Raw genomic sequence first — 55,744 nt, 5'->3', positions numbered from 1 at the left:
CGATGTAGCCGCTCGCCACTAAGATCTGAAATCTGCGTCGCTCCCTTCGCGAGCAAGCCCGCTCCCACAGATTCTGCACACACCCAGTGGGAGCGGGCTTGGTCCGGGCGGCGTTCCGACGAAGGCTGACTCAAGACCGCGACGAATCTTGAGCCTCAATCCTCAGGCCAGTGCGCACCGATCGAAAAACCGCTCCCGCCCCACCACCATCAAGGCCGCGCGCTTGTGCGGAAAGTCGAATTCCTTCTCGCAGTGAAAGCACTGGTTGTGCATGTACCCGATCATCTTCGCGTTATCGGCACGCGGCTCGGCCACCACGCGCTGCGTGCGCGGATCATCGAGAAACAGGTAATGCACCAGCGCCGATAACCAGCTCGCCACCTTGTGCGGACCGCGATGATTTTCCTCCCCCACCAGCATGTGAATGCCACGGTCGTAATCGCCGGCATCATAGAAGGGTGCGATGCGATCCTCCTTGGCCCAGTAGGCTTCGAAGTAAGCGAACGGCTGATCGTCGAAACACCCGATCAGCGTCAGGGTGTGCGGATCGGCCTCTAGTTTGCTCAGGTATTGGCGATGCTGTTCGAGGCTGCCCTCCTCCTGCCAGAAGCTGGCGACGCGCGGACTGTTCTGCCAACGGTTGAAACGCGCCAGGTCTTGCTCGATTTCCAGGGTACGCAGGGAAACCCAGGCGCCCAGCCGCGCATCGTATCGTCGATACACCTCACCCCGGGGTTTCACCGCTCGCAGCGGATGACGCTTACCACCGGTGATGACCATTTGCTGTGGGTAGCTGCCGGTCAGGGAATGCCCCAGCCATGGCTGCGGCAACTGCCAGAACAAGGTGCGCTCGCAGCAATACTGGCCGTTGACGGAAGTCGGAATCAGCAAACCACTGAGCACAGCCTCATTCGGCACGTCTTGCAGTTGCCAGACCAGGCGCTGACAGTCGGGGTCGCGGGCGAACAGCCAGTAACAGGCCGCCCATATCGCTTGCCCTTCGGGGTGACCGAAGCGCTCCAGCAATTGCACGTGCAACTCGGGGCCACAATTGAGCCGCAGGGTGAGCAACGGCTGCCCTTCCAGGCTGAGGCTCAGGCGGCCCTGCGTTTCATCAGCGGCAAGACGACTGCCGGTCGGCAGGTACAGGGCAGTCAGGTCATTCAGATTGGACATGGGGGCGGGCTCACGATAATCGTCGACAGTTCAACGAGGTGACGTCAGCCACAGCGGGAAATTTAGGAAAAGAACGTCAATTGACGACTTGAGGTGGCGGTTCGTTGTGCGGGACCGGCACCACCGCGATCTTGTACGGATCGAAAATCCTCAGCATCTGGCCACTGTCCCGCAAGCCCTGCAACAACTTGCCGAAGGCGTCGCCACTGATGGGAGCCGCCGGGCGCAGGATGGCGTAATGGTGATAGACCTGATCGATGCGATCGGACGCCAACAACTTCTCGGCGACTTTCGGATTGCGCAAAAAATAGTCGTTCAGGTAAGAGCGCGTGACCAAGGCAATGTCGGCGCGATCGCGTAATACCATCAGCAGATTGCTGTCATGGGAATAAGTCAGCGTGGCGTTGTAGTTTTTTTGCAGGTACTGGGGCTCGGCATTGAAGTTGGCGAACTCGTAGTGATAACCGCTGAAGAGTGCCAGGCGCTTGCCGCTCAGGTCGGCAAAATAGCTTTGCTGTCGATCAGGCAGGCGTTGCGCGACAAAAATCTCGGCGTCTTCCAGCCCCATGTCGACGGCGGTATGGGGAATGTCCTCCCAACCCCAGGCCGGATTTTCGAAGATGGCCATGTCGACCCGGCCCTGCTTCAAGTCACCGAAACGCCGTGGAATGGACGTGGGCACCAGGACAAACTGATAGTCACTTTGCGCAGCGTTCAAAGCCTCGACCAGCTGCGGCAGCAACCCGGTATCGGCCCCGGATTCCGGGCGCACGGTGTAGGGCGGAAAATGCGCGGCACCAATGCGCACCAGTTGCGCAGCCTGGGATGGCAGCATCGTTGACACCGCAAGCGTCGCGAGCAAAAGCCGCGAAGCTGTCCGAATTGGCGACCCCCTCAAAACAAGCTCACTCCCCAATAAAACGGCATCAATGACTTCAAGCTAGGCGTTTTCTTCAAGTTAGCCAGTTTAATGCTGGCCAACACAAGTTTATTGCCGGTCTTCCAGCACCAGAATCAACGCTTCATCGGCCAACTGATCAAGGCTCATGCTACCGCCGGCGCGAAACCAGGTGGTGGTCCAGGACAATGCGCCGGTCAGGAAGCGGCGGGTAATGAACACATCGCCGCGGATATACCCGGCGCTCTTGGCTTCGCCCAGTACGTGCAGCCAGATGTCTTCGTAGATTTCGCGCAGCGCCAGGACCTTGGCCTGGCCCTCTTCGGACAGCGAGCGCCATTCGTAGACCAGCACGGCCATGGCCTCGCCGCTGCCCCCCATGATCGACTGCAATTCACAGCGGATCAGCGCCAGCACCCGTTCGCGCACATTGCCGGCCTCGGCGATGGCCGCACGCATCAACGCGGTGTTGTAGCGGATGGTTTCCTCCATCACGGCGCGCAGGATTTCGTCCTTGCTTTTGAAGTGGTGGAAAATACTCCCGGACTGAATGCCCACGGCGCCGGCCAGATCACGCACGGTCGTGCGCTCATAGCCTTTATTACGGAACAGGTGGGCCGCCACTTGCAGCAGCTTGCCACGGGCGCTGTCCGGGTCGGTCAATTGGCCGTCGTCCACCAATTCACGCATGACCCTCAGGGCTTTTTGCTCGTCCACCCGTTCTCTCCTACAGTCGATCAATCAATAACGCCGATCACCCCGAAAACAGCGGGGTTGCGCGGGCAATTTAAGCTCATGGATGCAACCAAGCAAGCGCTTGGCAGAAGATAATCCAGCCATTTACAAACCAAGCGCTTGCTTGGTAATGTCGACGCACTTGAGTTGGAGGTGGCTATGGAACGGACTGCGCCAAAATCAATTCGCATCGGTTGCGCCAGCGCCTTCTGGGGCGATACCTCGACCGCTGCCGCGCAACTCGTGGAACACGGGCATCTTGACTATCTGGTCTTCGACTACCTGGCCGAGATCACCCTGTCGATCATGGCCGGTGCACGGATGAAAGATCCCCAGGCCGGGTATGCGGGCGACTTCATCGAAGTGCTCGCGCCCTTGCTGCCGCAGCTCGCGCAGCACAACATCCGGGTCATCAGCAATGCCGGCGGGGTCAATCCACAAGCCTGTGCCGCCGCCCTGCAAGCGGCCTGCGACAAGGCCGGGGTGGCGTTGAAGATCGCCGTGCTGCTGGGTGACGACCTGCAACCGCAACTCAAACAGCTGGGCAGCCAAGGCATTCATGAAATGTTCAGCGGTGCGCCCCTGCCATCGAGGTGCGTCTCGACCAATGCCTACCTCGGCGCACCCGGCATCGTCGAAGCCCTGCGTCTGGGCGCGGACATCGTGATCACCGGGCGCGTGGTCGACAGTGCAGTGGTCAGCGCTGCGCTGGTGCATGAGTTCGGCTGGTCGTGGCACGACTACGACAAACTCGCCCAGGCCGCATTGGCCGGGCACATCATCGAATGCGGCGCCCAGTGCACGGGCGGCAACTTCACCGATTGGCGCGATGTGCCCGACTACGAACACATCGGTTTTCCCATCGTCGAAGTCAGCGCCGACAGCCAGTTCATCGTCAGCAAACCGCAAGGCACCGGCGGGCTGGTCACGCCGCTGACGGTGGGTGAACAGATGCTGTATGAAATCGGTGATCCGCGCGCGTATCTGCTGCCCGACGTGGTGTGCGATTTCACACAGGTCAAACTGCTGCAACAAGGCAAGAACGCGGTGCAGGTGCACGGCGCCAAAGGCCTGCCGCCGACGGCTCAATACAAGGTCAGCGCCACGTATCCCGATGGTTTTCGCTGTACGGCCAGTTGCCTGATTGCCGGCATCGATGCCGTCGACAAGGCGCGGCGAGTCAGCGCGGCGATCATCGACAAGACCTCGGAAATGTTCAGCCAGCTCGGCTGGGCGCCATACAGCGAGGTGAATATCGAGTTGCTGGGCAGCGAGGCCACCTACGGCCCCCACGGCCAGCGGCAGGACAGCCGTGAAGTGGTGATCAAACTCGCCGTGCGCCATCCGGACAAGCAGGCCCTGATCGTGTTCTCCCGGGAGATTGCCCAGGCGGCCACCGGCATGGCGCCAGGGCTGACCGGCATTGTCGGTGGCCGGCCGACGGTGTATCCGCTGATCCGACTGTTCTCGTTCCTCATCGACAAAACCGCCTGCACGCTGGACATTGATTTCATGGGCCGGCGCCACCCCTGTGCCCTGCCCGCCCTCGATACGCTCGACCCGCTGGACCTGCCAGCCCCGTTCGCTGCGCCGAAGCCGACCGGCCAGGCCGACGCCAGCGTGGCCCTGGTCAAGTTGGCGGTCGCCCGCTCCGGCGACAAGGGCAACCACAGCAACATCGGCGTCATGGCCCGCGATCCCGAATTCCTGCCATGGATCGCTGAGGCCCTGACCCCGGAAGTGATCGTCGACTGGATGGGCCACGTCCTCGATCCCATCCACGGGCGGGTCGAACGCTGGTACTTGCCCGCCAGCCACAGCCTGAATTTCCTGCTGGAAAACGCCCTCGGCGGCGGCGGTGTCGCCAGCCTGCGCATCGACCCGCAAGGCAAAGCCTTCGCCCAGCAACTGCTGGAAATCCAGATCCCGGTGCCGCAGCGCATCGCCGACCAGTTCAACTAGAGGATTGTCGCCATGGCCTACGATTCGATTTTCAAAGCCGATTTGTTTGCCGGCCAAAACATCATCGTCACCGGTGGCGGCAGCGGCATCGGCCGCTGCACCGCCCACGAACTGGCGGCCCTCGGCGCCCATGTGCTGCTGGTCGGGCGCAAGGCCGACAAGCTCAAAACCGTTGCGGCCGAGATCGCCGAAGACGGCGGCAAGGCCGACTGGGCCGTTTGCGATATCCGCGAGGAAGAAGCGGTGACGCATCTGGTCAGCGAACTGATTCGCAAGCACGGTCCGATCCATGGCCTGGTCAACAATGCCGGCGGGCAGTACCCGTCGCCCTTGGCCTCGATCAACCAGAAGGGTTTCGAAACCGTGATGCGCACCAATCTGGTGGGCGGTTTCCTGATGGCCCGGGAAGTGTTCAACCAGTCCATGAGCCAGCACGGCGGCGCCATCGTCAACATGCTCGCCGACATGTGGGGCGGCATGCCCGGCATGGGCCACTCCGGCGCGGCACGTTCGGGCATGGACAACCTGACCAAGACCGCCGCGTACGAATGGGGTCATGCCGGCGTGCGGGTCAATGCCGTGGCGCCGGGCTGGGTTGCCTCCAGCGGCATGGACACCTACGAAGGCGCCTTCAAGGCCGTGATCCCGACCCTGCGCGAACACGTACCGCTCAAGCGCATCGGCACCGAATCGGAAGTCAGCGCGGCGATCGTTTTCCTGCTCAGCCCGGCAGCGGCGTTCGTCAGCGGCAGCACCCTGCGCATCGACGGCGCCGCCAGCCTCGGCGGGCGCGCCTGGCCGATCCACAAGGCGACCAACAGCGAGTCGTACAACGGTTTCCACCGCGCCTACATACCCGATGTGTTGAAGGACAAGGAATAACCCATGCCGGTGATTCAGTCGCAACTCGATCCCCACAGCGAGCCGTTCGCCCGGAACCGTAGGGCGATGCTGAGCGCCATCGAACAAGTCCGCGTGCTCGAACAGAACCTGCTGGACAAGGCCGCCGAAGCCAGACCCAGGTTTGAAAAACGCGGTCAGTTATTGCCCCGAGAGCGCCTCAATCTGCTGCTCGACCCCGGCGCGCCGTTTCTCGAACTGGCGAGCCTGGCCGGCTACAAGCTGCACGACGACAAGGACGGCAGCTGCGCCGGTGGCGGTTTGATCGCCGGCATCGGCTATGTGTCTGGCGTGCGCGTGCTGGTGGTGGCGAACAACAGCGCGATCAGGGGCGGGACCATCTCCCCCAGCGGCTTGAAGAAATCCCTGCGCCTGCAACAGATCGCCATGGAAAACAAACTGCCGGTGATCACCCTCGCCGAAAGCGGCGGCGCCAACCTCAATTACGCGGCGGAGATTTTCGTCGAAGGCGCGCGCAGCTTTGCCAATCAGGCACGGATGTCGGCCATGGGTTTGCCGCAGGTGACGGTGGTGCACGGCTCGGCCACGGCGGGCGGCGCCTATCAGCCGGGGCTGTCTGATTACGTGGTGGTGGTGCGCAGCAAGGCCAAGCTGTTTCTCGCAGGTCCCCCACTGCTCAAGGCCGCCACTGGCGAAGTCGCGACCGATGAAGAACTGGGCGGCGCCGAGATGCACGCACAAATCGCCGGCACCGCCGAATACCTGGCTGAAAACGACGCCGACGGTGTGCGCCAGGTACGCGAGATCGTCAGCCTGCTGCCGTGGAACGAGCAGTTGCCCCCATCGCCCGAACGTCGCTGGGAGGAGCCGCTGTACCCTATCGACGAACTGCTCGGACTGATCCCGGATGACCCGAAAAAACCCTACGACGTGCGCGAAATCATCGCCAGGCTTGCCGACGCCTCGAACTTTCTCGAGTTCAAGGGCGAGTTCGATCAGCAGACCGTCTGCGGTCACCTGAAAGTTCAGGGACGCGCCTGTGGCTTCATCGGCAACAACGGCCCGATCACGCCCAAGGGCGCGAGCAAGGCCGCGCAGTTCATCCAGCTGTGCGACCAGAGCCAGACGCCGTTGCTGTTTTTCCACAACACCACCGGGTTCATGGTCGGCACCGAATCGGAACAGCAGGGGGTGATCAAGCACGGCGCGAAGATGATTCAAGCGGTGGCCAACGCCCGGGTGCCGAAGCTGACAATAGTCGTCGGCGGCTCCTACGGTGCCGGCAACTATGCAATGTGCGGGCGCGGCCTCGACCCGCGTTTCATCTTCGCCTGGCCCAACAGCCGCACCGCCGTGATGGGCGGTGCGCAAGCGGGCAAGGTGCTGCGCATCGTCACCGAGGCCAAACAGGCCAAGGACGGCCTGGTGCCCGATCCGAAGATGCTCGACATGCTCGAACAGGTCACCGCGCAGAAACTCGACAGCCAGTCCACGGCGCTCTACGGCAGCGCCAATCTGTGGGACGACGGTTTGATCGACCCGCGCGATACCCGGTCCTTGCTCGGTTACTTGCTGGACATTTGTCACGAGGCCCAGGTGCGGCCATTGCAAGCCAACAGTTTTGGCGTAGCCCGGCTCTAGGCCGGCTCAAGGAGAACAATAAAAATGATCTTCACCCAGGAACACGAAGCACTGCGCCGCACCGTGCGCCAATTCGTCGAGCACGAGATCAACCCGCACGTCGAGGAATGGGAAAAAGCCGGGCGCTTCCCCATCCACGACATCTTCCGCAAGGCCGGCGATCTCGGCTTGCTGGGCATTTCGAAACCGGAAAAATTCGGCGGCATGGGGCTCGACTACAGCTATTCGATCGTCGCCGCCGAAGAATTCGGCACCATTCATTGCGGCGGCATCCCGATGTCCATCGGCGTGCAGACCGACATGTGCACGCCGGCACTGGCCCGTTTCGGCTCCGATGAATTGCGCGAGGAATTCCTGCGCCCGGCCATCAGCGGCGAGCAGGTCGGCTGCATCGGTGTTTCCGAAGTCGGTGCCGGTTCCGACGTCGCCGGATTGAAAACCACCGCGCGCAAGGACGGCGACGACTATGTGATCAACGGCAGCAAGATGTGGATCACCAACTCGCCGAGCGCCGACTTCATCTGCCTGCTGGCCAACACCTCGGACGACAAGCCGCACATCAACAAGTCGCTGATCATGGTGCCGATGAATACGCCGGGCATCAGCTTGAGTTCGCACCTGGACAAGCTCGGCATGCGCAGCTCGGAAACCGCCCAGGTGTTTTTCGACAACGTGCGCGTGCCGCAGCGCAACCGCATCGGCCATGAAGGCGCGGGGTTCATGATGCAGATGCTGCAGTTCCAGGAGGAGCGCCTGTTCGGCGCGGCCAACATGATCAAGGGCCTGGAATATTGTGTCGACAGCACCATCGAATACTGCAAGGAACGCAAAACCTTCGGCAATGCGCTGATCGACAATCAGGTCATCCACTTCCGTCTCGCTGAGCTGCAAACCGAAATCGAATGCCTGCGGGCGCTGGTCTATCAGGCCACCGAGCAATACGTCAAAGGCCAGGACGTCACGCGCCTGGCTTCGATGGCCAAGCTCAAGGCCGGGCGGCTGGGCCGCGAAGTCAGCGACAGCTGCCTGCAGTATTGGGGTGGCATGGGCTTCATGTGGGACAACCCGGTGGCCCGTGCTTACCGCGATGTGCGGCTGGTGTCGATTGGCGGCGGCGCCGACGAAATCATGCTGGGGATCATCTGCAAATTAATGGGCATCCTGCCGGGGAAAAGGAAATGAACAACCTGCCGGTTTGCCAGACCTTGCTGCTGGAGCTGCACAACGGCGTGTTGCACGTCACCCTCAACCGCCCGGAATGCCGCAATGCGATGAGCTTGCAAATGGTCGCCGAGTTGCGCGGGGTGCTGGCGGCGGTACGCGATAAACCAGGGGTTCGCGCGCTGGTGATCGGTGGCGTCGGCGGGCACTTCTGTGCTGGCGGCGACATCAAGGACATGGCCAACGCCCGCGCTCAAGGCCCCACTGCGCACCGGGACCTGAACCGGGTGTTCGGCGCGCTGCTGCAAGAGGTGCAACACGCACCGCAAGTGGTGATCACGGTGCTGCAAGGCGCGGTACTTGGCGGTGGTCTCGGCCTGGCCTGCGTCAGCGATATCGCCCTGGCTGATCACCAGGCGCAATTCGGCCTGCCGGAAACCAGCCTCGGCCTGTTGCCGGCGCAGATCGCACCGTTCGTGGTCCAGCGCATCGGCTTGACTCAAGCCCGGCGCCTGGCCCTGACGGCGGCGCGTTTTGATGGGCACCAGGCTCGGCGCATGGGGCTGGTGCATTTTGTCGAGCATGATCCGCAGGCCCTGGCCGAGCGTCTCGATGAGGTGTTGGCCCATGTCTTGTGTTGTGCGCCAGGGGCGAATGCGATGACCAAGAAACTCTTGCTGGCGAGTGCGGGTCAGCCGTCGGATGAGTTGCTTGATCAGGCTGCCGAATGGTTCAGCGAAGCGGTGACCGGGGCAGAAGGCGTCGAGGGAACGATGGCCTTCGTGCAAAAACGCAAACCGGGCTGGGCCTCCTGAAAAGCTTCGCTGGCAAGCCAGCTCCCACACTGGAATGCATTTCAAATGTGGGAGCGGGCTTGCTCGCGAAGAGGCCCGAACAAACACCGCAAAATCCAGAGAGCCAACCCATGCCCGGACTGAAAAAAATCCTCATCGCCAACCGCGGTGAAATCGCCTGCCGCATCCAGCGCACGGCCCAGGCGCTGGGCTATCGCACGGTCGCCGTGTTCAGCGATGCCGACGCCGATGCCCTGCATGTACAGATGGCCGACGAAGCAGTCAACATCGGTCCGGCCGCGGTGCAACAGTCTTATTTGAACATCCCGGCCATTCTCGACGCTGCCCGGCGTACGGGTGCGGATGCAATCCATCCGGGCTACGGTTTCCTCTCGGAAAACGCCGGGTTTGCCCGCGCTTGCCAGGATGCCGGCATCACCTTCATTGGCCCCAGCCCCGAGGCCATCGAACTGATGGGCAGCAAGCGCCTGTCGAAGATCGCCATGATCGAAGCCGGTGTGCCCTGCATTAAAGGCTATCAAGGCGCCGAACAGGACGACGCCACCCTGAGCCGCGAAGCCGAGCGCATCGGCTATCCGTTGATGATCAAGGCCAGCGCGGGTGGCGGTGGACGCGGCATGCGCCTGGTGCACGAAGCCGGCGACCTGCTGGAACAGATTCGCACTGCGCGCTCCGAAGCCCTGAACGGATTTGGCAGTGGCGAACTGATCCTCGAACAGGCACTGATCGAACCCCGTCATGTCGAGGTTCAGCTGTTCGGTGACCGGCATGGCAACCTGATTTACCTCGGCGAGCGCGATTGCTCGGTACAGCGCCGGCATCAAAAAGTCATCGAGGAAGCCCCCTGCCCGGTGATGACCCCTGAACTGCGCCAGGCCATGGGCGAAGCGGCGCTCAAGGCCGGCCAGGCAGTGCATTACGTCGGTGCGGGCACCGTGGAGTTTCTGCTGGATGCCCGCGGGCAATTCTATTTCCTGGAGATGAACACCCGACTGCAAGTCGAACACCCGGTGACCGAATTGATCACAGGGCTGGATCTGGTGGCCTGGCAATTGAACATCGCCGAAGGGCAACCCCTGCCCTTGCGCCAGGAGCAGGTGCAACTCACGGGCCACGCCATGGAAGTACGCCTGTATGCCGAGGACCCGGCCCAGGGTTTCCTGCCGCAAACCGGTCGCGTCGTGGCCTGGGAACCGGGATTGCAGGAGGGCGTGCGGATCGACCATGGCCTGATCGAAGGTCAGCTCATCAGCCCCTTCTACGACCCGATGCTCGGCAAGCTCATCGCCCACGGCGCCACCCGCGAGGAGGCCCGCCGCAAATTGCTGCGAGCGGTACAAGACAGCGTGCTGCTGGGCGTGCAAAGCAATCAGCGTTTGCTCGAAAGCCTGCTGGAGCACCCGCAGTTCGCCAGCGGTGACTTCAGTACCGGGTTCATCGCGCAGCACTTTGCCGACCCTGCCTGTCTGCTGTCCCATGCCCCGGACGCGCAACACCTGGCCATCGCCACCGCCCTCTTCTACCTGGCGTCGGCACAGGCTCATCCCGCCCCGCTGGGCGGTTGGCGCAACAATGCCAGCGTGCCCCTGCACTATCGCATCGGCCTTGAGGATCAAGACTGGGTGGTGACGTTGCAGGCAATCCCGGGTGAACCATTGCGCATTCAGGTCGCCGAACGCTGTCTCGAGCTGAAGGTCCTCCACTGCGACGGGCGCCGGGCCACCCTCGAGATCGATGGCATCCGCCAGCGCCACGCCTATCGCCTGGAGGCAGGGCAACTCTGGCTGTTTACCCGGCCGGGCAGCTTGCAGTTTGCCGATCGCACTCAGGCGCAGGTTTCCAGCCGGGCCAGTGTCAGTTGCGGCACCCTCAAGGCCCCGATGGACGGTGCGATTGTCGACGTCCTGGTCAATGAAGGCAGCCCGGTCACCAAGGGCCAGCTGCTGGTGGTACTGGAAGCGATGAAAATGGAGCACCCCTTGAAATCAGGCATCGACGGTGTCCTGAAACGCTTGCAGGTCAAAGTCGGGGATCAGGTGAAAAACCGGCAGATACTGTTGGAGGTCGAATAAGGCGCTAGGCGGAACCGCCGGGTTTGGCTACGCTCAAACCCTACAGGACGCGGATACCAGGAACCCTGCAATGCCTCATTGGCTGGTCATTGATCTGGAGGCCACCACCGATGAGGGTGGATGGCCCGTAACGGATATGGAAATCATTGAAATCGGCGCCACCCTGGTGGACCGCAAGGGACGCGAACTGGACCAGTTCCAGCGCTTCGTCCGCCCCGTGCGGCGGCCTTTGCTGACGCCGTTTTGCCGCGAGCTGACGCACATCACCCAAGCCAACATCGATGCGGCGCAACCGCTGGGCGAAGTCTGGCCGGCGTTTGAGCGCTGGCTCGGCAACCACCACACACGACTTGAAGGCTGGGCCAGTTGGGGCGACTACGATCGCAAACAGCTGCTTCAGGATTGGCAGCGACTGGGTCTCGTCAGTGTGCTGACCAAGGTGCCCCATATGAACCTCAAGCAGCGCTTTGCCAAGGTCAGGCGACTGGAACGCCCGCTGGGGCTCAACGGCGCCCTGCAACTGGCCGGCCTGCAATTCACCGGCCAGCAACACCGGGCGCTGGAAGATGCGCGCAATACCGCACGCCTGCTGCCGCTGGTTCTTGCGCTTTAGACAGGTGACGACACTCGGGGCCTTGTGCATACTGGCCGGCCCTTTTTAGCCCTTTTCGAGGAATCGCCCATGTTTAAAGTCAACGAGTACTTCGACGGCACCGTCAAGTCGATCGCCTTTGGCACCGCAGAAGGTCCAGCGACCATCGGCGTCATGGCTCCGGGCGAATACGAATTCGGCACCAGCCAGCGTGAAATCATGCACGTGGTCAGCGGCGCATTGACCGTTAAACTGCCAGACAGCAGCGACTGGGAAACCTTCGCCGCCGGCAGCCAATTCAACGTGCCGGCCAACAGCAAGTTCCAGCTCAAAGTGGCCGTCGACACCGCTTACCTGTGTGAATACCGCGGCTAAACCGCAGGCTTTGCCGAAATAAAGGTCAGCGCAATAAAAATGCCCGTGTTTTTCGACACGGGCATTTTTTGTTCTGCGCAAAATTATTCGAGGATCTCCACCGGCATGCCGACTTCAAGTCGACCGTTGCCGTCGTTGACCAGGTTCTGGCCAAACATCGCACCGTCCGCCTGCGAACGGTATTTCTGCAAGGTTGCCAGGGGTTCTCGGTCGTCGCTGCGCTCGCCGGTTTGCGGGTCGATGGTGGTCAGGATGCAGCGTGAGCAGGACTTGACCACGCGGAACTCGACATCGCCGATGCGGATACGCTTCCAGCCGTCCTCGGCGAAGGCTTCACTGCCTTCGATCACCAGGTTTGGCCGGAAACGCAGCATCTCCAACGGACGCCCGACCCGTTTCGACAAGTCCTCGAGGGAGGCCTGGCCAATCAGCAACAGCGGATAGCCATCGGCGAACGCCACCTGGTCGTCATCCTTGCCGTAGCCCGCCTCCGTCATCCGCGCCCGATCCAGCGGCACTTGCACCAGGCGTGTCGGTTTACCAATAAATTCGCTGACCCAGGCTGCGGCTGCATCGCCTGCATCGGGGACCCGCAAGGTATCGCGCCAGATCGTCACGCCACGCAGTTCTGCATCACGACCGGGCAAGGCTACGTCGATCAGCGAATGACCAGGCGCACTGAGGGTCAGGCCGCCTTCGGCATTCCACAACGCCGACAACTGGCTCATCTGCGCCACCGCACGCTGGGTCAGGAAACGACCGCTGGCTTCATCCACCAGCATCCAGCGGCGATCGCCGTCCAGACCGAGTTTATCGAGACCGATCCGTTGCAGCGTCTCGCCCTTGGCGGACTTCAACGGATAACGATACAGCGCGCTCAGACGCAACATGGCCAGCTCCCTGTTAGGCAAAACGCCACCCTATACGAGCTTGATCACTGAATCAAAGACTGATAACCAAACACCGTAAACCCTGTGGGAGCGGGCTTGCTCGCGAAGGCGCAGTGTCAGTCGGCATAGTGATCGACTGACACTGCGCAGTGTCAGTCGATCACTATGCCAACTGTCACTCCGCCTTCGCGAGCAAGCCCGCTCCCACAGTTGTGCAGACCCGCTCAGGCCGGTACTTCGTCAAGCATCAGGCGCTGACGTACCACGTCGACGAGTTTGTCCGGCTGGAATTTGGACAGGAAATTGTCGCAGCCGACCTTTTTCACCATCGAATCGTTGAAGCTGCCGGACAAAGAGGTGTGCAGCACCACGTACAAGCCACGCAGACGCGGATCGTTGCGAATTTCGGTGGTCAGGCGATAGCCATCCATTTCCGGCATTTCCGCATCGGTGAAGATCATCAGCAGTTTTTCGGTCATGTCCACGCCGGTGTCCGCCCAGGCCTTGAGCATGTTCAAGGCCTTCAATCCGTCGCTGGCGATGTGCATCTTCACGCCCAGCTGTCCCAGGGTATCGCGCAATTGCGCCAGGGCCACGTTCGAGTCATCCACCAGCAGCACCTCACGGCCACGGGCGCGTTCCAGCACCGGATCTTCGAGTTTGTCACGGGACACCTTGGCGTTGTACGGGACGATTTCGGCCAGGACCTTTTCGACGTCGATGATTTCCACCAGTTGATCATCGACCTTGCTGATAGCCGTCAGGTAGTGCTGGCGGCCGGCGCTGCTCGGTGGCGGCAGGATGGCTTCCCAGTTCATGTTGACGATCCGGTCCACGCCGCCGACCAGGAAGGCCTGAACCGAACGGTTGTATTCGGTGACGATAATCGTGCTGCCAGGCCCCGGCACCAACGGGCGCATGCCGATGGCCTGGGACAGGTCGATCACCGGCAGGGTCTGGCCGCGCAGGTTGACCACGCCGCAGACAAAAGGATGGCGCTGCGGCATGAGCGTCAATTTTGGCAACTGCAGGACTTCCTGTACTTTGAAGACGTTGATCGCGAACAATTGCCGTCCGGCGAGACGGAACATGAGAATTTCCAGGCGATTCTCACCCACCAGTTGCGTGCGTTGGTCTACCGTGTCGAGAATGCCGGCCATCAATGACTCCTGGTCTTGTTCGGATGAATTCACTTAGAGAAGGTTATCGGCTGTTTTTGCCGAAGCTTGACCCTCTCTAAAATGCCACGCACAGGCATTGATGCCATATTAACATCATGCTTTACTGGCGCTGTGATTACATCTGCTGCACTTCTGCGCCGCGACCCCGGTTCTTTCGAAAGGTTCCGTTGCGTAAGGGATTCCCCTATCAACAATCAGGTGCAACCTGATGTTCGCAATATCCAATAGCCATTAATGTGACGCCATTCTCATTGCATGAACGGAGTCAGGCTTTTGTGTGCGATCGCAAGCCAGTGGCCAACCACCCTCTCGTGTTCCCCAGCCTGCCGCCGTTCGTTCGCCCGACGACTCGGCAATGCCGGGGTTCCGACCGCCCTCGTCGACACACACGATATCCCCTCATTTGACATGACGTTGTGGAGATAAGTATGCCGAACGATCGTAAAGAGTGGGCCCACCGGCTCCCGGAGTTTCTCGTCGAGGCTGAAACACTCCTGGCTAAAACCGAGGAATGCCTGAGCCATTTGCAGTTGATCAGCAATGATAAGGACGCCATCGACTGCATGCTCAGCACGCTGCTCAAGCTGGCCAACAAGGCCGATGCCCTGGCGTTGGCGGCCGTGTCCGAGTTTTCGCTGCATATTCATGGTTTGCTGAACCACGCACAGAACACCATGAGCCTGCACGACGAGGCGCTGAGCGCGCTGAAAGACTGTCTGACCCTGATTGCCTGGCAACTCGAACTCATCGACCAGACCACCGGGCAACTCAGCCTTGACGACAGCGAGCAGGTCACCCTTATCGAAGCCTTTGCCTTTCAGGTCGGGCAAAGCCGCTTTCAGCCACCGGTCAATTCCAGGCCGCTCACCCTCGTGCCCTATTCGGAACGACGGGCCTGAACTAATCCAACTATGCCGTATGGCGGGGTTTGGTTATCAGTAGCGCACTGTTAATTGAGTGCGCATATGTCGCAAATGAATATTTCATAGCTATAAGCGACATCCTTAAAACAACCACTATTGCCTATCGACAATGGCGCACCAGACTTGATCAGGTATTGCCTGGTATCAACAGCCCCCTGGGGCTATCGGTATTTTGCGATGGCAACAACCAACTTGTTCCATTATGGACGCATTGCCGAAACGACTGGATTCCTGACTTTTCGGACATGCATACGGACGCGACCAACAGTATCTTAAGTGCTACTATGCCGCCTGTTAGTTGACGCCAATTAATGGCCGCGTGATCGCAGCCGGACACAGCTCGCTGCAGTTCGCAGCTGAACTCGTCGGCGCTCCACATAAAAACAGGGGCCTGTCAGCCAGCATGACCGGTCAGCCCGCAGCGAACATCCATTGGCTCCATCCGCTATGTACGCCAGCCTCAAATCAATCGCCAAGTGGCCGCCCTCCCGGGAAAATGCTCGCACATTCACGCTGTTGCTATGCGTCTGCTCGACCCTCGGCAGTTTGCTGGTCCATGGCTTGTCCATTGCGCTGCCTCTGTCATTGCTGCTGCTCAACATTGCGGCGCTGACCAGTGTTGCCGTGCAGTACTGCCTCTCGCGTAAATCGATCAAATTCCAGCCTCAGGAGCTGGCCGACCGGCTATTGCAGGTCCAGGAAAACGAGCGTCACCGACTGAGCCGCGAACTGCATGACGACATCGGTCAATTGCTGACCGCCGCAAAATTGCAAAGTGACTGGCTCAAACGCCGGATGCCCGAAGAGCTCCAGGGACAATGCACGGTCCTGTGCGACACACTGGAAGAAACCCTGGCCAAAGTTCGTGACGTATCCGCCATTCTCAATCCCCGGCAGTTGACCAGCCTCGGGCTGGAAGCCAGTCTGCGGGCACACCTGCTCAAGACCCTGGCCAACACACCGGTACACTGGAGCCTGGAATGCCAGCAGCGCCTGACCGGCATACCGGAGGAAATGGCCGTGGCGGCTTTTCGCATTACCCAGGAAGCGGTCACCAACATGCTGCGACATGCCCGGGCCAAGAACCTGCTGGTATGCCTGCAGCGCCTGCCCCAAGGCCTGAGATTGCAGATCAGCGATGATGGCCAGGGCTTCGCACCCGCAACGGACCCAGGGCGCGAAGGGCAACGCGGTATGGCCGGGATGTCGGAACGGATAGATCAACTGGGCGGCACGTTGACCGTTACCAGCGAGCCGGGCAAAGGCACTCAAATCGAAGCTCTATTTCCCTGGGCGCCCCGTGCGCTCGAACGGGCCAGTTCGAATAAGGTTATGCATTGACTTGTAACTTACTACTGGTGGATGACCACTCGCTGATCAGGGCTGGCGTGCGCGCCCTGGTAATGGACCTGCCCGGCTACGCCGTCGTCGGTGAGGCCAATGACGGCTCGCAGTTGCTCGAAATGGTCGGGCATCTGTCACCGGATATTGTCCTGCTGGATATTTCGATGCGCCAGACCGGCGGCCTCGAAGCCTTGCAACAGCTCAAGCGGGTGCGCCCACAGAGCAAGGTCCTGATCCTGTCGATGCACACCGACCCGGCCCTCATCATGCAGGCCCTGGAGTCCGGCGCCCACGGCTATCTGCTCAAGGACACCACGGCGACCGAACTCGAGCACGCGCTGGACGCCTTGCGCAACAACGAGCGCTATCTGAGCCCGGCCATTGCCCACACGGTGATCACCCAGGCCCTGATCCGAAATCAGAAGCACCAGCCCGAACCCGCCGACTCGCACAACCTGACGGCACGCCAGCTGGAAATCCTGCGGTTGATCGTTCGCGGCAAATCCACCCGAGAGATTGCCAACGGCCTGGGGTTGAGCGTCAAGACCGTCGAAACCCACCGCTCGCAGATCATGAAGCGTTTGCAGATCTACGATGTGGCCGGCCTGGTACTGTTCGCGGTGCGTGAACACATCATCAGCCTTGATGACTAGTCACTTCACTGGCCCGTAGCAGCGGCGAGTCTTCAGGCAAATGCACGAGCAACGCCGCCGGGCGGACCGAGAAACGCAGGTTATCCCCGACCAGCGGCTCACCATCAAGGTTGATGCAGAGCCCTTCCGAGGCCTTGATCTCGACCCATGGCAGGCGCACCCGGACAAACATGCTGTCGATGCCAAAACCTTCGGTCAGCAGGTTTTTCAATGTACCAACCACCTCCTGAGGTGCCGGCAGGATACTGATATCCAGCAAACCATCATCGACCAGGGCCTGTGGGCACAATTCCCGCCCGCCACCAGCCTGCCGGCCATTGCCGATGCCCAGCGCCAGCAGATCGCCGCACCAGTGGAAATCAGGTCCCTGCAATTCACCGTAGGCGGTATGCAGCTCATTGAAGCGTGACAGGCCGGTGAACAGGTAAGCAGCACCACCGAGGATTTTCTTCAACTCCTCCGAGGTGTTCGCCGTGACATGACTGCCAAACCCACCGGTCGCCATGTTCAGGAATATCTGCCCGTCGACCTCCCCCAGATCAATGGCGGTCGGCGCGGTATCAAGCAACGCCAGCGCCTGATCAGGCTGCAGGGGCACGCCTGCCGCACGCGCAAAATCGTTGGCGGTTCCCAGCGGCATCAGTATGAGGCTGGCTTTTTTCGAGTGCTCCGCCATGGCCTCGGCGATATCCCGCAAGGTGCCGTCGCCGCCACCGGCAATGACGTGTCGATAACCGGCCGCCAACGCTTCGCCCACCAGTCTCTGCGCATCGCCGGCTTCCCAGGTCAATCGCACAGCCAGCTCCCAGCCTTGTTCACGACGGTTTTCGACGGCGGCACGAACCGCCTCGTTGAGTGCCTGTTTGCCATGCAGAATCAACAGTGCCTTGCGATCGCTCATTACTTCACTCCCCGGTTTGGATGGCATCTGGGAGATGTGGACCGCGCAGGCGCTGTTAAAGGTCGCCAGAAAACCAATTATTTCCAGTCAGGCAACTCGATCCCCTACAGCAGGACTTTTCTTACAGGACGTGAGGAATCTGCTCAATTGACCGCAAATCCGAATTGGTAGACCTTGGAGTTTCAGCAGGACACCACAGGGACGTGCCAAGCAAGGCCAAAAACCTGGATGACCGGCCAGCACAAGAGCCACGGGAGAAATTGATATGGAACCTCGCGTCACCGAGCTGGAAACACACCTCAAGCACATACGCAGGGACCTGGACGACATCCGCGGTGACGTCAAATCCATCAAGCACAGGCTCGCCTACTCCGCCTGCGGAACGGTCGTGATCCTCGGTCTTCTTGGCTGGATCGCCAATAGCCGTTTCGAGCAGGTCATTTCATTGTTTCTGGCACATTGAATGGCCATCAGGCAAAAACCCGGTTCAATCAACCGGGTTTTTGCCTGGCTAATCCGCTGAAGCGGTCAGCTCAGTACTTCGCTCAACGGAATGAAGAAAACGCTATCGCCCTGAACCAGCGTGCGACCTTCCAGGACTTCTACCAGCCCATCAGCCCAGGCAGCACTGCGCAGTACGCCGGAACTCTGGTTTTTGTAGATCGTCGCCCTGCCGTTTTCCAGCCGTCCACGCAAATACTCCCGCCGATTGCCAGGTCGGGGCCAGTCAAACCCTGCCGGTACCTGCACCTTCAGCGGCTCGACTTCCTTTACACCCTGACGACGCAGGAGATAGGGCCTGGTCAACAAGGCAAAAGTCACGAGGGTCGATGCCGGATTACCCGGCAAGCCGATCACGGGCACACCGCGAAAATGCCCGAACGTCAGTGGTTTGCCGGGCTTGATGGCGAGTTTCCACAGCGTCAGTTCGCCCTCTTCGCGCAAGGCGACACCCAGAAAATCAGCTTCACCCACCGATACGCCACCGGTCGAGAGGATCAGATCGACATCCTTCAACTCACCCAATCGGGAACGAGTGGTTTGCAGATCGTCCGGAAGAATGCCCGCGTCGATAACCTCACAGCCCAGACGCTGCAACCAGCTGCACAACAACACCCGGTTGCTGTTGTAGATCTGTCCCGGACCCAGCGTCTGGCCCGGCTCAACCAATTCGTCGCCGGTCGACAGCACCGCCACACGTACCTTGCGAACGACCTCCAGCTCGGCGTAGCCCAATGAGGCAGCCAATCCTTGCTCGATCGGCCCCAGGCGTGTGCCTGCCGGCAGAATCAACTCGCCGACGGTCGCTTCCTGACCTTGCGGACGGATGTTCTGGCCTTGGCTCAAGGCTTGCGTGAAACGCACTCGCTCATCCGCCTGGACCTCGGCGTTTTCCTGCATCTCGACGCAATCGGCACCGGCGGGAACAGGCGCTCCGGTGAAAATGCGCGCACAGGTTCCAGGCTGCAACGGATCGGGGGCCTGGCCGGCAAACACCTTCTGGCTGACCACCAACGGCTCTCCCGTCCAGTCAGCCGTGCGCAGGGCATACCCGTCCATGGCACTGTTGGGCCAGGGCGGCAGATCAAGGGTCGACAAAAGATCTTCAGCCAGTACACGCCCCTGCACCTGCGCCAACGGCAAGCGTTCACGCTCGACAATCCTCGAGACCTCGGCCATTTCCAGCAAGCGTGCCAACGCCTCCTCGACGGGCATCAGGCTGCCGGTCTTGCCCGGCTTACCCACGGGATTCACAAGGCGCTGCCTGTTTCAGGTGAGGCACGAAATTGCACGGGCGATGCCGCGAATCCAGCTGTTCGGCCAGAATGCCATCCCAACCCGTGCGCACGGCATTGGTTGAACCCGGCAAACAGCAAACCAGCGTGCCATTGGCCAGACCGGCCAACGTCCGGGACTGAACGGTCGAGGTGCCGATATCGGCAACCGAGATCTGGCGGAACAGCTCGCCGAATCCATCGACCTGCTTGTCCAGCAGGCAACTGACGGCTTCCGGTGTGCTGTCACGCCCGGTAAAACCGGTTCCGCCGGTGATCAGCACCACCTGCACGACATCGTCGGCAATCCAGTTGGCGACTTGCGCACGAATTTTGTAGAGGTCATCTTTGAGCAACACCCGGGCTGCCAGGTAATGACCGGCGGCACTCAGGCGGTCGACAAAGAGCTGGCCCGAGGTGTCGGTTTCCAGCGTGCGGGTATCGCTGACAGTCAGCACTGCAATGTTCAGCGGTGCGAAAGGTACATCAGCCTTGGCTTTCATAGGCTCGTCCAGTTGTAGGAGAAACAGCCTGGTGTTATATCACAGCGCTCCGTTTTTTCGCCGCTCCCATGGAGACCTGCCATGACCATGAATTCACAATTGCCACCCTGCTCCATTCTGCTCCTGGCGGGCGGTCGCGGCCAACGTATGGGGGGGCGGGACAAAGGGTTGCTGGACTGGCGCGGCGAACCGCTGATTGCTCACTTGCATCGCAAGACCCGCCCGCTGACCGATGACCTGATCATCTCCTGCAATCGCAACCTTGAGAAGTATGCGCCCTACGCCGACCAGTTGGTCCACGACGATGAAGGTGACTTCCCCGGCCCCCTGGCGGGAATTCGGGCGGGCCTGGAAGCAGCTCGCCATACTCATATGCTGGTCCTGCCCTGTGACGTTCCGGGCATTGATGCGGCGCTGATCGGCACCATGCGCGAGACCGCCAACCTGAATCCGGACAAGCCGCTGATGGTGCGGCACGATGGCCACTGGGAGCCGTTGTTGTGTGTGATTCCAGTGCTGCACAAGGCAGCCTTTGAAAAGGCCTGGAACGAGGGTGAGCGCAGCCCGGGCCGGTTGATGCGCAAGCTCGGCGCGACCGCGCTGCAATGCCCAGACAAAGACCCCAGGCTGGCCAACCTCAACACGCCGGAACTATTAAGCGGTCATGTAAGCGGTCATGACACTGTGTCAGACTGACATTGATCAGGAACTTGCGCGGACGGTTCACGTCTCAAGTTCACTAAACCAAAGAATTCTTATTCGGAGACACACTCATGATGCAACGGACCCTCGCCACTTTCATGCTCGCACTGGGCCTCGCCACCCTCGCCGGTTGCGCATCGCCTACGGTGATCACCTTGAATGACGGTCGCGAAATCCAGGCCGTCGACACGCCAGAGTTCGACAAGGATTCCGGCTTCTACGAATTCGAACAGCTCGATGGCAAACAGACCCGTATCAACAAAGATCAGGTCCGTACCGTTAAAGAACTGTAATCGGGTGCCACCGGATACAGAAAAGCCCGCTTGATGCGGGCTTTTTCATGCCTGAAGAACAGCACTTCAGGGGCGCCGTTCAGGATCACCATTGCAGGGTGATTTCACTCTCGAACTCACGCGCCTGGCCCGAGACCGGATCGATGAATTTCAGCCCCTGAGCCAGCAGTTTCAAAGGATTGGCGTAGTCATCCTGCGCATCCTTGAGCACCTCGGGGTAAAACGGGTCGTTGCAGATAGCGGCGCCCAACGCCGCCATGTGTACCCGCAGCTGATGTTTCTTGCCCGTCACCGGGTAAAGACCATACCGCCAGAGTTTCTCCTGTTTCTCCCTGACTTCGATCGCCGTCTCGGTGTTGCACGCCCCAGGCCCTTCCTGCATGCGGAAGAACGGCTCGCCATCGACCAGCCGGCTTTTATGAACCAGCGGGAAAGCACGTTCAGGCAACGCCGCTGCAATGGCCTCGTAGCGCTTTTCGATCTGCCGGGTTGGAAACAACGACTGATAAGCCGAACGACTCTGTGGATTGGCGGAAAACAGTACCAGCCCTGCGGTATGCCGGTCGATGCGATGCAATGGCACCAGATGCGGGTTGTCCAGGCGACGGATCAAGCGCCTGAGCAGCGTCTGTTCGACGTATTCGCCAGCCGGCGTCACCGGCAGAAAGTGCGGTTTGTCGGCCACCACCAGATGCTCGTCCGCGTACAGAATCGACTCGATCACCGGGATCGGTTTTTCATCCGGCACTTCGCGAAAATAATGAATCCGCAAACCTTCCCTGTAGGCCAGATCGAGGGCAATCGGCATGCCCTGCCCATCGAGGACCCGGCCACGGGCGATTCTGTCCAGCCATTGTTCACGACCGATGGCGCTGAAATGCTCGCACAGACAATCGACAACGGTCTGCCACGGGCCAGGTGGCAAGTACAGCGTACTGGCCTGGCTGTGTGCCGCGGAAAAAGAAGAAGTGGACATACGAAAGTTCTAACCCTCAGTGCAGAGCGGCATTATCCAACAGCACGGGGAATGAACCTAGCCTCAAGCCGGAATCCGTGTACGCGCCGCCGCTTCAGTGTATTCCTTGAGCCAGCGCAGTACATCGACCGCCTCCCAGCGAGCGGGGTCATAGAGGGCGTACAACAATCCCTGATAACCCACGACATCGAGTTGCCGGTGATAACCCGCGCGTTGAAACAAGGCTTCGATTTCTGCGAAACAGGTATTGAAATGCGTTTTGTTGAAGGGTGTCTTGCCCTCGGTCACCAGTCCATCCAGACGCAACTCAAGAACGGCTTCACTCACGACGTCTGCGGACATCCGGTTCACGCTGTTCTTCAACTGTTCGACATTGACCACGATTCATCCCTCTCACGCCCGGGCTTGGCTGCTCGCTGCCGAAAATCAGCAGCGGCCATGCAAGCGCCACGAATAACTGTATACGCATACAGTATCCGATCAATACCGGATAAGCCAAGGGGATCAATCGCAAAGTTCGACAGGCGGGAAACACCGCCAGCGCAAAAGCCGCTCAAAGCAAGAACGCCACCACCTCATCGGCATTGAATGGCCAGCCCAGTTCAGCGCCGGTGTCGACCCGCCGCAACACCGGAATACGCAGGCTGTAGGCGGCGAACCAGGTTTCATCGTCGGCGATGTCCACCAGTTCCACCAGCAGACCGCGCTCGACAAACTCCATCAACATGGCTTCGGCTACTTCACAGAGATGGCATCCAAGGGTGCCGAACAACTGACATACGGGAAGCATGAGCGCTCAACCGGAAAATGAAGTGACCATTCTAGGCCTGCTCCGAAAAACCGTCGAGCCATTGAGTCTCCTGCCTGATGCCACCGACGATGATGAGACCTGTGTCAGTCCTGGCTGACGGCGCCGATCTTGTGGATCGACAGGTCCGCGCCGTAATACTCCTGCTCTTGACTCAGGCGCAATCCATGCAGAGCCTTGATCACGCCATACACGGCGAACCCGCCGGTCAGAGCCACGGTGACGCCCAGTGCGGTGCCGATCAACTGGCTGATCAGGCTGACCCCACCCAGTCCGCCCAAAGCGCTCTGGCCGAAAATGCCGCAGGCAATACCGCCCCACACGCCGCACAAACCGTGCAGCGGCCAGACACCCAACACGTCGTCTATGCGCCACTTGACCTGAGCGGCGGTAAAGCACCAGACAAACAACGCCCCCGCGACGGCGCCGGTCACCAGCGCCCCCACCGGATGCATCAGGTCGGAGCCGGCGCAGATCGCCACCAGTCCCGCCAACGGTCCGTTGTGCAGAAAGCCGGGGTCGTTGCGCCCGACGATCAGTGCGGCCACCGTACCGCCCACCATGGCCATCAATGAGTTCACCGCCACCAGTCCGCTGACACCTGGCAGGGTTTGCGCGCTCATGACGTTGAAGCCGAACCAGCCAACAATCAGGATCCATGAGCCCAACGCCAGAAACGGGATGCTCGAAGGCGCGAACGCGACCAGCCGACCTTCGCGATAGCGGCCATTACGCGGCCCGAGCAACAGCACCGCCGCCAGTGCCAGCCAACCGCCCATGGCATGCACCACCACCGAACCTGCGAAATCATGGAAACCGGCGCCAAAACGCTCCAGCAGCCAGGCTTGCAAACCCAGGTTGCCGTTCCAGACCATGCCTTCGAAGAACGGATAGATGAATGCGACAATCAACGCGGTTGCACACAGCTGCGGGACAAACCGGGCGCGCTCGGCGATTCCTCCGGAAATGATCGCGGGAATCGCCGCGGCAAAGGTCAGCAGGAAAAAAAACTTCACCAGTCCATAACCATGGTCGGCATTGAGCACGGCCGCCGGTTGCATGAAGGTCACGCCATAAGAAATCCAATAGCCTATAAAGAAGTAGGCCAGTGTCGATACGGCGAAGTCGCTGAGGATTTTCGACAAGGCATTGACCTGGTTTTTCTGTCGCACGGTTCCGACTTCGAGAAAGGCAAAACCGGCGTGCATGGCCAGAACCATGACCGCACCGATCAGAATGAACAGCGTGTTGGAGCTATGGACCAGGGTGTCCACGGCGCTTTGCAAATTTTCCATGGGATGGGCAGACCTTATGGCAGAAAAAAGCACCAAAGCAGTTCGCGATGGCCGCCCATGCACCAAGTTGCGGCTTCGAAGCATCAGGGGACTGATCTCGTTGAACCGCCTTGGTGCACAGACTCCGTCCGGGAAAAACGTGACCCGGACGTTTGCGCGAGTTTTTGATTGTTGGTCCTACGGTTTTACTGAAATCATGCCTGGCTATAGCGCAATGGTGCGGACCGGCGCACCACGACACAGCAAAAGTTGTACCAGTCATTTGTACTGAACCTTCGCAGAAGGCTCATACTCGAACGCATCAGAAAGCCACTTATGGAGATCCACCATGGCCCGCATCCAGGCAAAGACTGCTCAAGAAATCCTGATGAACGATTTTCAGACACTGGTCAGTGACACCGAACGGTTGCTGGAGCACACCGCGACCCTGGCCGGCGACCAGGCCGACGAGTTGCGCGAGCAGATTCACGACAGTCTCTTGCGTGCCCGTGAAACCCTGAAGCTGACCGAAGACTCCCTGCGCGAACGCGGCAAGGCGGCTGTCACCGCCACCGAAGACTATGTCCAGGCCAACCCTTGGCAATCGGTCGGGATCGCGGCCGGTGTGGGTTTCCTGATCGGCCTGCTGGCCAGCCGGCGCTGATATGTCGATCGGTGAATCCGGCCCGTCTGCGACGGGAACACGCTCCTCATCGCGGCGCCTGGGTGCTGCCTTCCTGGGGTTGCTGCACAGCCATGTCGAACTGTTCGGCATCGAGTTGCAGGAACAGAAAGCCCGCACCGTCAGCCTGTTGCTGTTTGCCGGTCTGGCGCTGGTGTTTGCGTTGCTGCTGCTGGTAGGGCTGTCGACGCTGGTGCTGATCGTGTTCTGGGACACCTATCGCCTGACCGCCATCATCGGGCTCTGCGTGTTCTACACCCTCGCAGCCATATTCTGCGCGATGCGTTTGAGGGCAGCGATTTTCGATGAGTCCTCGCCCTTCCACGGTACGCTGGAAGAGTTGGCCAACGATCGGGAGCGCCTGCTGCCATGAACCTGCCTGAATTGCCACACAACAGCTCACGCACGGAAATGCGCAAGGCGCTGATTCGCCTGCGTATGGAAATGCACCGCCAGGAAATCCGCCACGAATCCGCGCAACTGCTGCAACCGTTGCGGCGGGTGCGCGGGATGACGCAGAACCTGCAGGACGGTTTCGGCATCAAACACGCTCCACTCTGGGGCGTGGCCGCCGTCACCTTGCTGGGCTTTCTGACCGGCAAGGGCGCAAAGAACGGTGGCGGCCTCAGCAGCCTGACCCGGCTGATCCGTCTCGGCAGCACACTGGGGCCGCTGATCAAACTGATCATGCAGGGGTCTTCGCGCAAAGACTGATCAGTTTCTTTCTGGCTACGCTCTTGCAGTGTCGACGGGATGCCCCCTCTCTATCGAGGGGGCGCAATCCTGTGCACCTGTCCGGTCAATTGCCCCCTGCGAAAAAAGTTCTTGCAAGGTGGCCTCGATATCGACGGTGCCCGGTTGTAGTTCCGCTTGCAGGTCATGACGCGAAACGGGAAGCTAGGCCATCAGTCACCTGACGGAGAGTCCCGCCTTGGATTGGCACACCCTGCTTACCCGCGAACGCCTCGGAAAGCCTCTGCACAGCCCTGAAGAACTCGGCCGCAGCCCTTTTCACAAAGACCACGACCGCATCATTTTCTCGGGGGCTTTCCGCCGCCTCGGGCGCAAGACCCAGGTCCATCCGGTGTCCAGCAATGATCACATTCATACGCGCCTGACCCACTCGCTGGAAGTCAGTTGCGTGGGGCGCTCGCTGGGCATGCGGGTCGGCGAAACCATCCGCAACGCCCTGCCCGACTGGTGCGAACCCAGCGACCTGGGGATGGTGGTGCAATCGGCCTGCCTGGCGCACGACATCGGTAACCCGCCTTTCGGCCATTCCGGTGAAGACGCGATCCGTCACTGGTTCCAGCAAGCCGCCGGCCGTGGCTGGCTGGATGCGATGAGTGAAGCCGAGCGCAATGACTTCCTGAATTTCGAAGGCAACGCCCAGGGCTTTCGGGTACTCACTCAACTGGAGTATCACCAGTTCGACGGCGGCACCCGACTGACCTATGCAACCCTGGGCACCTACCTGAAGTATCCATGGACGGCCAGGCACGCCGATTCGCTGGGCTACAAGAAACACAAGTTCGGCTGTTATCAGAGCGAGCTGCCGCTATTGGAGCAGATCGCCCATAAACTCGGCCTGCCACAACTTGAGGAGCAACGCTGGGCGCGGCATCCGCTGGTGTACCTGATGGAGGCCGCCGACGACATCTGCTATGCACTGATCGACCTGGAAGACGGCCTGGAAATGGAGTTGCTGGAGTACGCCGAAGTCGAGTCCCTGCTGCTGGACCTGGTGGGCGACGACTTGCCGGAGACCTACCGCCAGCTCGGTCCCGGCGATTCGCGTCGACGCAAACTGGCGATCCTGCGCGGCAAGGCCATCGAACACTTGACCAATGCCGCGGCCCGCGCCTTCGTCGAACAACAGCACGCACTGCTGGCCGGCACATTGCCTGGCGACCTGGTAGAGCACATGCACGGGCCCGCCAAGCGTTGCGTGTTGAACGCCAAAGACATGGCCCGCAAGAAAATCTTCCAGGACAAGCGCAAGACCCTGCACGAGATCGGCGCCTACACCACGCTGGAAATCCTCCTCAATGCCTTTTGCGGCGCAGCACTGGAGCAGCACAACGGCCGGACCCCGTCATTCAAAAGCCGGCGCATCCTTGATCTGCTGGGTAACAATGCACCCGACCCTCACGGCCCGTTGCATACATCGTTTTTGCGCATGATTGACTTCATCGCCGGCATGACCGACAGCTATGCCAGTGATATGGCCCTGGAAATGACCGGCCGCGCCAGCCACTGAGGCGCTTCGTTTGATCAGCCATTACGGCGTTCGTTTTGGCTGATCCCCCCTTCAACTTCCAACAACACTCAAGTCTCGTCGAATCGCCCTACAACACATGGCGAGCGAACTGATCGCCTGTCCGACACTCTCGCGAAACAATCGCCCTCCCTCTGTTCGACAGATGAAGTGCGCACCATGGCCGAAGACGATCTACGCATCCTCGTGGTGGAGGACCATCCCTTCCAACTGATAGCCACTCAATACCTGCTGGAAAGTTATGGCTTCACCCGACTGACTACCGCCGACAGTGCCAAAAGCGCCATGCAGCAAATGCTCGGGGTCGACCAGCCGTTCGACATCCTTTTATGCGATCAATGCCTGCCCGAGCTGACAGGGCTCGATCTGGTCCGGTTCGCCAGTCAGCGAGGACTGATCAGACAGGCGATCATACTGAGCAGCCTGACGACGTCTGAACTGGATGAACTTGTAAAAACGGCCACTGAACACGGGCTGCCATTACTGGGCTACCTGATAAAACCATTGAAACAATCTGAATTTAGAGAGCTGTTGACCTTGGCACCAACATAAACAAAAAGCACCTATAAGAACCGACAAATACACAGCGTAAAACCTACAAACAACTTCCAAAAAAAACCCACCAGACCACCAAACTTCCCCAGACTTCCTAATAAGAAACCTAGTTAATACGTAGTCCAATTCCTTTTAATTTGTAGGATTTCTCCTATATTTCTGCTACAGCCCGGTCCGTTCATGCGTCCCTTCAAGTATCTGAGCTAAGGTGCGCGCTTTATTTGAGCTCGCATGGGACTTGATTATGAACTCCGTTTTTATTGTCGACGATCACCCGGTTATCCGCCTTGCCGTTCGAATGCTACTGGAACACGAAGGTTACAAAGTCGTCGGCGAAACTGACAATGGGGTCGACGCCATGCAGATGGTTCGCGAATGCATGCCGGACCTGGTCATTCTCGATATAAGCATTCCAAAACTGGATGGCCTGGAAGTGCTGTCCCGGTTCAACGCAATGAGTAATCCACCTAAAACACTGGTACTGACCGCACAATGCCCGACACTCTTCGGTATTCGTTGCATGCAATCCGGAGCCTCGGGTTATGTCTGCAAACAAGAGGACATCAGTGAACTGGTGAGTTCCATAAAAGCGGTATTTTCAGGTTACAACTATTTCCCGAGTGAAGCCTTGAACCCCATCCACGGAGATGAAACACGCTGCATCGAATTGGAACTGTTCAAGTCCGTAAACGACCGGGAACTGATGGTGCTGCAACTTTTTGCCCAAGGTCGCACAAACAAGGAAATCGCCAAGGGCATGTTTCTGAGCAACAAGACCGTGAGTACCTACAAAAAGCGCCTCATGCAGAAACTCAAAGCCAAATCCCTGGTTGAACTGATCGAGATGGCAAAACGTAACGCACTCGTGTGAGAACCTGGATGCCCAGCCGTTTGAAGGTCTATCTGATTCAAGTGACCGCAGGTCTATGCGTGAGCACCTCGTTGTTCGGAGCACCGGGCAATGAATTCTACACGCTGCTCAGTCGCGCGAAGGTCGGGGCGCTGGAGATTCGACTGGATGAATCCCAGCAACAATGGATAAACAACAGAAATCAACTGACGCTCGGCACGTCGGCCCCGGACTACCCCCCTTTCGACCTGACCACCAGTGGTCAAGACTATGAAGGCTTTACCGCCGATTACGCTGGCCTTCTGGAAAAAGCAACCGGGTTGCCGGTCAAGGTTCAGCGTTTCGAATCCCGAGGGGCCGCGATCACTGCGCTGCAGAACGGCGATGTCGATCTGCTTGGCACCGCCAATGGATTCGAAGCTGGAATTGCCGAGATTGCCCTGTCCATACCCTATGCCGTCGACCAACCCGTATTGGTGACCCGCGAGGGGGAAACCCGATCCCTCACCGATGGCCTGGCCGGATTGCGCCTGAGCATGGTGTATCACTATTTACCGCTGGCGGAAGTCAAGGCGTTGTACCCAAAGGCGATCATCACGTCCTATCCGTCCTACCAGAATGCGATCAATGCCGTTGCCTTCGATCAGGCGGATGTGTTTCTCGGCGACACGATTTCAACTCACTACATGATCAACAAGGGGTACTTGAACAACATCCGGATGGCCAACTTCGGCAAACATGAAGCCCATGGCTTCAGCTTTGCCGTCAACAGGAACAACCCCGAACTGCTCGGCATCATCAACGCGATGATCAGGGCCATTCCCTCCAGTGAGCGAGAAAACATCGCCAAACGCTGGAGCGCCGGCAGCGACATTCTGCTGACCGATCAAAAGCTGCAACTCACTGACCGGGAAGAACGCTGGCTGGCACATCACCCGGCAGTGCGCGTCGTCGTCAACGAAGCCTATGCGCCACTGACGTTTTTCGATAGCAATGACAACTTTCGCGGGGTCAGCGCGGATTTGCTTGAGCTGATCAGGCTGCGCACCGGCTTGCGCTTTGACATCCAGCGCAGTCGAAACGATGACGAGATGATCAAACAGATCAAAAACAACCAGGCCGATGTGATCGCCGCATTGCTCCCCAGTGCCAAACGTCAAACCCAACTGAACTTTACCCGCCCCTTTCTGGAAAACTCCTACGTCCTGCTGACCCGCAAAGCCGCCGACAGCCCGACCAACCTCGAGCAGTTGCAGGACAAGCGCCTGGCCATTGCCCGCGGCAATCCACTCATGGATTACCTGCGCATGGAATTTCCCCGGATCAGGTTGATCGAAGCTCCAGATACCTTCAGCGCCGTAGAGTTACTCGACGAAGGTCAGGCCGAGGGCGCGGTGAACTCACTGGTCATTGCCAATTACTTCATTTCCTCGCGGCTGTTCGAACACACCTTGCAAATCAGCACCACCATCGGCACCGAGCAGGCAGCGTTCTCGCTGGCCACTGCACGGGATGCCAAAGAGCTGAACGCCATTCTGAACAAGGCGCTGCTGAGCATCTCGCCGGAGGAACTGGGCATCATCAACAGTCGCTGGCGCGGCTATTCGGCGTCCTCGCAAAGCACCTGGCGCAACTATCAAAGACTGTTCTACCAAATCGTCATTGGTGCCGGTGCGCTATTGCTGATTTCCATTGCGTGGAACGACTACATGCGACGCCAGATCAAGCAGCGCAAGGCCGCCGAGCGTGCATTGAACGATCAGTTCGAGTTCATGCGATCGCTGGTCAATGGCACGCCCCATCCTATCTACGTACGTGATCGGCAGGGATTGCTGCAAAGTTGCAACGACAGTTACCTGCAAGCGTTCTGCGCCAGGCGCGAAGATGTCATCGGCAAAAGCGTCATGCAGGGGGCGATGAGCAATGTGTTCGAAGCCCGGGAGTACCAGGCTGACTATCAGCGCGTGGTGACCGAGGGCAGACCGTTGATCGTCGATCGCGAACTGCACATTGGTGGCCGGCGGCTGACGATCTATCACTGGATTCTTCCCTACCGCGATTCCAGCGCGACAGTGCAAGGCATTATCGGTGGCTGGATCGACATCAGCGAACGCCGGCAACTGCTGGATGATCTGCGTTGCGCAAAAGAACACGCCGATAACGCCAACCGGGCCAAAAGCACGTTTCTGGCCACGATGAGCCATGAGATCCGCACGCCGATGAATGCAATCATCGGCATGCTTGAACTGACACTCAAGCGTCTTGATCATCGGCACCCGGAGCGTCCGGCCATCGATGTCGCGTACAACTCGGCGAAAGGGTTGCTGGAACTGATTGGCGACATCCTCGACATTGCCAGAATCGAATCGGGACGCTTGAGCCTTAGCCCGGAGCGCGTCAATCCGGGTGAACTCGTGGCCTCGGTCGTACGGATTTTCGATGGTCTTGCCCGACAGAAGGAACTCGAACTGCAGCTGGAGTTTTCTTCGGCCAACCCGACCTTCGATGTGTTGCTGGACCCTTTGCGCTTCAAGCAGGTGCTGTCCAACCTGATCAGCAATGCCATCAAGTTTACCGAGCAAGGCAAGGTCCGGGTCATTGTCGACCTGCACCCGGCAATGGAGCCAGATCGTGTGCAAATGCGGGTGCAGGTTCACGACAGTGGCATCGGGATCAGCGAACAGGATCAACACCGGCTGTTCGAGCCCTTCGCCCAGGTCGACAACGCCACTCAATCGACCAGGGGGGGCGCAGGGCTGGGTCTGGTCATCAGCCGCAATCTCTGCGAGATGATGGGCGGCAGCCTGCAACTGCGCAGCGAGCCGGGTGTCGGCACTCAAGTGGAGGTATTGCTGCACCTGGAAACGTTACCGCTGCAACAATCTGCCCAGGTGGCCGAGACGCAAATTGTCGTCGCCACAACCCCATTGAATGTTCTGGTCGTCGACGATCATTCGGCCAATCGCTTGCTCACCTGCCAGCAACTGGAGTTTCTAGGCCATCGATTTACCGTCGCGGCCGATGGCCAGGAGGGATTGGAGGCATGGAAAGACCAACCGTTTGATCTGGTGATCGCCGATTGCAACATGCCGGTCATGAACGGTTACGAGCTGGCCCGTGCCATTCGCCAGCATGAAAGCCAAAACCATCGCCCTCCCTGCACTGTGCTCGGCTTTACCGCCAACGCCCAGCCGGAAGAAATACAACGCTGCAAACAGGCCGGAATGGATGACTGCCTGTTCAAACCCCTTAGCCTCGGAGCCTTGAGCCAGTGGATGGAAAACATTGAGCCCATCCATGCAACCCCGGCGTTCAGCCTGCACGGGTTGAAACTGCTGACCGGGGGCAACCCGATTTTGAACCGCAGATTGCTCAACGAGTTGGTCAACAGCAACCGCCAGGATCTGCAAACGCTGCAGTCCCTATCCAGCTGCGGGGATACGCAGGCGCTGCAGGACATTGCCCACAAAATCAAAGGCGCAGCCCGGATAGTGCAAGCCTCACCCCTGATCGACCGTTGCGAGGCGCTTGAAGCCGCCTGCCATGAGGATTTCGATCGCGAAAAAGTGGCCGGATGCTGCAAATCCATGGAACGCACCATGCTTGAGCTGGAGGAGGCGTTACTACGTCAGATCAAGCAATACGACGAAGGCGCAATGACAGAGCCTTAACTATGCTTGGACCCTCAGCGGTGTGTTGACCCTCATGGAGAAACCCGCAATGCCTGACCCACTGCGCACGGATCCACGCCGGTTTCCACTGCATGTCCATATCAGCGTGATGTTCACCTTTCTGTTGTTGCTGACCGGAGTGCTGCTGGGTCTTTTCAACTACCGGCAAACGACCCAGATCATACTGTCCAGCAGTGAAAAACTCTTCAACCGTATCGAGCAGGATGTCCGGCTGGACCTGCACGCCACCTATGAACCCATTCGCCACCTGTTGAGCCTGCTGGCACTCAATCCGGCGGGCCAGTCCACTGATCTCGAACACCGCCTGGCACTGCTCGAACCGTTCAGCCAGTCACTCGAGGACAACCCCAATCTGGCGTCGCTGTACCTGGGCTACGACAACGGTGACTTTTTCATGGTCCGCCCGCTGCATACCCCAGAGGTCAAGACCCTGGTCAAGGCCCCGGACACGGCGGCTTACCAGGTCTGGAGCATTGAGCGCGACGGCAGCGGCCAGGCTCGCTCCCAGTCTTTGTTTTTCGACCGGGACCTGGCACTCGTCAGTCGCCAGGACAACCCGAACGACACCTACGACCCTCGCAGCCGTGCCTGGTTTACCAGCGCCCGTAGTGACAATGACCAGATCACGACCGAACCCTATATCTTTTTTTCCACCCATGACATTGGCACGACGCTGGCCCGACGCAGTGGCGACAAGGCAATCATGGCCGCCGACCTGACCCTGGCCGAACTCAGCGCGACCCTGGCCAAGCACGTCGTGACCCCCCATACCGAAATCGTGCTGTTCGATGCCGAAGGTAATGCCATTGCCTACCCCGACAGCCGCAAGCTGATCATCGATGATCAGACAGCGCGCCTGATCAAGGCCGCGGACCTGAGCCCCAGCCTGGGTGCGCTGCTCAACAACCCCTCTCAAGGCAGTCGCCTGGATGCCAACGGCCGGCAGTGGATCGTGGCCCGCAGCAGCATGCAGGAGGGCGGCCCCCAGGGCCTGCAACTGGCACTGCTGGTACCGGAAGACGAGTTGCTCGTCGATGCTTACCGGATGCGCTGGCAAGGTGCGCTCATTACCCTGGCCACGCTGCTGTTATGCGTGCCGCTGGGTTGGCTGACCTCCAGAGTCCTGGTCAAACCCTTGCGTGCGCTGGTGCAGGAAGCCGATGCGATTCGCAGTTTCGATTTCAATTTTCCGCTTTCCCGTCGCTCGCCGGTGCTCGAAGTCGACCAACTGAGCGTGTCGATGGCACGGATGAAAGACACGCTGGCGAGCTTCTTCCAGATCACTGACAGCCTCAGCGCCGAAACCCGTTTCGCCCCGCTGCTGGAACGCGTGTTGTTTGAAACCGTGAAAATCGGTCAGGCCCAGGCCGGCCTGATCTATCTGCGCGAAGTTGATGGCGGGTACATGGAACCCCACGGACTGGTCATCAACAACACCACCGAAAACCTGCAATCCTTCGACATCCGCGGACACTCACTGGAAAACCCGCAAAGCCCCCCATGGCTGCAGCAGCTGGCAAAGGTCGACAACGTCGTCAGTAACCTGGGGTTCGAGCAAGCGGGCGATCTGCAGAAAGTCTTGCTCGCGCTGGAAAGTCCCCGGGTCCACCTGATCGGAATCCGCCTGCATAATCGCCACAACGAAACCGTGGGCCTGCTGGTGTTGCTATTGGCCGACAGCGGCGAGCACAGCGATCTGGACAAACTGCGACCGGACCGCATTGCGTTTCTCCAGGCGGTGTCCGGCGCGGCGGCCGTGTGTATTGAAAGCCAGCGCCTGCAGGCCCGGCAAAAACAGCTGCTGGACGCCTTCATTCAACTGCTGGCCGGCGCCATCGACGCCAAAAGCCCCTATACCGGCGGCCATTGCCAGCGCGTGCCGGAACTGACCCTGATGCTTGCCCAGGCGGCGGCAGCCAGCCAGGAACCCGCCTTCAGCGCCTATCGGCCGACCGACGATGAATGGGAGGCACTGCACATCGCTGCCTGGCTGCACGATTGCGGCAAGATCACCACGCCGGAATACGTCGTCGACAAAGCCACGAAGCTGGAAACCCTGACCGATCGCATCCACGAAATCCGCACCCGCTTCGAGGTACTCAAGCGCGATGCCTGGATCAGCTACTGGCAGGCCATTACGCTGGGTGGTGACGAGCAAGCGCTGGCAGAACTGCGTGATGCCAGCCTCGCCGGGCTGGATGATGATTTCGCCTTCATTGCCCGTTGCAATCTGGGTGGCGAAGCCATGGCCGACGCTGATCTGCAACGCCTGCGCAGCGTGGCTGAACGCACCTGGACCCGGACCCTGGATGACCGGCTGGGCGTGTCCTGGGAAGAGAACCGGCGTCAGGCCCGAACACCCGCCCCCACCCTGCCCGTCAGCGAACCCTTACTGGCGGACAAACCCGAGCACCTGTTCGAACGCAGCGAAAACGAAGTGATACCGCAAGATAACCCCCTGGGTTTCAAACTCGACATTCCGCCCCACAAATACAATCGGGGCGAGCTGTACAACCTGAGCATTGTCCGGGGCACCCTGACGAGCGAGGAGCGTTTTGTCATCAATAACCACATCGTTCAGACGATTCTGATGCTCAACCATTTGCCGTTCCCCGGGCACCTGCGCAGCGTCGCGGAAATAGCCGGCGGGCATCACGAAAAAATGGACGGCAGCGGCTACCCGAAACGCTTGAAGCGTGAAGACATGAGCCTGCCGGCGCGAATGATGGCGATTGCCGATATTTTTGAAGCCCTGACGGCCGCCGACCGCCCTTACAAAAAAGCCAAGACCCTGAGCGAAGCGCTGGGCATCATGGCGTTCATGTGCCGTGATGCCCACATCGACCCGGAACTGTTCGGGCTGTTCATCAGGGCACAGATCTATTTGCAGTACGCCAGGCGTTTCCTCGACCCTGCGCAGATCGATGCGGTGGACGCATCGGGCCTGCTGGCCAAGGCCGGCCTGGTGTCTTGATCAGCAGTCGGTCAGGCGCAGGAAAATCGCCGCCAGTTGCTCGATACCGGCCTGGTCCTGCGGGGTAAACCGCGCCAGTTTCGGGCTGTCGAGATCGAGCACGCCGATCAATCGGCCGTCCTTGACCAACGGCACCACCAGTTCGCTGTTCGAGGCGCTGTCACAGGCAATGTGACCGGGGAACGCGTGCACATCTTCGACCAACTGGGTCTGCAAGGTAGCGGCTGCTGTTCCGCAGACACCACGTCCGAACGGAATCCGCACGCAAGCGATCTGCCCTTGAAACGGGCCCAGCACCAGCTCCTCATTGCGGTTGAGGTAGAAACCGGCCCAGTTCAGGTCATCGAGCTGATTGAACAGAAACGCCGAGAACTGCGCGGCATTGGCGATGAAGTCCCGCTCGTCCGCCAGCAATGACTCCAGCTGCGCGTGCAGCATGCCGTAGCCTTCGAGGCCCTGGCCGCTCTTTTGTAAATCGATCATGCCTTGTGCTCCAACAGTTTCAGCCCGACCCAGTAACGGGCAAATTGATAAGCGCAACGTCCATTGCGATTGCCTCGGCCTGTGGCCCAGCGTACCGCCAGGATGTCCAGCTCTTCGCTGCGCTGCCATGCCAGTCCGGCCTTGCCGGCCAACTGGCCGATCCAGTGCTCGACGACGTCGAGGAAGTGTTCCTGGGTAAACGGATAGAACGATAGCCACAGGCCGAAGCGGTCCGACAGCGCGATCTTGTCTTCCACCGCCTCGCTCGGATGCAGCTCGCCGTCGACCCGCTTCCAGTTCTCGTTGTCACTTTCCTTTTCCGGCACCAGGTGGCGACGGTTCGACGTGGCGTACAGCAAGACGTTGTCCGGCGCCTGTTCCAGCGAGCCATCGAGTACGCTTTTGAGCACCCGGTAATCGCCCTCGCCCGACTCGAACGAGAGGTCATCGCAAAACAGCACGAAACGCAGGGGCAGTTTGCCGATCTGTTCGACCACGCGCGGCAGGTCTGCCAAGTGATCGCGCTCAATCTCGATCAGACGCAAACCGGCTTGAGCGTGCTCAGCCAACAAGGCGCGCACCAGCGACGACTTGCCGGTGCCGCGCGAGCCCCAGAGCAAGGCGTGGTTGGCGGGCATGCCGTCGAGGAACTGTTGGGTGTTGCGCCCAAGCTGCTCAACTTGCCGGTCGACGCCGATCAGGTCCGACAGGCGCATGTCGAGGCTGACCTGCAGCGGCATCAGATAACCGCCGCGCGACTCACGCTGCCAGCGCGCGGCCAGGCATTGCGTCCAGTCGATGGCTGGCCGGGGTGCCGGCAGCAACGGCTCGATACGCGCCAGAACGGCATCGGCACGTTCAAGAAAAGCATTCAATCGGGAATCCACGACTTCTCCTCGGGCACGTTCACAGTAATGATGGTGATACAGCGACGAAACACAGCGTCACACAAGTGGCTGCCCCCGCGGTACAGGCCTCGCGAGAACATCAACAGGCAGGCATGATCGACTATGCTTGAGCAGCGAAAGGAAACGGAAGTGGTTCACCCCCCCATGGACATCAAATTCACCAACCGGCTGTCATTCAAGCAAGCCCGGCTGACCGTGCTGGTCGGTTTCATTCTGGGCACGCTGCTCAGCCTGCTGCAAATAGGCATCGATTATGCCAGTGAAGACGCCTCCATCAATCGTGAAATCCTTTCATTACTGGAAATCAGCCACAACCCGGCCTCGCGAATCGCCTATAACATCGACGCCGAACTCGCCAAGGAACTGACCCAGGGCCTGCTGCGCTCGCCGGCGATCATCGGCGCGAAACTGACCGACAACAACGGCACCGTGCTGGCCAACTCCAAGCGACCCGAGGCGCAAAACGGCTACCGGATGCTCAGTGACTTCCTGTTCGGTGCCAACCGACAGTTCGAAGACCGGCTTTACCTGGATCATTTACCCAGCGAATCCCTGGGTACGCTGCGGCTGAAGGTCGATACTTACGCGTTCGGCAACCGGTTCCTGCGCCGGGCCGAAGTGACCCTGATCAATGGCTTCGCCCGCAGCCTGCTGCTGTCCGGCATCCTGCTGGCGCTCTTCTATGTGATGCTCACCAAACCCCTGGTACGGGTGATCCGTGAGCTCAGCGGTCGCGACCCGGGCAACACCGAACCGACGTCGCTGGAGTGTCCTGCCGGGCACGCCAACGATGAGATTGGTGTACTGGTCAAGGTTGCCAACCAGCAATTCAAAAACATCGCCACCGAAATCCGGCAGCGGCGCAACGCGGAAAACCGCCTGACCGACTACCTTGGCCAACTGGAAAACATCGTCTCGGCCCGCACCGCCGAACTCAAGGCAATCAATAGCCGGCTCAGCCAATCCAACGAGGAACTGGAAGCCGCGCGCAGTACCGCCCTCGACATGGCCGAAGCCCGCTCGGTGTTCCTGGCCAACATGAGCCATGAAATCCGCACGCCCCTCAATGGTTTGCTCGGGATGATCGCGCTGTCCCTCGACGGACCGCTGAATGCCGAACAACAGCAACAGCTGTCGATTGCCCATGACTCGGGCAAGGTACTGGTGGAACTGCTCAACGATATCCTCGATTTGTCGAAGTTCGATGCCGGTCAACTCGAACTCGAACACATCCCCTTCGACCTCGGTTCGCTGATCGAGGACACCGCCAACCTGCTGTCGCAGAACGCCGCCCCCAGCGTCGAACTGACCTGCCTGATCGATCCGCATTTCCCGGCACTGGTGCTCGGCGATCCGACCCGGGTGCGGCAGATCGTCAGTAACCTGCTGTCCAACGCCCTCAAGTTCACCCGTTTCGGGCGTGTCGACGTACGCCTGTCGACGTTCGGGGACGGCGTCAGAATCGAAGTATGCGACACCGGCATCGGCATCCCTCAGGAAGCCCAGGCCAGGATCTTCCAGCCATTCACCCAGGCCGGCGCCGGTATTACCCGCCAATTTGGCGGCACCGGGCTGGGCCTGGCGCTCACCTACAATCTTTGCGAAGCCATGCAAGGGCGCCTGACGATCAGCTCCGAAGCGGGTTTTGGCAGTCAGTTCTGCGCCGATCTGCCATTACCCAGCCATACCCGCGCAATGCCTGCTGTTGCGCTCAATGGCAAAGTCGTCGCCATCACGGCCGCCAGCAGTGGGCTGGGCGAACTGCTGAACAGCCTGTTGCCTGGCTGGGGGCTGGACTATGAACGGCGCTCCATGGATGACTCACTGCTTGGCCTGGCAGCCGACGTACTCATCACCGACTGCCCCGAATGCCTGTTCAGTTTGCGCCCAGCCCTCAGTGCGCCGATCCTGTTGATCACCGCGTATGGCAATTTCATGCCCAGCGAAGAGGTAAACGCCCTCGCCCCCCTGCAACAACAGGCACGCCCCCTGGCCCGCAATACGCTGTATCAGAGCTTGCGGCGGATCCTGCAGCCACAACCGCAGCCGATCAACGATGTCCGGCTCGAAACGCAATGCCCGCTACGCCGCGGACGCGTGCTGCTGGTGGAAGACAATCCGGTGAACCAGCTGGTGGCCAAGGGCATGCTCGGCAAGCTCGGCTGCGAGGTCACCACCGCGGCTCATGGGGCCGAGGCCCTGGATCAACTCGAACAACGGGAGTTCGACCTGGTGCTGATGGACTGCAACATGCCGGTGATGGACGGCTATGAGGCCAGCCGGCAAATCCGCCGCAGCGGACGCTGGCCCCAGCTGCCCATCGTCGCCCTGACGGCCAACGCCATGTCGGAGGAGCGCGAACGCTGTCGTGCCGCGGGCATGAGCGACTACCTGGCCAAACCCTTCCGGCGCGAAGAGCTGGCCGCCCTGCTGGACTTGTGGATCCCCGCTACGACAGCGTCCTGATCTGCCCCAACAGGTGATCGAGACCATCGCGTAAGTCGTTGAGTCGATTCAGGTCGACCCCACTGTCGCACAACAACCGCGCCTTGAGTGGCCCGACCTGATCGCGCAAGGCCGTTCCGGCTGGCGACAGGCTCAGGTGCACTTCACGCTCATCGCGCGCCGAACGCTGACGCTGCACCAGATGCATTTGTTCGAGGCGCTTGAGCAAGGGTGTCAGGGTGCCGGAATCCAGGGCCAGACGCTCCCCCAATGCCTTCACGGTCGGTTGCTCGGGGGCGGCTTCCTGCCACTCCCACAGCACCAGCATCGCCAGGTACTGAGGGTAAGTCAGGCCCAACTGATCGAGCATTGGCTTGTAGGCGCGAATGACCGCACGGGAAGCGGCGTACAGCTTGAAACACAGCTGGCTGTCGAGCTTCAGGGAATCGACGGACAAGGTGTTCATTTGAGCAGGGCTTCAATCTCGCGGGTCAGGTCCTGCGGCTTGGTCGCCGGGGCGAAGCGCTTGACCAGTTGCCCGTCCTTGCCGATCAGGAATTTGGTGAAGTTCCACTTGATGCCCTGGGAACCCAGTACACCCGGAGCGCGCTTTTTCAACTGCACGAACAAGGGATGGGCGCCGGCGCCGTTGACTTCGATCTTTTTGAACAGCGGGAAGCTGACACCGAAGTTCAGCTCGCAGAATTCGGAGATCGCCCCTTCATTGCCCGGCTCTTGCTTGCCGAACTGGTTGCAGGGAAAACCGAGCACCACCAGGCCCTGGTCCTTGTAGGTCTGCCACAACGCTTCCAGGCCTTTGTATTGCGGAGTGAAACCGCACTTGCTGGCCGTGTTGACCACCAGCACGGCCTTGCCGGCGAAATCCGCCAGGGTCTTTTGTTCCCCCTTGATCGTGGTGCAAGGGATGCTCAGCAGGTTGTCGCTCATGATGAAAGCTCCGGATTCGGGAAGATGAGCCAAACATAGCGAGCAATTGAATTGCGTGCAATTTAAATTATCGAACGCCAATCCACTGTAGGAGCGAGCTCGCTCGCGATGGTCGTCAACGATAACGCGGGAAGCCTGGTGCTCCGAGTTGCTCTCTGGTCCATCGCGAGCAAGCTCGCTCCTACAGGGCTCGCATTACTCGCGGGGCACCAGGTCCAGGCATACCGAGTTGATGCAATAACGCAGGCCAGTCGGCGGCGGACCATCAGGGAAAACATGCCCCAGGTGCGCGTCGCATCTGGCGCAGACCACTTCGGTGCGGATCATGCCGTGGCTGACATCACGGATCTCGGTCATGGCGCTGTCGCCGATCGGCGCGTAGAAACTCGGCCAGCCGCAGCCGGAATCGAATTTGGTCCTGGAGTCGAACAGCGGTTCGCTACAGCAGATGCAGTGGTAGACACCGTCGGTTTTGGTGGCGTTGTATTTACCGGAAAACGGCCGTTCGGTGCCTTTGAGGCGGCACACGTTGTACTGCTCTGGATCGAGCATCGCCTTCCATTCTTCCAGGGTTTTTTCCAACTTTTCCATCATCACACCTCAGCGGCTGAAAAAGCCCGATCTGTACCTTTTCCACGGATCGGGCGGCACGTATGATTGCGCCTCGTCAAACGCCAGTCTGGCAGCCAGACCACGCGCATTCAAACGGAAATATGGGTGCTGCATCTCAAGGCGTCAGGCCTGTGTGAATACGCAGGATTCCCAGCACGGCTGTCCAAACGCCGTCTGGATCGTTCATTTTCGGGAACACATCGCCATGCAGGTCAGCAAATCGAACAAGCTCGCCAACGTCTGCTACGACATTCGCGGCCCGGTGCTCAAGCACGCCAAGCGCCTGGAAGAGGAAGGCCATCGCATCCTCAAGCTGAACATCGGCAACCCGGCGCCTTTTGGTTTCGAAGCGCCGGATGAAATCCTCCAGGACGTGATCCGCAACCTGCCGACTGCCCAGGGCTATAGCGACTCCAAGGGCCTGTTCAGTGCGCGCAAGGCCGTGATGCAGTATTACCAGCAAAAGCAGGTAGAAGGCGTCGGCATTGAAGACATCTACCTGGGCAATGGCGTTTCCGAACTGATCGTGATGTCGATGCAGGCCCTGCTCAACAATGGCGACGAAGTGCTGGTGCCTGCACCTGACTACCCGCTATGGACCGCCGCCGTGAGCCTGTCCGGCGGCAATCCGGTGCATTACCTGTGCGACGAGCAAGCCAACTGGTGGCCAGACCTGGCCGACATCAAGGCCAAGATCACCCCGAACACCAAGGCCCTGGTGATCATCAACCCGAACAACCCGACTGGCGCGGTGTATTCGAAGGAAGTGCTGCTGGGCATGCTGGAACTGGCCCGCCAGCACAACCTGGTGGTGTTCTCCGACGAAATCTACGACAAGATCCTCTACGACGATGCCGTGCACATCTGCACCGCCTCCCTGGCGCCGGACTTGCTCTGCCTGACCTTCAACGGTCTGTCCAAGTCCTATCGCGTGGCCGGTTTCCGATCCGGCTGGATCGCCATTTCCGGTCCGAAACACCACGCCCAGAGCTATATCGAAGGCATCGACATGCTGGCGAACATGCGCCTGTGCGCCAACGTGCCCAGCCAGCATGCGATCCAGACCGCCCTGGGTGGCTACCAGAGCATCAATGACCTGGTGCTGCCACAAGGTCGCCTGCTCGAACAGCGCAACCGCACCTGGGAACTGCTCAACGACATTCCGGGCGTGAGCTGCGTCAAGCCGATGGGCGCGCTGTACGCATTCCCGCGCATCGACCCGAAAGTCTGCCCGATCCACAACGACGAGAAATTCGTCCTCGACCTGCTGCTCTCCGAAAAGCTGCTGGTGGTTCAAGGCACCGCATTCAACTGGCCATGGCCAGACCACTTCCGCGTCGTGACCCTGCCACGTGTCGATGACCTGGAGATGGCCATCGGACGCATCGGCGGCTTCCTCAAGTCCTACCGCCAGTAAGCGCCCTGCACCGTGCGACACGCCTGCGCGTCGCACGGTGATTTTCATCCGGCAACATTTGTTTGCATTGCGTCACTGGCAGTCGTTTTGCCCGCTGCCGAACAACGCCGTGCCCGCTCGCGCCTAACAAAGGCGGGGCGTTCGACATGAATTGACTGACAAACACTTCCTGCACTCGCGTCGGAAATGCCCTGCAAGCAGCTAAACTATTGCCGTAGGACACAGTTTGAAATAGTCACCCGGTTGAATACCCCGGTGCAGCACCTTATATACCCCGCAGTACGCTACATCTTTAGCATGAGGAGATTTCTACAACCATGATGCGCATCCTGCTGTTCTTGGCCACTAACCTGGCGGTCGTGCTGATTGCCAGCATCACCCTGAGCCTTTTCGGCTTCAACGGGTTCATGGCGGCCAACGGGGTTGACCTCAACCTCAATCAGCTGCTGATTTTCTGTGCGGTCTTTGGTTTCGCCGGTTCACTGTTCTCGCTGTTCATCTCCAAGTGGATGGCGAAGATGAGCACCAGCACCCAGATCATCACCCAGCCACGCACCCGTCACGAGCAATGGCTGCTGCAAACCGTCGAGCAACTGTCCCGCGAAGCCGGGATCAAGATGCCCGAAGTCGGTATTTTCCCCGCCTACGAGGCGAACGCCTTCGCCACCGGCTGGAACAAGAACGACGCACTGGTCGCCGTGAGCCAGGGCTTGCTCGAGCGCTTTTCGCCCGATGAAGTGAAAGCCGTCCTGGCCCACGAAATCGGCCACGTGGCCAATGGCGACATGGTTACCCTGGCGCTGATCCAGGGCGTGGTGAACACCTTCGTGATGTTCTTTGCCCGGATCATCGGCAATTTCGTCGACAAGGTGATCTTCAAGAACGAAGAAGGCCAGGGCATTGCCTACTACGTGGCGACCATCTTCGCCGAACTGGTTCTGGGCATCCTGGCCAGCGCCATCGTCATGTGGTTCTCGCGCAAGCGCGAATTCCGTGCCGACGAAGCCGGTGCAAACCTGGCCGGCACCGCCGCGATGATTGGCGCCCTGCAGCGCCTGCGGGCGGAACAAGGCCTGCCGGTGCACATGCCCGACACCCTGAACGCCTTCGGCATCAATGGTGGCATCAAGCAAGGGTTCGCTCGCATGTTCATGAGCCACCCGCCACTGGAAGAGCGTATCGACGCCCTGGCTCGTCGCCGCAGCTAAGAGCTTCCACCGCAAATGAAAAGGCCCGTAGCGATGCGGGCCTTTTTTTGTCTGTTCAAAAGCTTCAGTGCTTTTCAGGGCCCCTTCGCGGGCAAGCCCGCTCCCACAGGATCTGTGAACGCCACAGATCATTGTGGGAGCGGGCTTGCCCGCGAAGAGGCCTGGACTAACAACTAATTACTGACTGGAAACCCGATACACCCGCTCCTCAAGTCGCGTCACACCCGCCTCCAGGAACTTCCCGCTCTCACTCAGTACGTCCTGATCCTCCAGCACCTTCAGCGACCATGACCCGCCCAACAATCGCTGCACCTCATCATCGAGCACGGCAAAGGGCGGTCCGTCCATCTGAACCTGGTCATAGTCCAGCGTGATCAATAATCCGCGACACTCTTTCGGCAGAATCCGATTCAGGTGCGCGGCATATTGCTCACGCATCTTGGGCGGCAACGCAATCAACGCGGCGCGATCATAAAGCGCGGAGCAATCAGCCGTGTCACCGGCCGTCAGCTCAAAGAAATCGCCGCACCAAAGCTCGATGGAACCTGCCCGATAGACCTTGAAAGGCCCCTGCTCACTGACGCCCGGATCAAAGCCATGCTCGCTGAAAAACTCCTCGATGGCTTTTTCCGACAGTTCGACTCCCAGGACCTCATGGCCTTGATGGGCGAGCCAAAGCAAATCCAGGCTTTTGCCACATAACGGCACCAACACGCGTGCCCCCTCTTCAAGGCTTAACGCTGGCCAGAACCGCTTCAGATAAGGGTTCACCTGCGGCAGGTGAAAACCGATCTGATTCGCCGCCCATTTCTTGTGCCAAAACTCCGGCTGCATAAATAACCCCGAAAATTCGATCAAAACACCCTAAAACTTATATTAGATTTAGATTAATGATCTGACTGAAGATGTTGCATCTTAACTCTCAGGAGCTCATTCATGTTCCCCAGCCTGTACATATCCCACGGATCCCCCATGCTCGCCCTGGAACCTGGTGCCAGCGGGCCGGCACTCGCCCGCCTGGCCGTCGAGATACCCAGGCCCAAAGCCATCGTGATTGTGTCTGCGCACTGGGAAAGCAATGAGCTGCTGGTCAGCGGCAATCCGCAGCCTGAAACCTGGCATGACTTTGGTGGATTCCCCAAAGCCCTGTTCGAGGTCCAGTACCCCGCACCCGGCGACCCACGACTCGCCGCAGAGGTTACCGAGCTACTGATAACCGCTGGTTTTCCTGCGCGCATCGACAGCAATCGGCCTTTCGACCATGGCGTCTGGGTGCCTTTATCGCTGATGTACCCACAAGCAGACATCCCGATTGTCCAGGTTTCGCTGCCCACCCGGGCCGGCCCCGCTCTACAGACCCGCGTTGGCCACGCGCTGGCCAGCCTGCGCGAGCACGGCGTCCTGTTGATCGGCTCCGGCAGCATCACTCACAACCTGCGGGAGCTGGACTGGCATGCCGGCCCCGAGAGCGTTGAGCCCTGGGCACTGGCGTTTCGCGACTGGATGATCGAGAAACTCGAAGCGAACGACGAAGCCGCACTGCATGACTATCGCGCGCAGGCACCCCATGCCGCGCGCAATCACCCCAGCGACGAACACCTGTTGCCGCTGTACTTTGCCCGCGCCGCCGGTGGGCAGTTCAGCGTTGCTCACCAAGGGTTCACCATGGGTGCGCTGGGCATGGACATTTACCGCTTCGGCTGACAGACAGACCGCGTCGCGACCTTCGCGAGCAAGCCCGCCCCCACAGACGACTGCTTTACTTCAGAAAGAATGCGATCAAATGTGGGAGCGGTGGTGCGGCGATCCGACTTGCTCGCGAATGAACCACCGCCGCTCACCAGCCAAGTCTTGATGGCAGGCAAAAAAAATCCCCGAACCAGTCGGGGATTTTTCATGTTCGATCAATCAGCCCGAGAGCGGATCAATCTTCGCGGTAGCGACGCAGCTTCAACTGCTTGCCGGCAACGCGAGTGTCCTTCAGCTTGGTCAGCAACTTCTCCAGACCATCTTCCGGCAGCTCGACGAGGCTGAAGCTGTCACGTACCTGGATGCGACCGATCGCTTCACGCGCCAGACCACCTTCATTGAGGATGGCGCCCAGCAGGTTCTTGGCGGCGATACCGTCACGCGCGCCCAGCGCGGTACGGCAACGTGCACGGCCTTCGCCCAGTGGCATCGGAGCACGACGCTCGCGGTCGCCACGCTCAGGACGATCACCGGAACGCTCTGGACGATCGCCACGCGGTGCATTGTTCGGCACCAGTGGACGCTCTTTCTCGATAGCGGCCAGGTTCAGCGCTTGACCGTTGGTTGCCTTGCGCAGCAGGGCTGCGGCCAGGGCACGCGGGCTGCAACCGATGTCGGCGGTCAGGCGATCGAGCAGATCACCGTGAGTCGATTCGGCCTCGGCCACCAGCGGCGACAGGCTGTTGGTCAGTTTCTTGATGCGCGCATCCAGAACGGCTTGAGCGTCCGGCAGGCGAACTTCAGCAACCTTCTGACCGGTTACACGCTCGATCACTTGCAGCATGCGGCGCTCACGCGGAGTCACCAGCAGCAGTGCACGACCTTCGCGACCGGCACGGCCGGTACGGCCGATACGGTGAACGTAGGACTCCGGATCGTACGGCATGTCAACGTTGAACACGTGAGTGATGCGCGGAACGTCCAGGCCACGAGCGGCAACGTCGGTGGCCACAACGATGTCCAGACGGCCATCCTTGAGGGAGTCGATCACGCGCTCACGCTGGTTCTGGGCGATGTCACCGTTCAGCGCAGCGGCTTTGTAGCCTTTGGCTTCCAGGGCACTGGCCAGGTCCAGGGTCGCTTGCTTGGTGCGCACGAACATGATCAGGGCGTCGAAATCTTCCACTTCCAGCAAGCTGAGAACGGCCGAAGTCTTCTGGTCAGCGTGAACCAGCAGGTGAGCCTGCTCGATCGCGGTAACGGTCTGGGTCTTGCTCTGAATCTTGACGTGCTTCGGATCGCGCAGGTGGCGTTCGGCGATGGCACGGATCGACTGAGGCAGGGTTGCCGAGAACAGTACGGTCTGACGGGTTTCCGGCATGGCCTTGAAGATGACTTCCAGGTCGTCCATGAAGCCCAGCTTGAGCATTTCGTCGGCTTCGTCGAGAACCAGGTGGTTCACGGTCGCCAGTACTTTTTCGTCGCGACGCAGGTGGTCGCACAGACGGCCCGGAGTGGCGACAACGATTTGTGCGCCATTACGGATTGCTTTCAGTTGTGGGCCCATCGGCGCGCCGCCGTAGACAGCCACAACAGTCACGCCCGGCATTTGCTTGGCGTAGGTTTCGAAAGCGGTTGCAACTTGTAGCGCCAACTCACGAGTTGGGGCCAGGATCAGAGCTTGCGGCTCGCGCTTGGACGGATCAATGCGGTGCAGAATTGGCAGGGCAAAGGCAGCGGTTTTACCGGTACCGGTTTGCGCCTGACCAATCATATCGTGACCGGCGAGAATGATCGGGATCGACTGCTGCTGAATGGCCGAAGGCTCTTCATAGCCGGTAGCGACTACTGCAGCGACAATATTTGGATGAAGTTCAAGAGCGGCGAAGCCGCCGATTTCCTGGGTCATGGGTCTGCCTCTAAGTGCATCCGCAAAGACCCATGCTCCAAAGCTGCACATGCCGTGTTGAGACTCAAGAGTCGCCCTGGCAGCTTTGTCGGCGGGGATTTGCGAAAACGAATGAATGAAAAGAATCGTAAAGGAAGAGTCCGCTGGGCGGACGTGCAGCCGAAGCTGGCTTCGGGGAATTGCGCTACCTAAACGCGGCCCGGTTAAAGGCCGGCGCGCACTATACCGGAATTCGTCAAAAAAGGGAGCTTTTTTTATCGGAAATCCACCGGATACACCGTTGTGTCACAGGCTTTGCGAATAATCGGTCAGCCGTCTATTTTTCAAAGGCCCGGCCTTGCGGGTGATGGCGCTAAAACGGTTCACCCTTTACCGTGCAGACCGCAGGTCCCCGCACGCCTCTCCTACCCCCGAGGACCGCTCCATGAAACAGCCCAGTTCCAGTCGAGTCAGCCGCGAACGGCGCGGCCATGTGTTCCTGATCGGTCTGGATCGGGTGGCCAAGCGCAACGCCTTCGATCTCGACCTGCTCAACGCGCTGAGCCTGGCCTATGGCGAATTCGAGGCCGACAGCGAAGCGCGCGTGGCGGTGGTGTTCGCTCATGGCGAGCACTTTACCGCCGGGCTCGACCTGGTCAATGCCAGCGTCACACTGGCAGATGGCTGGCAGGTTCCACCCGGCGGCTGTGATCCCTGGGCGGTGTTCGCCGGTCCCAGGGTCAGCAAACCGGTGATTGTCGCCGCCCAGGGTTATTGCCTGACCATCGGCATTGAGCTGATGCTGGCCGCCGACATCAATCTGTGCGCCAGCAACACCCGGTTCGCGCAGATGGAAGTGCAACGCGGGATCTTCCCGTTCGGCGGTGCCACCCTGCGCCTGCATCAAGTGGCCGGCTGGGGCAATGCCATGCGCTGGTTGTTGACCGGGGATGAGTTCGACGCCCGTGACGCCTTGCACCTGGGTCTGGTGCAGGAGGTCATGGCCAGCGAGGACTTGCTGCCCCGGGCGATTGAACTGGCCGAGCGGATCGCCCGTCAGGCGCCACTCGGCGTTCAAGCGACACTGATGTCTGCGCGACAGGCCCGCTATGAAGGGGAAACCGCGGCGGCACAGGCGTTACCGCTGCTGGTGAAGAAGTTGATGGCTAGCGAGGATGTCAAGGAAGGTGTGCGGTCGATGGTTGAGCGGCGGCCTGGAGTCTTCAAAGGGATTTGATTTTAATTTTGGCTTTGATGGCCCCTTCGCGGGCAAGCCCGCTCCCACAGGGGATCGCGCTCAAATGTGGGAGCGGGCTTGCTCGCGAAGGGGCCATCAGAAACAACTCAAGTAGCTGGGCGAATGCACTTGATCAACGACTGCAACGAATACCCCAGCCGCGGCGCCAGCGTTTCGGCGCGGGCGATCAGGCCGTCCATGTCCAGCTCCTGATCCAGCTCCGAAGGCACGATCAGGATCACGTTGCCCTCCTTCACCGGCAGCTCCCAATAGTGCCGGTGATACAAACCGCGCAACAAGGCGGCGCCCAGGGGTTTGCCATCGTCGGTCGCCCACTGATTGATCACCAGCCAGCCACCCGGATTCAATCGTTTCTGGCAATCTTCCAGGAAACTCCAGGCCAGATGCCCGACACCCGGGCCGACATCGGTATAAAGGTCGACGAAAATCAGGTCCGCCGATTCTGCGCTATCCAGCAACTCCAGCGCATCGCCAACGCGGATGTACAGGCGTGGATCGTCATCCAGCCCCAGATATTCAATGGCCAGACGCGGCACGTCCGGGCGCAGCTCGATGGCTTCGACATCTTCCAGCGGCAGGAACTTGAGGCAGGCCTGGGTCAGCGTACCGGCACCGAGACCGAGAAACAGTGCGCTTTCGGGCAGTTCATGGCACAACGCGCCGATCAGCATCGCCCGGGTATAGTCGTACTCGAGCCAGCTCGGATCGGCGGTGAACACGCAGCTTTGCTCGATGGCATCACCGAACTCGAGAAAACGGTAATCGGCCACTTCCAGCACACGAATCACACCGAACTCGTCCTGTACCTCGGCGAGCAGATGCTCGACGCGTTCCTCAGTCATTTCATCTCCTGACCGTCACCGGGGCCGGCAACGCAATAACACCGCGTGTAGAGAGCGGCAAAGGCGAGATTGTCAGCGATGCGACGGGAACAGGTCACGCACTAATTTGCTGATAACATGGACGTCCGAGCGAAAACACTAGAGACCGTGATGAGCCAACCCTGGAGTCCTGACAGCTGGCGCGCCCTGCCGATCCAGCAACAACCCCGATACCCCGACGCCGCGCATTTGCAGCAGGTCGAGCAGACCCTGGCCAGCTATCCGCCGCTGGTGTTTGCCGGTGAAGCCCGTGAGTTGCGCCGTCAGTTTGCCGAGGTGACCCAGGGCCGCGCGTTTCTGTTGCAGGGTGGCGACTGCGCCGAAAGCTTCGCCGAATTCTCCGCGGCGAAAATCCGTGACACCTTCAAGGTGTTGCTGCAGATGGCCATCGTGATGACTTTTGCCGCCGGCTGTCCGGTGGTCAAGGTCGGGCGCATGGCCGGGCAGTTCGCCAAGCCGCGTTCGGCCAACGACGAAACCATCGATGGCGTGACGCTGCCCGCCTACCGTGGCGACATCGTCAATGGCATCGGTTTCGACGAAAAAAGCCGCGTGCCGGACCCCGAACGCCTGTTGCAGTCCTATCACCAGTCCACCGCCACGTTGAACCTGCTGCGCGCGTTCGCCCAGGGCGGTTTTGCCGATCTGCATCAGGTACACAAGTGGAACCTGGACTTCATCGCCAACTCGGCGCTGGCGGAAAAATACAGCCACCTGGCCGATCGCATCGATGAAACCCTGGCGTTCATGCGCGCCTGCGGCATGGACAGTTCGCCGCAGCTGCGCGAAACCAGTTTCTTCACCGCCCACGAAGCGCTGCTGCTGAACTACGAAGAAGCTTTCGTGCGTCGCGACAGCCTGACCAACGATTACTACGATTGCTCGGCGCACATGCTGTGGATCGGCGACCGCACCCGCCAGCTCGACGGCGCCCACGTCGAATTCCTGCGCGGGGTGAACAACCCGATCGGGGTCAAGGTCGGCCCGAGCATGAACCCCGACGACCTGATTCGCCTGATCGACGCGCTCAACCCGGACAACGACCCCGGCCGCTTGAACCTGATCGCACGGATGGGCGCGAACAAGGTCGGCGATCACTTGCCGCAACTGATCCGTGCCGTCCAGCGTGAAGGCAAGCAGGTGCTGTGGAGTTCCGACCCGATGCACGGCAACACCATCAAGGCCAGCAGCGGCTACAAGACCCGCGACTTCGCGCAGATCCTTGGCGAGGTGAAGCAGTTCTTCCAGGTGCACGAAGCCGAAGGCAGTTATGCCGGTGGTATCCATATCGAAATGACCGGGCAGAACGTTACCGAGTGCATCGGTGGTGCGCGGCCCATTACCGAGGACGGTTTGTCGGATCGCTACCACACCCATTGCGACCCGCGGATGAATGCCGATCAGTCGCTGGAACTGGCGTTTTTGATTGCTGAAACACTGAAGCAGGTTCGGCGCTAGTTATTGGCTGCCTGACAAGACGCCTTCGCGAGCAAGCCCGCTCCCACACTTGATTTGTGAACGACACAGAACCAATGTGGGAGCGGGCTTGCTCGCGAAGGGGCCAGTTCAGTCACCATCAATCTGTGCCAATGCCACCCGCAACCTTGCCGCACTCGCCCGCGCGCAGCTCAACTGAACCTGCGCCAGCCCCAGCCAATCCGCCATCTGCCGCAGATTGACCGCCAACGCCAACATCCCCTCGTCATCCAGCCCCGTTTCTTCTTCATGCACCGCATGCACAGCCAAACGACCCGCCGCACGCTCGGCACGCAGATCGACCCGTGCGGCAATCCGTTCATTGTGCAGAAACGGCAGCACGTAATAGCCGTAAACGCGCTTGTCCTGCGGCGTGTAGATTTCCAGCCGATAACGGAAATCAAACAGCCGCTCCGTACGGCTGCGCTCCCAGATCAGCGAATCGAACGGCGAGAGCAAGGCACTGGCCGCGACTTTGCGCGGCACCTTCGGCTCGGGCAGACAATAGGCCGGTTGTCGCCAGCCCTGCACTTCGCAGGTCAGCAATTGACCGGCCTCGACCAACTCGGCCAAACGTGGACGACTGTCCGCAGGGTTCAGGCGGAAATAGTCACGCAAATCCTTCTCCGTAGCGACACCCAAGGCCGTTGCCGCATGCCGTAACAGGCCGCGCTGGGCGTCATTTTCATCCAGGATGGGCTGCGCAAGCACCGCCGAGGGAATCACCCGTTCCGGCAAATCGTAGAGCCTTTCGAACCCGCGCCGTCCGGCAACGGTCACTTCACCGGCAGCGAACAACCATTCCAGCGCATGCTTTTCCGCACTCCAGTCCCACCAGGGCCCGGCACGCTCCTGACGGGTCGACAGGCTTGCGGCACCCAGCGCGCCCTGCTGCTCGACCGATGCCAGCACGCGACGAATCGTGTCTTGCTGCTCACGCCCAAAACGCGCCAATTGCTGATAGATGTCTTCGCCACTGCTCGCTCGCTGCATGCGCCAACGCATCAGCGGGTATAGGGAAAGAGGTAACAACGAGGCTTCATGGCCCCAATACTCAAAGAGTGTTCGACGCCGGCCCTGGCTCCAGGCTGCCTGGTCGAGCAAGTCCGGGGAATAATGGCCGAGGCGGGAAAACAGCGGAAGGTAGTGCGAACGCACCAGTGCATTGACCGAATCGATCTGCAAAATGCCCAGCCGTTCGATCAGTCGGTTGAGCGCAACAGTCTTGATCGCCGCTGGCGACTGCCGCCCGTTGAACCCTTGGGCGGCCAGCGCCAGACGCCGAGCCTGTTTGAGGGTAAAGGACAATGTTGCGGGCATGGGCATCTCCTTGTCTGCTCGCAACCTACCTCACCGGTAAGGGGTTTGTGTAGCGTGGCATTCATCATTTATTGATCGGGTCATTTATGCATCGGGTCGCTCCAGAACGGTTTGATCGACTCGTTCTCCACATCCGCACGACTCATGCCGATGTCCTTGAGTGCTTCGTCGCTCAAGCTCGCCAGCAGTTCGCGCTCGCGATGCAGTTCGTACCAGCGGCCGACCTTGTGCAGCAGATCGGATATCAGATGAATCGAGTGTTTTTCCGCACCATGGAACTCATGTTGACCTTTCATCTTGTTGCCCTCCGTTTGGATGGCTCCAGTCTCGCGCCGGGTCTAAGATCAATCCAACGAATGTTTCTGATGTCACATATCTCGGAGATTGATGGATGTCGGCCTACCCGAGTATCGATACCGAAGTGTTGCGCACCTTCGTTGCCATCGCCGACCAGGGCGGCTTTACCCGCGCCGGCGAAATGGTCAACCGCACCCAGTCAGCCGTCAGCATGCAGATGAAACGACTGGAAGAAGATGTGCTGCAACGCCAGTTGTTCCAGCGCGACGGACGGCAGGTGCGGCTGACGGCCGAAGGCCAGGTGTTGCTGGGCTATGCGCGGCGGATCCTCAAGCTGCACAGCGAGGTCTTCAATACCCTGCGTGAGCCCGACATGGTCGGCACGGTGCGAATCGGTACGCCGGACGATTATGTGATGCGGTTTCTCCCGGGGATCCTGCGCCGGTTTGCCCAGTCCTATCCGCTGATCCAGATCGAAGTGCACTGCGAATCCTCGAAACAGCTGTTGATGCGCCAGGACCTGGACCTGTCCATCGTGACCCGCGAACCGGGCAGCGAAATCGGCCAGTTGTTGCGCAAGGAACGTTTTGTCTGGGCCGAGGCGCAATGCTACAGCGCCCACGAACAGACGCCGCTGCCGCTGGCGATGTTCAACAGCGATTGCTTCTGCCGCCAGTGGGCCTGCAATGCCCTGGATGCCCAGGGGCGCGATTACCGGGTGGCGTACAACAGCGACAGCCTGTCGGCGATCATGGCCGTGGTCAGCGCCGGCCTGGCAGTGACCGCGCAGCTTGAAAGCCTGATCACCGCGGACATGCGCATTCTGGGTGAAGCCGAGGATCTGCCGCTGCTGCCCGAGGCCAGTATCATGCTCGTGCGCAACCTGCATAACCCGTCACCGATCACCGAGTGCCTGGCCGACCACATCATTGATGGCTTCAAACTTTAAAAGCGAGCGTCACCGCACAGAACACCAGGAACCCGCAAAACAGCCCGCGCAGCAGCCGCTCCGGCAAGGCGTGGGCAACCTTCACGCCCCAACTGATGCTCATCAGCCCCCCGACCGCCAAGGGTAAGCCAATCCCCCAGTTGACCTGATGGTGCACGGCATAAGTCACCAGCGTCACCCCCGTGCTCGGCAGGGCCAGCGCCAACGACAACCCCTGCGCAACCACCTGGCTGGTGCCGAACAGACTGGTCAGCACCGGTGTCGCCACCACCGCGCCCCCCACGCCGAACAACCCGCCCATCGTGCCTGATGCAGCGCCAAGCACGCCCAGCCAGGGCCATGAGTAGTTCATCCGTGACGCCGCCGAGGCGCTGGTGGCGAACATGCGAACGAAGTTGTACGCCGACAGTGCGATCAGAAACGCGACAAAACCTATGCGCATGGTTCGCGCATCGATGCCCACCGCCCAGATCGACCCGAGCCAGGCGAAGCAGAACCCCATGATGGCCAACGGTAACGCGTGTTGCCGCTCGATCCGGTTGCGCTGATGGTAGCGCCACAGCGCCAGCATCACGTTCGGCACGACCATCACCAATGCCGTGCCTTGGGCAATCTGCTGATCGAGCCCGAACAGCACGCCCAACAGCGGAATGGCAATCAGGCCACCGCCGATTCCGAACAAACCGCCAAGCGTGCCCAGTACGGCACCGAATACCAGGTACATCAGAAACTCAATCACGGCCAATTTCTCCTCACATCACGCCATTGATCCTACGCAGTTGCTTATGGCACGGAAACGCACAGCGACGCACAATGGCTGTGCCAAATTCGCACAAGCACAGACTTGCCATGAATCCCAACCAATTGACCGACCAACTGGCTTTATTCCTCGATGTACTGGAAACCGGCAGTTTTTCCGCTGCCTCGCGCCGTCATCCGATGACCCCTTCGGCCGTGGCACGGCGTATCGACAGCCTGGAAAACGCGGTCGGCAGTCAGCTGTTCATCCGCAGCACGCATGCGGTGCGCGCGACCCCGGCAGGATTGGCCTTCGCCGAGCGAGCACGGCGGATCGTCGCCGAGTTGCGCCTGGCCCGGGCCGAGGCGGTGTCCTTGAGCAGCGCGCCGGAAGGCCTGATTCGTATCGATGCGCCAGCAGCCTTTGGGCGCCGGCACCTGGCACCGGTGATTGCCGACTTCCTCATGCTCTATCCGGGACTCGATGTGCAACTGCACCTGATCGACAGTTTCGTCGACATGCAGGGCCAGAACCTCGGCAAGGTCGATCTGGTGCTGCGCGCCGGGCAATTGGCCGACACCCGGCTGGTGGCCACGCCACTGGCGAGCATGGTGCGTATTGCCTGCGCCAGCCCTGACTATTTGCGGCGACGCGGCGTGCCGAGCGATCCGTCACAGCTGATTGAACACGACGGACTCGATTGGGATGGTCTGGCCCCGCTCTTCGCCTGGCGTTTCGAACGGGACGGGCAAATGCAGTTGCATCGGCCGGCACGGGTGCGCATGAGCGCCAACAATGCCGAGGCGCTGGTATGCGGCGCATTGGCCGGATTGGGTATCGCGCACCTGCCGACCTGGCTGGCCAGCGAGTACCTGTTGCGGGGTGAGTTGCTGCCGCTGTTCTGCGACAGCGGCCTGCCGCAACCGGAAAACACCGGCATCTATGCCTTGCGCCTGGAACAACAACCCAACCCCCGTAGCCGCTTGTTGCTGGAGTACCTGAAAACCCGCTTCAGCCCGGTTCCGCCCTGGGATCTGCTGTTGCAAACCCATTTGCAACGGCACTGATCAAAATTATCTGGCGCATTAAAGATTCGCCCGCTAGATTCCAATGATCACAGATCAAGGCTTCGACATGAGCACCGAGCGCAACACCCCGGACAACTGCGACAACCTGCTGCTGGATAATCAGGCCTGCTTCGCCCTGCACTCCACTTCGCTGATGATGACCAAGGTCTACAAGCCCTTGCTGCAAGCGCTGGGCCTGACCTACCCGCAATACCTGGCGATGATGGTGTTGTGGGAAAGGGACGGTTTGACGGTAGGCGAAATCAGCACGCGATTGCTGACCGACCCTGGATCCTTGACGCCGCTGCTCAAGCGCCTGGAAGCCGAAGGCCTGCTCAGCCGAACCCGCAGCCGCGAAGATGAACGCGTGGTGATCGTCGAGCTCACCGAACAGGGTCGGGCGTTGCGCGACAAGGCGCGTGATATTCCCCAATGCATCCTCGGCGCCAGCGGGATGACACTGGAGCGCCTGCAAAGCCTGCAAGCGGAGCTGCAAGCGCTGCGTCGCCACCTGCAGGACAGCCTGTAATTTCAAAACCACGACTTATCCCCTGTGGGAGCGGGCTTGCTCGCGAAGGCGCCTTGTCATTCGAAATTTACATCGACTGACACACCGC

54 protein-coding genes and 1 pseudogene (1 of these 55 only partly in view) are annotated in these 55,744 nt (G+C 60.1%); 32 read left to right on the top strand and 23 right to left on the bottom strand.

Going from position 1 to position 55,744, the window contains the following annotated elements; translation table 11 throughout:
* Positions 1 to 22: the 3' end of an RNA polymerase factor sigma-70 gene (locus AC3WN7_RS08175; RefSeq protein WP_095968090.1), read on the top strand. Its footprint begins 527 nt before the window's first position; 22 of the gene's 549 nt are visible here — the last part of the coding sequence; its start codon lies off the left edge, out of view; the stop codon is at positions 20 to 22.
* A 140-nt stretch (positions 23 to 162) separates the two neighbouring features.
* Here AC3WN7_RS08175 and AC3WN7_RS08170 read toward each other — a convergent pair whose 3' ends face one another.
* From AC3WN7_RS08170 to AC3WN7_RS08160, 3 genes are all read right to left on the bottom strand, one after another.
* Positions 163 to 1,176 carry a GNAT family N-acetyltransferase gene (locus tag AC3WN7_RS08170; RefSeq protein WP_102675073.1) on the bottom strand — a complete coding sequence of 338 codons (1,014 nt, stop codon included), beginning with the start codon at positions 1,174 to 1,176 and terminating at the stop codon, positions 163 to 165.
* Between the two features lie 76 nt (positions 1,177 to 1,252).
* A complete protein-coding gene (locus AC3WN7_RS08165) occupies positions 1,253 to 2,011 on the bottom strand; it encodes a substrate-binding periplasmic protein (RefSeq protein WP_256585726.1) in 759 nt (252 codons plus the stop codon).
* 153 nt (positions 2,012 to 2,164) lie between these two features.
* Positions 2,165 to 2,791: a TetR/AcrR family transcriptional regulator gene (locus AC3WN7_RS08160; RefSeq protein WP_095968087.1), complete on the bottom strand. Its 627-nt coding sequence runs from the start codon at positions 2,789 to 2,791 to the stop codon at positions 2,165 to 2,167.
* Positions 2,792 to 2,968: 177 nt separating this feature from the next.
* On the opposite strand from AC3WN7_RS08160, the gene AC3WN7_RS08155 reads away from it, so the two are divergent.
* From AC3WN7_RS08155 to ppnP, 8 genes are all read left to right on the top strand, one after another.
* A complete protein-coding gene (locus AC3WN7_RS08155) occupies positions 2,969 to 4,771 on the top strand; it encodes an acyclic terpene utilization AtuA family protein (protein ID WP_102675075.1) in 1,803 nt (600 codons plus the stop codon).
* 12 nt (positions 4,772 to 4,783) lie between these two features.
* Positions 4,784 to 5,653 (top strand): SDR family oxidoreductase, encoded by an 870-nt coding sequence (locus tag AC3WN7_RS08150; RefSeq protein ID WP_007973449.1) that lies wholly within the window; start codon positions 4,784 to 4,786, stop codon positions 5,651 to 5,653.
* Between the two features lie 3 nt (positions 5,654 to 5,656).
* Complete coding sequence (gene atuC, locus AC3WN7_RS08145) at positions 5,657 to 7,273, top strand: geranyl-CoA carboxylase subunit beta (RefSeq protein WP_102675076.1); 1,617 nt, start codon at positions 5,657 to 5,659, stop codon at positions 7,271 to 7,273.
* Between the two features lie 24 nt (positions 7,274 to 7,297).
* Positions 7,298 to 8,455, top strand: a complete 1,158-nt coding sequence (gene atuD, locus AC3WN7_RS08140; RefSeq protein WP_095968084.1) for a citronellyl-CoA dehydrogenase — start codon at positions 7,298 to 7,300, stop codon at positions 8,453 to 8,455.
* Entirely contained in the window at positions 8,452 to 9,249 is a 798-nt protein-coding gene (locus AC3WN7_RS08135; RefSeq protein ID WP_102675077.1) for an enoyl-CoA hydratase/isomerase family protein, read from the top strand. The genes atuD and AC3WN7_RS08135 overlap by 4 nt, the downstream gene beginning before the upstream one ends.
* Before the next feature lie 110 nt (positions 9,250 to 9,359).
* Entirely contained in the window at positions 9,360 to 11,321 is a 1,962-nt protein-coding gene (locus AC3WN7_RS08130) for an acetyl/propionyl/methylcrotonyl-CoA carboxylase subunit alpha (RefSeq protein ID WP_102675078.1), read from the top strand.
* A 70-nt stretch (positions 11,322 to 11,391) separates the two neighbouring features.
* Complete coding sequence (locus tag AC3WN7_RS08125; protein WP_102675079.1) at positions 11,392 to 11,934, top strand: 3'-5' exonuclease; 543 nt, start codon at positions 11,392 to 11,394, stop codon at positions 11,932 to 11,934.
* Positions 11,935 to 12,003: 69 nt separating this feature from the next.
* Complete coding sequence (ppnP, locus tag AC3WN7_RS08120) at positions 12,004 to 12,288, top strand: pyrimidine/purine nucleoside phosphorylase (RefSeq protein WP_007940055.1); 285 nt, start codon at positions 12,004 to 12,006, stop codon at positions 12,286 to 12,288.
* 83 nt (positions 12,289 to 12,371) lie between these two features.
* On the opposite strand, the gene AC3WN7_RS08115 is transcribed toward ppnP, so the two are convergent.
* Complete coding sequence (locus tag AC3WN7_RS08115) at positions 12,372 to 13,178, bottom strand: MOSC domain-containing protein (RefSeq protein ID WP_095968080.1); 807 nt, start codon at positions 13,176 to 13,178, stop codon at positions 12,372 to 12,374.
* Positions 13,179 to 13,402: 224 nt separating this feature from the next.
* Positions 13,403 to 14,338 carry a chemotaxis protein CheV gene (locus AC3WN7_RS08110; RefSeq protein ID WP_102675386.1) on the bottom strand — a complete coding sequence of 312 codons (936 nt, stop codon included), beginning with the start codon at positions 14,336 to 14,338 and terminating at the stop codon, positions 13,403 to 13,405.
* 449 nt (positions 14,339 to 14,787) lie between these two features.
* On the opposite strand from AC3WN7_RS08110, the gene AC3WN7_RS08105 reads away from it, so the two are divergent.
* The 3 genes from AC3WN7_RS08105 to AC3WN7_RS08095 all read left to right on the top strand — a co-directional run bounded on the left by AC3WN7_RS08105 (position 14,788) and on the right by AC3WN7_RS08095 (position 17,279).
* Positions 14,788 to 15,258 (top strand): hypothetical protein, encoded by a 471-nt coding sequence (locus AC3WN7_RS08105; RefSeq protein WP_095968078.1) that lies wholly within the window; start codon positions 14,788 to 14,790, stop codon positions 15,256 to 15,258.
* Positions 15,259 to 15,729: 471 nt separating this feature from the next.
* A complete protein-coding gene (locus AC3WN7_RS08100) occupies positions 15,730 to 16,623 on the top strand; it encodes a sensor histidine kinase (protein WP_095968077.1) in 894 nt (297 codons plus the stop codon).
* Positions 16,620 to 17,279 (top strand): response regulator, encoded by a 660-nt coding sequence (locus AC3WN7_RS08095; protein ID WP_095968076.1) that lies wholly within the window; start codon positions 16,620 to 16,622, stop codon positions 17,277 to 17,279. The genes AC3WN7_RS08100 and AC3WN7_RS08095 overlap by 4 nt, the downstream gene beginning before the upstream one ends.
* On the opposite strand, the gene yegS is transcribed toward AC3WN7_RS08095, so the two are convergent.
* Complete coding sequence (gene yegS, locus AC3WN7_RS08090) at positions 17,263 to 18,180, bottom strand: lipid kinase YegS (RefSeq protein WP_095968075.1); 918 nt, start codon at positions 18,178 to 18,180, stop codon at positions 17,263 to 17,265. The two genes, AC3WN7_RS08095 and yegS, sit on opposite strands and share 17 nt — an antisense overlap.
* Positions 18,181 to 18,427: 247 nt before the next feature.
* Between yegS and AC3WN7_RS08085 the strand changes: the two are divergent.
* Positions 18,428 to 18,643: pseudogene (locus AC3WN7_RS08085) on the top strand (hypothetical protein); the annotation flags it as partial.
* A 65-nt stretch (positions 18,644 to 18,708) separates the two neighbouring features.
* Here AC3WN7_RS08085 and AC3WN7_RS08080 read toward each other — a convergent pair.
* Positions 18,709 to 19,896, bottom strand: a complete 1,188-nt coding sequence (locus AC3WN7_RS08080; protein ID WP_173862147.1) for a molybdopterin molybdotransferase MoeA — start codon at positions 19,894 to 19,896, stop codon at positions 18,709 to 18,711.
* Between the two features lie 22 nt (positions 19,897 to 19,918).
* Entirely contained in the window at positions 19,919 to 20,458 is a 540-nt protein-coding gene (moaB, locus tag AC3WN7_RS08075) for a molybdenum cofactor biosynthesis protein B (protein ID WP_015094061.1), read from the bottom strand.
* A gap of 81 nt (positions 20,459 to 20,539) precedes the next feature.
* Here moaB and mobA point away from each other — a divergent pair, with 81 nt between their 5' ends.
* Both mobA and AC3WN7_RS08065 read left to right on the top strand, forming a co-directional pair.
* Positions 20,540 to 21,154, top strand: a complete 615-nt coding sequence (mobA, locus tag AC3WN7_RS08070) for a molybdenum cofactor guanylyltransferase MobA (protein ID WP_095968072.1) — start codon at positions 20,540 to 20,542, stop codon at positions 21,152 to 21,154.
* A 77-nt stretch (positions 21,155 to 21,231) separates the two neighbouring features.
* Positions 21,232 to 21,453 carry a YgdI/YgdR family lipoprotein gene (locus tag AC3WN7_RS08065; protein WP_007973479.1) on the top strand — a complete coding sequence of 74 codons (222 nt, stop codon included), beginning with the start codon at positions 21,232 to 21,234 and terminating at the stop codon, positions 21,451 to 21,453.
* Between the two features lie 85 nt (positions 21,454 to 21,538).
* Here AC3WN7_RS08065 and AC3WN7_RS08060 read toward each other — a convergent pair whose 3' ends face one another.
* From AC3WN7_RS08060 to AC3WN7_RS08045, 4 genes are all read right to left on the bottom strand, one after another.
* Complete coding sequence (locus AC3WN7_RS08060) at positions 21,539 to 22,429, bottom strand: pseudouridine synthase (protein ID WP_095968071.1); 891 nt, start codon at positions 22,427 to 22,429, stop codon at positions 21,539 to 21,541.
* 63 nt (positions 22,430 to 22,492) lie between these two features.
* Complete coding sequence (locus AC3WN7_RS08055) at positions 22,493 to 22,810, bottom strand: hypothetical protein (protein WP_015094058.1); 318 nt, start codon at positions 22,808 to 22,810, stop codon at positions 22,493 to 22,495.
* 172 nt (positions 22,811 to 22,982) lie between these two features.
* Positions 22,983 to 23,219, bottom strand: coding sequence for a glutaredoxin family protein (locus tag AC3WN7_RS08050; protein ID WP_095968070.1), 237 nt, complete (start codon positions 23,217 to 23,219; stop codon positions 22,983 to 22,985).
* A 104-nt stretch (positions 23,220 to 23,323) separates the two neighbouring features.
* Positions 23,324 to 24,532, bottom strand: a complete 1,209-nt coding sequence (locus AC3WN7_RS08045) for an ammonium transporter (RefSeq protein WP_102675388.1) — start codon at positions 24,530 to 24,532, stop codon at positions 23,324 to 23,326.
* A 328-nt stretch (positions 24,533 to 24,860) separates the two neighbouring features.
* Between AC3WN7_RS08045 and AC3WN7_RS08040 the strand changes: the two genes are divergently transcribed.
* The 8 genes from AC3WN7_RS08040 to AC3WN7_RS08005 all read left to right on the top strand — a co-directional run bounded on the left by AC3WN7_RS08040 (position 24,861) and on the right by AC3WN7_RS08005 (position 35,542).
* On the top strand, positions 24,861 to 25,175 hold the full coding sequence (locus AC3WN7_RS08040; RefSeq protein WP_007973485.1) for an ElaB/YgaM/YqjD family protein: 315 nt from the start codon (positions 24,861 to 24,863) through the stop codon (positions 25,173 to 25,175).
* A gap of 1 nt (position 25,176) precedes the next feature.
* Positions 25,177 to 25,566 (top strand): phage holin family protein, encoded by a 390-nt coding sequence (locus AC3WN7_RS08035; RefSeq protein ID WP_102675389.1) that lies wholly within the window; start codon positions 25,177 to 25,179, stop codon positions 25,564 to 25,566.
* Positions 25,563 to 25,907 carry a hypothetical protein gene (locus AC3WN7_RS08030; protein ID WP_095966422.1) on the top strand — a complete coding sequence of 115 codons (345 nt, stop codon included), beginning with the start codon at positions 25,563 to 25,565 and terminating at the stop codon, positions 25,905 to 25,907. Before AC3WN7_RS08035 ends, AC3WN7_RS08030 begins: the two co-directional genes overlap by 4 nt.
* 217 nt (positions 25,908 to 26,124) lie before the next feature.
* Positions 26,125 to 27,453 carry a deoxyguanosinetriphosphate triphosphohydrolase gene (locus tag AC3WN7_RS08025; protein WP_015094053.1) on the top strand — a complete coding sequence of 443 codons (1,329 nt, stop codon included), beginning with the start codon at positions 26,125 to 26,127 and terminating at the stop codon, positions 27,451 to 27,453.
* A 177-nt stretch (positions 27,454 to 27,630) separates the two neighbouring features.
* Positions 27,631 to 28,023, top strand: a complete 393-nt coding sequence (locus AC3WN7_RS08020; RefSeq protein WP_102675390.1) for a response regulator — start codon at positions 27,631 to 27,633, stop codon at positions 28,021 to 28,023.
* Between the two features lie 247 nt (positions 28,024 to 28,270).
* Positions 28,271 to 28,897 (top strand): response regulator transcription factor, encoded by a 627-nt coding sequence (locus AC3WN7_RS08015; protein ID WP_007973494.1) that lies wholly within the window; start codon positions 28,271 to 28,273, stop codon positions 28,895 to 28,897.
* Positions 28,898 to 28,905: 8 nt separating this feature from the next.
* On the top strand, positions 28,906 to 32,547 hold the full coding sequence (locus AC3WN7_RS08010) for a transporter substrate-binding domain-containing protein (RefSeq protein ID WP_102675391.1): 3,642 nt from the start codon (positions 28,906 to 28,908) through the stop codon (positions 32,545 to 32,547).
* 49 nt (positions 32,548 to 32,596) lie between these two features.
* Positions 32,597 to 35,542, top strand: coding sequence for an HD domain-containing phosphohydrolase (locus tag AC3WN7_RS08005; protein WP_102675392.1), 2,946 nt, complete (start codon positions 32,597 to 32,599; stop codon positions 35,540 to 35,542).
* Here AC3WN7_RS08005 and AC3WN7_RS08000 read toward each other — a convergent pair whose 3' ends face one another.
* On the bottom strand, positions 35,543 to 36,025 hold the full coding sequence (locus tag AC3WN7_RS08000) for a GAF domain-containing protein (RefSeq protein WP_095966417.1): 483 nt from the start codon (positions 36,023 to 36,025) through the stop codon (positions 35,543 to 35,545).
* Positions 36,022 to 36,912, bottom strand: a complete 891-nt coding sequence (locus AC3WN7_RS07995) for an ATP-binding protein (RefSeq protein ID WP_095966416.1) — start codon at positions 36,910 to 36,912, stop codon at positions 36,022 to 36,024. The genes AC3WN7_RS08000 and AC3WN7_RS07995 overlap by 4 nt, the downstream gene beginning before the upstream one ends.
* Positions 36,913 to 37,077: 165 nt before the next feature.
* Here AC3WN7_RS07995 and AC3WN7_RS07990 point away from each other — a divergent pair, with 165 nt between their 5' ends.
* Entirely contained in the window at positions 37,078 to 39,399 is a 2,322-nt protein-coding gene (locus AC3WN7_RS07990; protein WP_102675393.1) for a hybrid sensor histidine kinase/response regulator, read from the top strand.
* Here the strand turns inward: AC3WN7_RS07990 and AC3WN7_RS07985 are convergent.
* The 3 genes from AC3WN7_RS07985 to msrB form a co-directional block, all read right to left on the bottom strand.
* On the bottom strand, positions 39,383 to 39,844 hold the full coding sequence (locus AC3WN7_RS07985) for a MarR family winged helix-turn-helix transcriptional regulator (RefSeq protein ID WP_102675394.1): 462 nt from the start codon (positions 39,842 to 39,844) through the stop codon (positions 39,383 to 39,385). The genes AC3WN7_RS07990 and AC3WN7_RS07985 overlap by 17 nt on opposite strands.
* A complete protein-coding gene (locus tag AC3WN7_RS07980) occupies positions 39,841 to 40,326 on the bottom strand; it encodes a glutathione peroxidase (RefSeq protein WP_095966413.1) in 486 nt (161 codons plus the stop codon). Before AC3WN7_RS07980 ends, AC3WN7_RS07985 begins: the two co-directional genes overlap by 4 nt.
* A gap of 195 nt (positions 40,327 to 40,521) precedes the next feature.
* Complete coding sequence (gene msrB, locus AC3WN7_RS07975; protein WP_095966428.1) at positions 40,522 to 40,917, bottom strand: peptide-methionine (R)-S-oxide reductase MsrB; 396 nt, start codon at positions 40,915 to 40,917, stop codon at positions 40,522 to 40,524.
* A 226-nt stretch (positions 40,918 to 41,143) separates the two neighbouring features.
* On the opposite strand from msrB, the gene AC3WN7_RS07970 reads away from it, so the two are divergent.
* Together AC3WN7_RS07970 and htpX are read left to right on the top strand one after the other, a co-directional pair.
* The gene (locus tag AC3WN7_RS07970; protein WP_007973513.1) at positions 41,144 to 42,355 is read left to right on the top strand and encodes a pyridoxal phosphate-dependent aminotransferase; all 1,212 of its coding nucleotides are present in this window, start codon (positions 41,144 to 41,146) and stop codon (positions 42,353 to 42,355) included.
* Positions 42,356 to 42,672: 317 nt separating this feature from the next.
* The gene (gene htpX, locus AC3WN7_RS07965) at positions 42,673 to 43,563 is read left to right on the top strand and encodes a protease HtpX (protein WP_046043402.1); all 891 of its coding nucleotides are present in this window, start codon (positions 42,673 to 42,675) and stop codon (positions 43,561 to 43,563) included.
* Between the two features lie 177 nt (positions 43,564 to 43,740).
* On the opposite strand, the gene AC3WN7_RS07960 is transcribed toward htpX, so the two are convergent.
* A complete protein-coding gene (locus AC3WN7_RS07960) occupies positions 43,741 to 44,397 on the bottom strand; it encodes a thiopurine S-methyltransferase (protein ID WP_102675395.1) in 657 nt (218 codons plus the stop codon).
* Positions 44,398 to 44,499: 102 nt separating this feature from the next.
* Between AC3WN7_RS07960 and AC3WN7_RS07955 the strand changes: the two genes are divergently transcribed.
* A complete protein-coding gene (locus AC3WN7_RS07955; protein ID WP_095966411.1) occupies positions 44,500 to 45,267 on the top strand; it encodes a DODA-type extradiol aromatic ring-opening family dioxygenase in 768 nt (255 codons plus the stop codon).
* Positions 45,268 to 45,487: 220 nt separating this feature from the next.
* On the opposite strand, the gene AC3WN7_RS07950 is transcribed toward AC3WN7_RS07955, so the two are convergent.
* Entirely contained in the window at positions 45,488 to 47,161 is a 1,674-nt protein-coding gene (locus tag AC3WN7_RS07950; protein ID WP_007973525.1) for a DEAD/DEAH box helicase, read from the bottom strand.
* A 424-nt stretch (positions 47,162 to 47,585) separates the two neighbouring features.
* On the opposite strand from AC3WN7_RS07950, the gene AC3WN7_RS07945 reads away from it, so the two are divergent.
* Entirely contained in the window at positions 47,586 to 48,377 is a 792-nt protein-coding gene (locus AC3WN7_RS07945) for a crotonase/enoyl-CoA hydratase family protein (protein WP_102675396.1), read from the top strand.
* Between the two features lie 107 nt (positions 48,378 to 48,484).
* Here AC3WN7_RS07945 and AC3WN7_RS07940 read toward each other — a convergent pair whose 3' ends face one another.
* Positions 48,485 to 49,240 (bottom strand): spermidine synthase, encoded by a 756-nt coding sequence (locus tag AC3WN7_RS07940; protein WP_102675397.1) that lies wholly within the window; start codon positions 49,238 to 49,240, stop codon positions 48,485 to 48,487.
* 150 nt (positions 49,241 to 49,390) lie between these two features.
* Between AC3WN7_RS07940 and AC3WN7_RS07935 the strand changes: the two genes are divergently transcribed.
* Complete coding sequence (locus AC3WN7_RS07935) at positions 49,391 to 50,737, top strand: class II 3-deoxy-7-phosphoheptulonate synthase (RefSeq protein ID WP_095966408.1); 1,347 nt, start codon at positions 49,391 to 49,393, stop codon at positions 50,735 to 50,737.
* A gap of 108 nt (positions 50,738 to 50,845) precedes the next feature.
* Here the strand turns inward: AC3WN7_RS07935 and AC3WN7_RS07930 are convergent, their stop codons facing one another.
* Together AC3WN7_RS07930 and AC3WN7_RS07925 are read right to left on the bottom strand one after the other, a co-directional pair.
* The gene (locus AC3WN7_RS07930; RefSeq protein ID WP_102675398.1) at positions 50,846 to 52,075 is read right to left on the bottom strand and encodes a winged helix-turn-helix domain-containing protein; all 1,230 of its coding nucleotides are present in this window, start codon (positions 52,073 to 52,075) and stop codon (positions 50,846 to 50,848) included.
* A gap of 80 nt (positions 52,076 to 52,155) precedes the next feature.
* Complete coding sequence (locus AC3WN7_RS07925) at positions 52,156 to 52,371, bottom strand: DUF1127 domain-containing protein (protein WP_007973532.1); 216 nt, start codon at positions 52,369 to 52,371, stop codon at positions 52,156 to 52,158.
* Between the two features lie 95 nt (positions 52,372 to 52,466).
* Between AC3WN7_RS07925 and AC3WN7_RS07920 the strand changes: the two genes are divergently transcribed.
* On the top strand, positions 52,467 to 53,321 hold the full coding sequence (locus AC3WN7_RS07920) for a LysR substrate-binding domain-containing protein (RefSeq protein WP_095966406.1): 855 nt from the start codon (positions 52,467 to 52,469) through the stop codon (positions 53,319 to 53,321).
* Here AC3WN7_RS07920 and AC3WN7_RS07915 read toward each other — a convergent pair.
* Positions 53,311 to 54,060 carry a sulfite exporter TauE/SafE family protein gene (locus AC3WN7_RS07915; protein ID WP_095966405.1) on the bottom strand — a complete coding sequence of 250 codons (750 nt, stop codon included), beginning with the start codon at positions 54,058 to 54,060 and terminating at the stop codon, positions 53,311 to 53,313. The two genes, AC3WN7_RS07920 and AC3WN7_RS07915, sit on opposite strands and share 11 nt — an antisense overlap.
* Before the next feature lie 110 nt (positions 54,061 to 54,170).
* On the opposite strand from AC3WN7_RS07915, the gene AC3WN7_RS07910 reads away from it, so the two are divergent.
* Entirely contained in the window at positions 54,171 to 55,127 is a 957-nt protein-coding gene (locus AC3WN7_RS07910; RefSeq protein ID WP_102675399.1) for a LysR family transcriptional regulator, read from the top strand.
* 67 nt (positions 55,128 to 55,194) lie between these two features.
* Positions 55,195 to 55,656 (top strand): MarR family winged helix-turn-helix transcriptional regulator, encoded by a 462-nt coding sequence (locus AC3WN7_RS07905; RefSeq protein WP_102675400.1) that lies wholly within the window; start codon positions 55,195 to 55,197, stop codon positions 55,654 to 55,656.
* The last annotated feature ends 88 nt before the right edge of the window (positions 55,657 to 55,744 follow it).

The sequence above is a fragment of the Pseudomonas sp. FW305-70 genome (assembly GCF_058783925.1).
This window is presented reverse-complemented; position numbering and strand designations above follow the sequence as displayed.

Excerpts from the sequence above, each read along its gene's own strand:
- AC3WN7_RS08170 (WP_102675073.1), bottom strand. The coding sequence starts at position 1,176 with ATGTCCAATCTGAATGACCTGACTGCCCTGTACCTGCCGACCGGCAGT.
- AC3WN7_RS08165 (WP_256585726.1), bottom strand. The coding sequence starts at position 2,011 with ATGCTGCCATCCCAGGCTGCGCAACTGGTGCGCATTGGTGCCGCGCAT.
- AC3WN7_RS08155 (WP_102675075.1), top strand. The coding sequence starts at position 2,969 with ATGGAACGGACTGCGCCAAAATCAATTCGCATCGGTTGCGCCAGCGCC.
- AC3WN7_RS08150 (WP_007973449.1), top strand. The coding sequence starts at position 4,784 with ATGGCCTACGATTCGATTTTCAAAGCCGATTTGTTTGCCGGCCAAAAC.
- atuC (WP_102675076.1), top strand. The coding sequence starts at position 5,657 with ATGCCGGTGATTCAGTCGCAACTCGATCCCCACAGCGAGCCGTTCGCC.
- atuD (WP_095968084.1), top strand. The coding sequence starts at position 7,298 with ATGATCTTCACCCAGGAACACGAAGCACTGCGCCGCACCGTGCGCCAA.
- AC3WN7_RS08135 (WP_102675077.1), top strand. The coding sequence starts at position 8,452 with ATGAACAACCTGCCGGTTTGCCAGACCTTGCTGCTGGAGCTGCACAAC.
- AC3WN7_RS08130 (WP_102675078.1), top strand. The coding sequence starts at position 9,360 with ATGCCCGGACTGAAAAAAATCCTCATCGCCAACCGCGGTGAAATCGCC.
- AC3WN7_RS08125 (WP_102675079.1), top strand. The coding sequence starts at position 11,392 with ATGCCTCATTGGCTGGTCATTGATCTGGAGGCCACCACCGATGAGGGT.
- ppnP (WP_007940055.1), top strand. The coding sequence starts at position 12,004 with ATGTTTAAAGTCAACGAGTACTTCGACGGCACCGTCAAGTCGATCGCC.
- AC3WN7_RS08115 (WP_095968080.1), bottom strand. The coding sequence starts at position 13,178 with ATGTTGCGTCTGAGCGCGCTGTATCGTTATCCGTTGAAGTCCGCCAAG.
- AC3WN7_RS08110 (WP_102675386.1), bottom strand. The coding sequence starts at position 14,338 with ATGGCCGGCATTCTCGACACGGTAGACCAACGCACGCAACTGGTGGGT.
- AC3WN7_RS08105 (WP_095968078.1), top strand. The coding sequence starts at position 14,788 with ATGCCGAACGATCGTAAAGAGTGGGCCCACCGGCTCCCGGAGTTTCTC.
- AC3WN7_RS08100 (WP_095968077.1), top strand. The coding sequence starts at position 15,730 with ATGTACGCCAGCCTCAAATCAATCGCCAAGTGGCCGCCCTCCCGGGAA.
- yegS (WP_095968075.1), bottom strand. The coding sequence starts at position 18,180 with ATGAGCGATCGCAAGGCACTGTTGATTCTGCATGGCAAACAGGCACTC.
- AC3WN7_RS08080 (WP_173862147.1), bottom strand. The coding sequence starts at position 19,896 with ATGCCCGTCGAGGAGGCGTTGGCACGCTTGCTGGAAATGGCCGAGGTC.
- moaB (WP_015094061.1), bottom strand. The coding sequence starts at position 20,458 with ATGAAAGCCAAGGCTGATGTACCTTTCGCACCGCTGAACATTGCAGTG.
- mobA (WP_095968072.1), top strand. The coding sequence starts at position 20,540 with ATGACCATGAATTCACAATTGCCACCCTGCTCCATTCTGCTCCTGGCG.
- AC3WN7_RS08065 (WP_007973479.1), top strand. The coding sequence starts at position 21,232 with ATGATGCAACGGACCCTCGCCACTTTCATGCTCGCACTGGGCCTCGCC.
- AC3WN7_RS08060 (WP_095968071.1), bottom strand. The coding sequence starts at position 22,429 with ATGTCCACTTCTTCTTTTTCCGCGGCACACAGCCAGGCCAGTACGCTG.
- AC3WN7_RS08050 (WP_095968070.1), bottom strand. The coding sequence starts at position 23,219 with ATGCTTCCCGTATGTCAGTTGTTCGGCACCCTTGGATGCCATCTCTGT.
- AC3WN7_RS08045 (WP_102675388.1), bottom strand. The coding sequence starts at position 24,532 with ATGGAAAATTTGCAAAGCGCCGTGGACACCCTGGTCCATAGCTCCAAC.
- AC3WN7_RS08040 (WP_007973485.1), top strand. The coding sequence starts at position 24,861 with ATGGCCCGCATCCAGGCAAAGACTGCTCAAGAAATCCTGATGAACGAT.
- AC3WN7_RS08035 (WP_102675389.1), top strand. The coding sequence starts at position 25,177 with ATGTCGATCGGTGAATCCGGCCCGTCTGCGACGGGAACACGCTCCTCA.
- AC3WN7_RS08030 (WP_095966422.1), top strand. The coding sequence starts at position 25,563 with ATGAACCTGCCTGAATTGCCACACAACAGCTCACGCACGGAAATGCGC.
- AC3WN7_RS08020 (WP_102675390.1), top strand. The coding sequence starts at position 27,631 with ATGGCCGAAGACGATCTACGCATCCTCGTGGTGGAGGACCATCCCTTC.
- AC3WN7_RS08015 (WP_007973494.1), top strand. The coding sequence starts at position 28,271 with ATGAACTCCGTTTTTATTGTCGACGATCACCCGGTTATCCGCCTTGCC.
- AC3WN7_RS08010 (WP_102675391.1), top strand. The coding sequence starts at position 28,906 with ATGCCCAGCCGTTTGAAGGTCTATCTGATTCAAGTGACCGCAGGTCTA.
- AC3WN7_RS08005 (WP_102675392.1), top strand. The coding sequence starts at position 32,597 with ATGCCTGACCCACTGCGCACGGATCCACGCCGGTTTCCACTGCATGTC.
- AC3WN7_RS08000 (WP_095966417.1), bottom strand. The coding sequence starts at position 36,025 with ATGATCGATTTACAAAAGAGCGGCCAGGGCCTCGAAGGCTACGGCATG.
- AC3WN7_RS07990 (WP_102675393.1), top strand. The coding sequence starts at position 37,078 with ATGGACATCAAATTCACCAACCGGCTGTCATTCAAGCAAGCCCGGCTG.
- AC3WN7_RS07985 (WP_102675394.1), bottom strand. The coding sequence starts at position 39,844 with ATGAACACCTTGTCCGTCGATTCCCTGAAGCTCGACAGCCAGCTGTGT.
- AC3WN7_RS07980 (WP_095966413.1), bottom strand. The coding sequence starts at position 40,326 with ATGAGCGACAACCTGCTGAGCATCCCTTGCACCACGATCAAGGGGGAA.
- msrB (WP_095966428.1), bottom strand. The coding sequence starts at position 40,917 with ATGGAAAAGTTGGAAAAAACCCTGGAAGAATGGAAGGCGATGCTCGAT.
- AC3WN7_RS07970 (WP_007973513.1), top strand. The coding sequence starts at position 41,144 with ATGCAGGTCAGCAAATCGAACAAGCTCGCCAACGTCTGCTACGACATT.
- htpX (WP_046043402.1), top strand. The coding sequence starts at position 42,673 with ATGATGCGCATCCTGCTGTTCTTGGCCACTAACCTGGCGGTCGTGCTG.
- AC3WN7_RS07960 (WP_102675395.1), bottom strand. The coding sequence starts at position 44,397 with ATGCAGCCGGAGTTTTGGCACAAGAAATGGGCGGCGAATCAGATCGGT.
- AC3WN7_RS07955 (WP_095966411.1), top strand. The coding sequence starts at position 44,500 with ATGTTCCCCAGCCTGTACATATCCCACGGATCCCCCATGCTCGCCCTG.
- AC3WN7_RS07950 (WP_007973525.1), bottom strand. The coding sequence starts at position 47,161 with ATGACCCAGGAAATCGGCGGCTTCGCCGCTCTTGAACTTCATCCAAAT.
- AC3WN7_RS07945 (WP_102675396.1), top strand. The coding sequence starts at position 47,586 with ATGAAACAGCCCAGTTCCAGTCGAGTCAGCCGCGAACGGCGCGGCCAT.
- AC3WN7_RS07940 (WP_102675397.1), bottom strand. The coding sequence starts at position 49,240 with ATGACTGAGGAACGCGTCGAGCATCTGCTCGCCGAGGTACAGGACGAG.
- AC3WN7_RS07935 (WP_095966408.1), top strand. The coding sequence starts at position 49,391 with ATGAGCCAACCCTGGAGTCCTGACAGCTGGCGCGCCCTGCCGATCCAG.
- AC3WN7_RS07930 (WP_102675398.1), bottom strand. The coding sequence starts at position 52,075 with ATGCCCGCAACATTGTCCTTTACCCTCAAACAGGCTCGGCGTCTGGCG.
- AC3WN7_RS07925 (WP_007973532.1), bottom strand. The coding sequence starts at position 52,371 with ATGAAAGGTCAACATGAGTTCCATGGTGCGGAAAAACACTCGATTCAT.
- AC3WN7_RS07920 (WP_095966406.1), top strand. The coding sequence starts at position 52,467 with ATGTCGGCCTACCCGAGTATCGATACCGAAGTGTTGCGCACCTTCGTT.
- AC3WN7_RS07910 (WP_102675399.1), top strand. The coding sequence starts at position 54,171 with ATGAATCCCAACCAATTGACCGACCAACTGGCTTTATTCCTCGATGTA.
- AC3WN7_RS07905 (WP_102675400.1), top strand. The coding sequence starts at position 55,195 with ATGAGCACCGAGCGCAACACCCCGGACAACTGCGACAACCTGCTGCTG.